Raw genomic sequence first — 57,671 nt, forward strand, 5'->3', positions numbered from 1 at the left:
TCCAAAGAACAACGTGACGCCGATGATCGAAAGCAAGAGAAGCAAGACGCTGCACAGCGCAATGCGATCGAAGGAAAGTTCGGCGAAGGCAAACGCAAGTTGGGTTTGGGCCGAATTTGCTCCCGCGGTGCTCATACAAGTTTAACTGTCATCGCTATCCAGTTTCTGGTTATGAACCTGGAACGGCGACTGCGGGTTCTTTTTTTCTCTTTTTTCAGATTCATTGCGTTCCGTCCGATTTTTTGCATGAAAACCGCAAAGAAAATCACGGTCTAGGCTCATGCGTTGGGAGCAGCTTAAATTGATCTTGTTCAGCAAGCCCTATTTAACCTTCTTTCTGGATCATCAGCCAACCTGAACGGTTGGACGAATGATCATTTCGTTGATGGCCACATCGGATGGTTGCTCAATCGCAAAAGAGATGGCGCGAGCAATGCGGTCGGCATCAATGGCAACTTTGTAGAAATCCTCCATTCCCTCCTTCATCTCCGGATCGGAAATCGTTTCAAGCAACTCGCTGCTGACAGCACCTGGAGAAACATTCGTCACCCGAATGCTTGTCCCGCTCATCGCTTCCTCTTGTCGCAGTCCTTCCGAGATGGCTTTTACCGCATGTTTGGTACCGCAATAGACCGTTCCACCCGGGTAAATGTTATGACCGGCCACCGACGAAAGGTTGATGATATGACCGGATTTACGCTCTCTCATGGACGGAGTTACAGCCGCAATCGCGTATAAAACTCCTTTGATATTTACATCGATCATCCGATCCCATTCATCCACCTTGTTCTTGGAAAGAAAAGCTTGCGGCATGATGCCGGCATTATTGACGAGAACGTCGATTTTGCCAAATTCTCTGAGGGTAAAAGCAGCAAGCTCTTGCATTTGCTCATAAGAAGTCACATCGACAACTTGATAACGAGCTTGTCCGCCAGCCGCTTGAATTTCATCTTGTAATTTCTTCAATCGGTCTTCACGACGAGCGGCCAACACCAGCTTCGCACCTTTGGACGCCAGTTCTTTGGCGGTCGCTTCTCCAATCCCGGAAGAAGCCCCCGTAATAATGACCACTTGATCTTGAATATTCGACATCGTACATTAGCCCCTTTCGATTAATTTTCCGGAATCACTTCATTCATACAAGCTAAGGCGTTCAACGTTCTCGGGAAGCCCATGTAGGGCAGACAATGGGTGATGGCGGCGATCAAGGTTTCCTTGCCATTGCCCACATTTCTGTTCCCCTGCACATGGGCCTTCACTTGGCCTTCCGCACCGCCGAGCGCGCTTATGATGCACAGTGTCAGCAATTCCCGTGTTTTTATATCAAGTCCGCCGCGCGTATAGAAGTCACCAAAACAGAAAGATGAAAGATAGTCCTGGATGTGTTTTTGATTTGCCGGAGCACTTTCGCGCATCTTTTCAATAACATCGCCGAAAATCTCTGTCTGCACGGCGAGTCCCTTGTCAAAACGGGTTTCTTCTGTGACCTGCTTTTGGCTGTCGAGCGGTAATGCAATATTTCTCGCTTTGAAAACCTTATTGACCTCGGCCACGGCATTTAGCGTTCTGGGGAATCCAAGGTATGGCGCACACTGGTAAATCGCCTCTTTGATTTCCATCGGCGTGAGACCAACGTTCAGCGCGGCGTTAGCATGTGCCTTGAGCTGAGGCAATGTTTGGTTAGTAGCAAGCACCACCAAGGTGATCAGCTCGCGCTGCTTATCGTCCAGTTTTCCTTGGTCAAAAACTTCCCCAAAAATGAAGCGGCTCAGGATATCCTGAAAATCAGGATCGGTAGCATATGCGGCTGGCACGCCATCCCCGAAGAGCATTTTGTACTTTTCCTTGCTCTTCTCAATTCGATCCATAACGAAACCTCCTGCTTGATTTTCGGCTGAATGAGATCGCCGCAAGAATGACGGCAATGGCGACTGACACGGCTGCGATCCAACCGACCGCCCGTATGGACAAACCTCCTGCTGCAATGCCACCAATTCCGCCGGCTGCAGCGATACTAAGCTGTAAGATGGAACCATACAGACTCAGCATGATTCCGGAAGCTTCAGGTGCGAGCGCGACCAAGCTAAACTGCAATCCCGGACCGGACGACCATGCCGAGAAAGCCCACAGCATAAGAAGCGGTATGGTGACGACAGTCGATTTGGCGAAACCGGACAGCAGTACCAGGGCTAACACATGAACGATCATTCCCCCGATAAGTGACCTTGGGATACCGATCCGGTCGGTCATGAATCCGCCGAACTTGGAACCGATTAAGGTAGCGACACCGAAGGCAAAAAGCGCCATGCTCACTTCCCGTTCGCTCATGGATGTAACATTTAGCAAGAAGGGGGCAATATAGGCATAGAGCATGGCATATCCTAACTGCCAGAAGAACGTCACACCAAAACCAGTAAGGATGTTCGGATTCTTCAAAAGAGCCAGTTGCTTGCCGAGCGGAACAGGCGCATCACCTTCTGTGGGCGGAATCGTTCGCGCCACAACGAAGATCGCAAGTAAACTAAGAATGCCGATACCGACGAAGATGACCTTCCAGCCGTAGGCTGCGGCCACAACGCGGCCAATGGGAACCCCGGCAATAAGGGAGGCGCTGAACCCAATGATCACGGTGCCGATCGCCCCGGCTTGCTTGCCTGGCGCCGCCAGTTTCGCCGCGACGGTCTTCGCGGCGATGACAAATACGCCGCCACCTATGGCAAGGACAATCCGAGAGACAATGAGAAATCCGAAGCCCGGTAACGTAACGGTCAATACGCTGCCGAGCACAACTATCGCGAGAGCAAGCATTAACAAATGGCGCTGATCCATCTTCGTTGTCGCCATCACGAAAATCGGCGAACCGATCACGCCTGCGATCGCAAATACAGTGATCAGTTGTCCTGCAGCGGATATCGAAATATTTGCCCAGGCTGCGATCTGGTCCAGAATACCGGCGATGACATACTCCGATGTACTGACATAGAAACTCATGAATGCCAGCAGATATATTTTCCAAGTACTGTTCATTTATTCTCCCCTGCCAACGAACCTCGTTGAAGAAGCGAATGAATCGCGCAGAGCTATTTCAAAAATGACCAACGATTCGGTGCGGGACATACGGTTCTTCCAAAAACGCAATTTCTTTAGGCGTTAATTGAATGGAAAGGGCAGCATTCGCATCCTCGAGATGGGAAATTTTCGTAGCGCCGACGATCGGGGCGGTGACCGACTCTTTGTGCAGAAGCCACGCAAGAGCAATGTGAACGCGGCGAACGCCATATTGATCCGCCAGACTCGCAACCCGGTTTACAACCAGTTGATCCGCGTCTGCTGTTGCATCATATTTCTGTTTGGCAATTTCATCGGTTTCGGCACGAGGTGTTGTTGCCTCCCGCGCCAATCTTCCGCCTGCGAGCGGGCTATAAGGAATGACCCCAATTTTTTCTTCCTTGCAAAGCGGCAGCATCTCTCGCTCCTCTTCGCGGTAAATGAGGTTTAAATGATTCTGCATCGATACAAATCGGGTCCACCCATTTTTCTCCGCTACGTGCAATGCCTTCTGGAACTGCCATGCCCACATGGCAGAAGCGCCAATGTATCGTGCTTTCCCGGCCTTGACTACGTCGTGAAGGGCCTCCATCGTCTCTTCGATGGGCGTGTTGTAATCCCAACGATGAATTTGATACAAATCGACGTAGTCGGTTCTCAATCGCTTAAGGCTCTTGTCGATTTCGCTCATGATCGCTTTACGGGAGAGTCCGGCGCAGTTGGGTCCCGGTCGCATTCGCCCGTGAACTTTGGTTGCAATAACGACTTCATCCCGGCTGGCATAATCCTTCAGTACCTTTCCAACGATTTCCTCGCTTGTTCCCTCAGCATAGACGTTCGCTGTATCAAAAAAATTGATTCCAAGCTCCAGAGCCTTTTTTATGATGGGACGAGCACGTTCCTCATCAAGCACCCATCGATGATGCCCTTTCTCTGCGTCGCCGAAGCCCATACATCCAAGACAAATCCGAGATACATCCAACCCGGTATTCCCGAGTTTCGTATAATCCATCTGTTGGTCCTCCCTTTCTGTTCCTTAAATCATGGTCGAATTCGGCGACAGTGATTCGCCCCGCCTTCTGCCGTATCGCTGCCTGGTACCAACGTGAGTTCTGCCCGTGGTAGGCGCGTACAAAGAGTGAGTCGCCGACCACAACGGACCAAATCCAAGTTGGGGTGCCATAGGTTACTCCATCTTCACGGAACGGCGAGATGTGTAGGTCATCAGTTTGAGCAATCTTGTGAAGTTCTTCTTTCGACCATGTGTCCATGAATTGCATCCTCCTTTTTATAAGTGTGTGTCAAGCTCTGGCATCCTATTTCCAGCAACTCCAAACAAAATGGACATTGATTGTTTAATCAACTCACGTTTATAATTCTAAGCGGAAAGGAAATGCTTGCAATAATCAATTCCTCGCGATGTGTGGAATACTCAACAAACCATACAAAATTGCCTATTATTTAAGAAGGGTGACTTTAAAATGACCAAAGTGGATCGAAGGGTACTCAAATCTCAAGAAGCAATCAAGAAAGCCATTCTTGAACTGATGGCTGAAAAAAACTTCGATGACATTACAATTCGCGATATATCCGACAGGGCAAATGTGAATCGAGGAACAATCTACCTCCATTACGCAGATAAATATGACTTGCTTGATAAGATTATCGAAGAACATATCAACAATCTCCGTGAACTTTGCCATTCCGCTTCTGAAATGACTTTTAAAGATGGAAATTATGTCTGGTTCGAATACTTTGCGGACAATCATTTGTTCTTTTCAACCATGCTAAACACGAAAAGTGCAGCTTATTTTCGGAGTCGATTCCTTGATTTAGTCGTCCAAGAGTATAAGGTTGAGGTAGATGTAACCGAAGGAAAAAATCAAGGCTTAAGGGAAGATGTGATTCTTCAATTTTTTGGGGCGGCGGTCGTGGGGACGGTGGAATGGTGGTTCAGGAATGGAATGCCTGTACCACCTCGTGTTATTGCAGAACAAACAGGGATATTGTTGGATAGGAATTTTTAACGCGAAAGAGAGTCCTAACAACAAGTGATTGCTTTCTTCCGACATTGTCTAAATTTATTTCAATTTGAACAAAAATCCTCATCCATTAATTCGTGATGGGGATTTTGTTTGCCTCAATTAAATGTATCTTTCTGACACCATGTTAAAACAAAAATAAAAAACCCTTCCGAAGAAGAGTTTTGTTATAAAGGGTGGTGCGGTCGAGAGGACTCGAACCTCCACGGGGGGTTAGCCCACTGGAACCTGAATCCAGCGCGTCTGCCAATTCCGCCACGACCGCACATTTCGCTTACGCCTGTATTTTCGGCGTCAACGAGATATAATTTATCACGAAACGGCATAAGGAGTCAAGCATTAATTTAAAAAAAGATTTCCTTGAGATGGCCTTGCCGGTAATAGGCTCCATTACGCGCCAGAACTGAAAAATCGGTTCAAGGCACACTATCGCCATAACGGCCGGTATAATCGCAGCCCCTCAAGAGAAAAGTATGAAGTGCCGCGCCGTTTTCCGAGCGCGAAGGATCGCGCCAAAGAAAAATACCCGGAAGGCTCGGCCGCCCTCCGGGTATTTCTCTTGTTGCTACCAGCCGACCCTTAAAATCAATCCCTTCGGATCGCCGACTTCGAAATACGCCGCCTGCCCGTTCACGTCGTCGTATGCGAACCCGTAGGCGAGTCTGTCGATGCTGTGGTCGTGCCAAAATTTCGCGTAATAGTTGGCCGGGGCGGCGTTATAATAATTGGCGACGTTGTTCCAGTCGGAGCTCGTGTAGACGTGCCGGTTGATCGCCGCGCAGACGGCCGGGTCGGTGACGCTGTTGTCGCACCGCAGGATGTCTTGCGTATTGTAGCCGGAATAACCGGCGAAATAGTTGGCGTTCGCGCCTCCTGCGGCGAACGATCCGTGGATCGGCGCGACGATGCGGTAAGGCGCCTGCACGGTGCCGAGCGACTTGAATGCCGTCGGCACTTCGTTCTGATAAGCCGCGAACAGGCCGGCGCGCGTCTCGGATTCGAGTTCTCCTACCGTCCGATCGTAATTGCCGGCGCGGTTGACGAGCCGGTGCTGAATCGGGAAGCCGAAGGCGTCGACGCGAGTGGTGTTCCCGTGGTACCCGGAATCGTTGACCGTAAATTCGACGAAATCGAAATAAACGTTCAGATTCGGATCGGTCGGATTGTTAATGTCCGGTCCGGCGAAGCCGTTGTCGTAAGTCTTGATGTAGCAGGGCGTCCCGACGCAGAGGAAAAGGCGGCCCGAGGTAATCTTCGGCAAGTTGACCCAGCTTGCGTCGCTGATTTTGTGGTAGATGTTCGCGTAATTTTGTCCGTTCTTCGTCAAATGGCCGGCCGCATCGTTGAGTGCGGTCGAGATCGGGATCAGGTTCCCGCTCAGATCGAGATAGCTCCAGGCGCCGCTCGCCGGATTGATGCCGAGCACGCCCCAGTAAATCTGGCTGTCGCTATAGGCGCCGTTCGTGCCGTTCATCACCTTGAGCGACAACGCGCCGCTGCCGGTCGGAGTCGGGATCGACGAAGCCGGAATCGAGCCGATTCCCGAACCCGAGCCGTCGCCGCCTCCTCCGCTGCCGCCGCTCCCGACGGTATAGGTGAAGGTAGATGTATCGTAAGCGGGGGTACCGTTATTATAGGTAAAAAAATAGGACAACACATTGCCCGACGCCACCCCCGCCACCGTCTGTTCGTAGCGCGCGAGCCCCGAATTGTAGCTCATGCGGAGATTTTGCTGGTTGCCGCCGTTCAACTGATAGTGTACGTCGACCCAAGTCGTGTTAACCGAAGAATTGAACCAGATCGTCGCCGTGGAGCCTGAGACGGACACGCCTTGCGTGTAATCGGCCGCGGAGACGCTTGAAGAGGTAATCGGAAAGCTGATTGCCAGAAGCAGGGTTAACACCAGCCATAACGTTTTTCTTCTCATCATTGCACCATCCTTCTCTTTGTAATCGTTTACAACGCGACTTTCGTTGTCTCAAGCAGGACATTGCCGCGGAAAATAATCGGCTTGGATATCCTCATTCTCCGTTCTCCGCTTCATTTTTTGACCTACGTGGGACATTTTCACCAAAACTATAGCTCCGCACCCTATTTTTGTCAACGACTACTTCTGTCGATTCTTGTCGTTCGAACCGGCCGGAGCGCATGACGACCGCTCGACGAGCGTTGCCATGAAAACTTCCCTTCCCGCTTCCTCTTCTCCCCGCTTTTCCAGTCTCGCAATCAATCGGTCCGCCACCTGCACCGCCATTTCCACCCTCGGCACCTTCATCGTCGTAAGCGGAGGATGCGTATACTGGGAGATTAGCAGATCGTCGAAGCCGACGACGGATACCGCTTCGGGAACGGGAATCCGGTTCCGGGCCAACGCCTTGAGCGCGCCGTAAGCCATCAGGTCATTGCTGCAGAACAAAGCTTCCGGCAGCCGGCCCATGCCAAGCCAATGCTCCACCGCACGTTCGCCGTCCTCCTCCGTGAACCGGCCGTAGTAGACGGCATCCGCCCCGAGCGGCAAGCCGTGCTTGCGCAGCGCATCCGCGAAGCCGCGATACCGCTCTCTGGCCGTATCGTTGTCCATATCGCCGGTGACGATGGCAAGGCGCTTATGGCCCAGCCCTATCAAATAACGGGCGGCCTCCCCGGCGCTTCGGTAATTGTCCAGGTGCGGAACGGGCACGTCCGCGGGCGGATTGCGGAAGTAGCCTTCGTCGAACACCCCGACTTCATAGCCGGCCTCCCGCATCCGGGCGACGACCTCCCGCAAGTCCGACCAGCTGACGATAATACCGCCGTCGATGCTCTTTTGCCGGTACATGCTGAACAACGGCTCGGGGTCGGCAATATCCAGCAACGTCACCAGCGTATTGTAGCCGTGCGTCGCGCATCGGCTAATGAGGGTGCCGATCACCGCTCCGAAAAAAAGATCGTCCGTATGCAGCGTATATTTGGAGGCGTCCTGCACGATAAACAAGCCGATCGTATGCGATTTGCGGGCCGACAGCCTGCGGGCGGCCGCATTCGGCTCGTAGCGGTGCTCCTCCATGATGCGCAGCACCTTCTCGCGCGTCTCGGGCTTGACTTGGCTGGAGTTGTTCAGCACGCGTTGGACCGTCTTCCTGGAGACGCCGGCCAGTCTGGCGATATCGAAGCTATCCATGGCATACATCCCGTCCGAATTTTACGAATATATCAAGTCTAGCCGAACCCTCCGGGACGGTCAAGGCTCGCGGAAGCGGCGAATGCGGCTCTCTTCCGGCCGACTTGGGCGCCGATTCGGGTTCCGGCTGAGCAGCCGGGATAAGCCCGGCAAAGTAGCCGGAAGCAAGCGGAGAGGGGCATCAGATGCACAAAGGCCGATGGGGGCGGGCACCGGAGCGTTCATAACGGATGTCTCGCATGAACTCATGCCGTTCGCGAGACGAAGCGAAAAAAAGCCCCGGCGAACAACCGCCGAAGCGCAAAGATAAAGACAAAGACAAAAGCACAATCAAAGGCACAATCAAATTCAAATTCAAATTCAAACTCAAAGCCGCCAGCCGTCAGCCCTTCACGCCGCCGAGGGTCATGCCTTTGACGAAGTATTTCTGCAGGAACGGATAGACGAGAATCATCGGCAGGCTGGCCACAATCGTCATCGTCGCCCGGATCGACGTCGGCGTCACATAGTTGGCGTTGTCGTTGCCGCTGTTCGCGAACGCGGAAGCGGACGTCATCGACGAATTGGAGTTCGAGTTGGCCAGCATCCGCATCAGCTCGTACTGAAGCGTACTCAAGTCGGGCACTTGCGAGTTGTAGAGGAAGACGTCGAACCACGAGTTCCACTGGTAGACGCCCGTGAACAAGGCGACGGTGGCGAGCGCGGGCATGGACAGCGGAAGCACGATCCGCATAAACGTCCGGAACTCCCCCGCCCCGTCGATCCGCGCGGATTCGAGGATGCCTTCCGGCAAGCCTTCGATGAACGAGCGGATGACGATCATGTTGAAGACGCCGATAATTCCCGGCACGATGTACACCCAGAAGCTTCCGATCAGGTGAAGATCGCGGATGAGCAAATAGTTCGGGATGAGACCTCCGTTCAGGTACATCGTCAGGACGAACATGACCGTCACGAACTTGCGCAGGACGAATTCGGGACGGCTGATCGTATAGGCGACCATGGCCGATGCCAGCACGGTGACGACCGTACCGATGACCGTGCGAAGCACCGAAATCAAGGTGGCGTGGAAGATCGTCGCTTCCTTGAAGACGTACTTGTAGTTGCCCCAACTGAAATCCCTCGGCCACAAATAAATGCCGCCGCGAATGGAATCGTTCGCATCGTTAAGCGAGACAGCCAGCGTATTGACGAACGGATACAGCGTAACGACGGTCAAGCCGAGCAGAAGCAGCACGTTGATCGTATCGAACAGGCGGTCGCCGGGCGAACGGAACCGTTTGTACACTTTTTTGACGGGCGCTTGCATAGGCCACTCTTCTCCTTTCGATTAGAACAATCTCTCCTCGCCCATCCGTTTGGCGATCGAATTCGCGGAGAACAACAGGACGAAGCTGATGACCGTCTTGAAAATGCCGGCCGCGGTCGCGAGCGAGAAGTTGCCCATCGAAATCCCGTATTTGAGCACGAAAATCTCCAGGTTCTCCGAATAGTCGGCGTTCATGCCGTTGCCCATCAAATATTGCGGTTCGAATCCCGTCTCCAGAATGTTCCCGAGGTTCATGATCAGCAGGATGATGACGACCGGCTTCAGTCCGGGGAGCGTCACCCGCAAAATGCGCTGGAACCGGCTCGCCCCGTCGATCTCCGCCGCTTCGTATTGCGACGGATCGATCATCGTCATGGCCGCCAAATAGACGATCGTATTCCAACCGACATCCTTCCATACTTCGGAGATGCCGAGAATTCCCCAAAAGTAATGACCGACGCCGAGCCACATGATGGGCTTGTCGATCAGATGAAGCCACATCAGCACTTTGTTGACGATGCCATCATTGTCGATGGACAGCGCGGTCGAGATGATGTTCGCCGCGACGACCCAAGATATAAAGTGCGGCAAATAACTGATCGTCTGCACGGTCCGCTTGAACACGATCATGCGCAGCTCGTTGAGCAGAATCGCGAGCGTAATGGCCGTAACGAAGCCGAGCACCAGCTTGATGACCGCCATCGCCAGCGTATTGCGCATCACGCGGATGAACGATTCGTCCGCGAACAGAAACTTGAATTGCGACAAGCCGACCCATTCCTGCTCGAATAGGCCCAGATTGGGCCGATAGTGCTGGAAAGCGATCGTCCAGCCCCATAACGGCAAATATTTGAATACGAAAATCCAGATCACGAAAGGCACCGACATGAAGACGAGCGTTCTCTGCTTCAGCAGCAGTTTAAAAAAACGTCTGACGCCCGACGGCCGCGGCAAAGCTTCCGGGCTTTGCGCAGCAACGGATATGGAATTGCGCACGGCTTCTCTCCTCCCCTAAAGCACGGTTCCCGAACCGACCGCTTCGATGGCCGGAAGGCCGGACCTTCGCGAACGAGGCCCGACCCACCGATTTTTGCGGTCTAGTTGCTGCTGCCCGTCACTTTTGCAATTTTGTTCTTGATGAGCTGGGTCAACGTATTTTCGAACCCTTTGACGTCGAGCTTCCCGAATTCCTTCAGGTATTCGTTCCACAGGCTCTCGAACTGGTCCGGCTTCGAGAGGACGAGCTTGGGGAAGTATTTGAGCTTGACGTCCTTCGATTTCTGCTGGAAAATTTGCGCCGGCGAGCCTTGCTCGATCGAGATGCTCCAGGCCGGATACCACGGACGGTCCTCCGGTTTGGCGAACAGCTCGGAGAACGTCTTAACGCCGTACTTGTCAAGAATCAGCTTGTCGCCTTCGGTGAAGGAAGCCTGCGCCACTTCCGGCTGACGGCCCGCGTTGAACGAGTTGCCGTCGCTCAGCGTGGAGCCTTGGCCGTACATCGGCCAGCTGTAGTTGAAGTAGGAGAAGCCGATGCTTTGCTGCGTCGCGTTGTCCTTCAGCTTGTCGATTTGCTCCTGGGTCCGGTAGAAGCGGCCCTTGTCGTCCACTTCGTACGTCTCGCCCTTGAAGCCCCATTGAATCATGACCTGGTTCTCTTCCTTCAGCATGTTGTCGAAAAATTTCATGATTCGGACAGGGTCTTTCGCGCTCGTCGTGATGCCGACGCCGCGGTTGTCGATGAACGAAGGCGGATCGAGATATTGGTCGGTGACGCTGTCGTCGAAGACGATCGGAAGCGGCATGTAATCGAGATCGTCGTTGCCGGTCTTCTTGATGTTCTGAAGGGCCTGGTCCACTTCCCACCCGTAGTCGAAGAAGCCGAGCACGTTGCCGGACGAAATCTTCGCCAAATACTGGTCGTAGTTGTTCACGAAGGAAGATTGGTCATAGAGGCCTTCGCTGTTGATTTCGTTCAGCTTCTTGAGCCACCGCTTCGTATAATCGTCGTCCGCGTATACGTTGGCCTCATGGGTTTGCATGTCGACGATGACGTCGCCGTCGTTCGGGTAGCCGGCGAGGTGCATCGGCGGGTTGAAGATGCCCATCGTGCGCCAGTCGTAGGTAAGGGACGTAAAGCCCGTCAAATTGTCGCCCTTGTGGGCGTCGTAGTATTTCTTGATCAGATCGAAGTATTCGTCGAGCGTTTTGATTTTCGGATAGCCGAATTCCTTCAGCACGCGCCGCTGGATGAAGAAGGCGCCCTGGTCGATGGTCGGGTTGGAGATATACTCGCCGACGACCGGGCTGAACGGCAGGAAGTAGATGTTGCCGTCCGCCGCTTTCATCTGGTTGAAGTAGGGTTCGTAGACTCTCTTGACATTGGGGCCGTATTGGTCGATCAGGTCGTTAAGCGGAATAAACCCTTTGGCGTCCAGCACTTTGTCGATCGCCGTATCCGGCGCGAGAACGTCCGGGTAATCGCCGCTGGCGATCATGGTGCCGATCTTCGTGTTGACGTCGCCGACGGGAAATTGCAGCTTGAAGTTAACGCCGGTTTGCTCCTCCAGCTTCTTGCCGATCTCCGTCTTGTTGGAATCGATGTCCGGAATCTGCGCGTTCGCGTTGAAGTAAGTGAACGTGACGGGCGTCAAATCCTCCTTCGCCGTCTCTCCGGACGCCGAAGCGGACGGGCTCGAGCCGCTCGGAGAAGCCGCCGGGCTCGCACTGTTGCCGGCGCTTTTGCCGCCGCTGCTGCAGCCGGCCAAGGCGGCCGTCATGGCGAGGGCCAATCCAAGCATTGTGAACTTCTTTGCCACCATGCTGATAATTTCCCCTTTCGCTTTTTTGAAAGTATTTTCTGTAAGCATTTACATTTTAGCCGAGCGGGGAAAGACCGGTAACCCGACAAACTTTAGGCTCTACTTAAAAAAGCATAGAATCTAGCCTTCGATTTCCTCGAGATGGCGCGGAAGACGGATCCGGACGACGGTGCCCTCACCCGCTTCGCTCGACAGCTGAAAGTCGAACCGTTCCCGGTAAAGCAGCTTGAGCCGGAAATAAGCGTTGCGGATGCCGACGTGGTCGCCCATCGTCTCTTCCTGGTCCAGCAAACGGCGAATCGCTTCCAGACGTTCTTCGGAGATGCCCGCGCCGTTGTCCTTGACCGTCGCGACCAGCTCCGTACCGGCGATCCGGATGTCCAATTCGATCCGCCCGCCCTCCTTGAGCGGCTCGATGCCGTGGATGCTCGCGTTCTCGACGAAGGGTAAAATCGACATTTTCGGAATTTTCGCTTCGTAAGCCTCGTCGTCGACCGAAACCGCGTAGTCCAGCTTGTCGCCGAACCGGTATTTCTGAATTTCCAGGAAGCATTGAATGAGCTCCAGCTCTTCCCGGACGGACACCCAATCCCGTTCCCAGGACAGCGACTTGCGGAAAATTTTGGCCATGCTGTGAATGATTCTGGCGGTCTCCGACTCCCGCTTCATAAGGCTGCGCATTCGGATCGTCTCCAGCGCGTTGAACAGGAAATGGGGATTGATTTGGCTCTGCAGCGCATGAAGCTGCGCCTGATTGCGCTTGATCTCCAGGTCCTTTCGTTGGATGTCCGCCAAGTAGACGTCGTCGATCAAGTTTTTGATCTGCAGCGTCATCCGGTTGAATTCGTTGGTCAGTTGGCCGATCTCGTCGCGGTATTGCACCTGGTCGATCGTCTCGAAATGGTGGTTGCGGACTTTCTTCATATGCTTCAGAATGCGCACGATCCGAACGTTGAGGGAGCCGGTGAACCAGATGATGATGAGCGTAGGAACGACGATGTTCGGAATCGCCAGGTAAAGGACGAAATTGCGGGAACGATGCACGTCGCGCAGCACCTGATTTTCCGGAAAAACGCCGACGATGCGCCAATCCCGCAGATAGTTGACGTTATTGAAATGTTGCTCCATGACGATCGCGTCGGACGGCGTTGCGATGTCTCCGAGCCGGATGGGCCGGTTCTGCCAATCGAGATCCGGATCGGTGCTGTAGTCGATCTCGCCGCTGCCGTTCACCAAATACAGCTTGCCTTCCAGCGTCGTCTTGCGGAACAGCGACCCGACCGTATCCTCGCTGATATCGATTTTGAGCACCTTCTGGCGCTTGTTCTGATCTTTGAAATAATTCAGCTTGCGAACGACGGTGTACGTAATTTCGCGTCCCTTGTACGTCTGGATCGCGTTGCGGATGACGATGGGGGACGAACTGTTCGCATACAAGGCTTTGTACCACTTCTCCCGGCGCACGCCTTCCGTAATCGGCAGAACGCCGCCGCCGCCCACGATCGTCCGGTTGTCGGTGTAAATGGTAATCCCTTGAATCGCTTTGTAAATCGGAGAATAACGGTACAACGTCGGACTTACGTCCGTATAGTACGAGTCGACGTAGCTCGAAGGGGTGTCGTAGTCTTTCTCAATGGCGTCGTTGAGCACATTGTCCGTATACAGCACCGACGATATGCCGACGGCGACGTCGATCTGCGCCAGAAAGTCGTTGCGGATCTGCTCCATCCCGATGGAGATGTCGTGCATTTTCTGCTGCTTGACGTTATGGGTCGTCACCTGATAGAACACGAGATTCGTCAGCACGATCGGAAGAAAGACGGACAGCATAAAGACGATCATCATTTTGCCGCGCAGCCGGACGTGGTTTAAGCTGAGATTCATAGAAGCCCCCGCGATCGATTATTTGGCCATCAGTTCGTTGCGATAGGCCGTCGGCGTCTTGCCTTCCACCTTCTCGAATTTGATCACGAAGTAATCGGCGTTGTCGAAGCCGACGGAACGGGCGATTTCGTACACGCGCTTCTCGGTTTGACGAAGCAGCCGCTTGGCGTTATGGATGCGAATTTGCAGCAGGAAGTCGTTGAAGTAGACGCCGTACGTCTTCTTGAACAGCTGGCCGAGATAGACGGGATTCATATAGAAGCGGGCGGCGATGCTTTTCAGGCTCAGGTCTTCGTTATAGTGCTTTTCGATGTAGCTTTTGATTTTGGCGATGTCGCCCATCGCGTTGTTTTTGCGCAGGCGCGCGATCGTCTCCGAGCTCTCTTCAAGGAAAGCCCGAAACCGTTCCTTCAAGCCGTCCAGCGTAATCGGATGGTCGCGCCACTGCAGGATCGGTTCCAGCGAGCGGAGCTCGTTCTCGTCTCCCTGCATCGCGCGGATGGAGCCGATGACGCCGAACGCGAACCGGGCGACGGCGTTCTGAACCGCCTCCGGCGCGTACCGCTTGCGCTGGATCTGCTCGAAGATCCAATCCGCCGTGGCGAACATCGCGTCCCGTTCGCCTTCTTCCACTTGCTCCAGCAGCTTGGCGTATTCTCCGGGCTCGAACTCCGCATATTGCAGCTCGCATCCCTTCACGTCTCCATACGACAGAACGCTCCGGTCGGCGAAAGCGTACTTGTACTCCATCGCGGCGCAAGCGGTCGAGTAGGCCCGTTGGATCTCTCCCAGGTCCCGGACGCCCTCTCCCGCGTACACCATAATGGGCAGCCCGAACCGCTGCCTTAGGCGGCGAACGAAGAGATCGGCGGCCTCCGCAATGACGTTCGTCCGCACGGAAGAGCCGAAATTCAGCAAGAATCCGTAGACGCCGGGCTTCTGCTCCCGGATATGAACCGGATTCCGGACGAGTCCCAGCTCTTCGGCCGTGCGTGCCATCGCGGATCGAAGCTCGCTCATCCATTCGGCGGCGGAGTCCTTGTCCATGAACGATTGAATCCCGTTCATCTCCGCGAACGCGTAGTAGTAGGTTCCCTCGCGCTCCAACCCGAGAAGCTTGGCGATCGTGCCGATCTCCTCTTCGGAAGCTTTGCCCAGGAGAAGCCGTTCCAGCGCCTTCTGCGAGTATGCGGGCGATTCGTCCTTCAGCATTTTGTCGCGCTCGATCTGGACGGCCAAATGGGCGAGCGTGTCCGTCAGTTCCGTCTCGTCGACCGGCTTCAGAATGAAGTCCTTGACGCCGAACTTGATCGCCTTCTGCGCGTATTTGAAATCACCGTACCCGCTGATGATAATGAACTTCGTATCCTGGTTGCCGGACTCCCGCACCGTCCGGATCAATTCCAAGCCGTCCAGCACCGGCATCCGGATGTCCGTGATGACGAGCTCCGGCTTCGCATCCTCGATCAGCCGAAGCGCTTCTTCCCCGTTCTCCGCTTCGAAGCCCACCTCGAATCCGAACCGCTCCCATTCGATCAGGTTGCGAAGCCCTTGCCGCGCATACATTTCGTCTTCGACCAACATCACCTTGTTCATGTCGGTTCTCCTCCTCGAGACATTGTCCGCCTGCGCCGCAATGCCGCCCGAACGATTAAAAAACCGCCCAACCGCCGGATCGAATCGACGAGAAGGGCGGACACGAATCATCGGACGGTTCCGTTCGACGGTTTCCAGATTCGATAATTTCCGCTCAAGGCCAGAATCGCGAACAGATAGAGGCAATTGTCGTAGTAGCGCCGCTCGCCGGTGCGAACCGGCGTATCCCACAGCAGTTGCACGCAGGCCATGGCGTTCGGCCCGTCTGCGGCCAAGGAGGCCATCGCGTTCGTCGCCAGCAGCCCGACCGGGTGCAGCGACTTCTCTTCCAGCGGCTCGCCCTCGATCGTGTAGCGGCGGTAGTCGTCAGCCGGCTTATCCGCGAAAAAGGCCTGAATCCGGTTTGCGGCCCCGGGCTGCCATTCGTCCGCGCGGAACCATTCGTAGTCGAGGCCGATATTCGCCGCGACCCGATAGGCATCGCTGAAGAACTTCCCGTATCCGCGCTCGTCGTTCGGCGTTCCGTCGTAATAGGCGTATTCCGGCGCGAGCCCCGTAACCGGGTGGCACGCCGTGCGCAAATAGGCGCGGCTGGCCTCAGCCGCTTCCCGCCAGAAGGCGCGATCCTCCGGGTACGCCCAGAGCGCGAACAGCTCGTAAAAATGAGGAAGATGATAGGACGGATCCGTAAACTCGCAGTTCGGCACGAACTTGATCAGCTTGTTGTCCGGATTCCACATCGGATGGCCGATCCCGTCCTCGCCTTTGTGCAGGCACGTTCGAAGCAGGTCTCGGGCCTGCTTGCCGTAGTCGAACGGCGCAGGGCCGTCCCCCCAGCGGTGCGAGGCGAACAGCAGCGCCATGGCGAAGTATTCTTCTCCGTCCGGCGCCGGTCCCCGGGACCGCTTCGATCCGTCCGGATTGCACGACCAGGCGAAATAGCCTGCGTTCTCGCCTTCCGTCATGTACATGTAGGTGCGCGTCCATTTCCAGATCCGGTCGAACACGTCCCGGCGATCGAGCTGAACGGCCATCATCATGCCGTAGGACATGCCTTCGGTGCGGACGTCGTGATTGCCCGTGTCAAGCAGATAGCCCATATCGTCGCCGGCTTCGTAGTAAATTCGCGTATCTTCGCCGCCGACGAACAGCTTCGTCCACGTCTCCTCGACCCTGGCAGCGATTTCCGCTTCCGACTTTCCGATTTCCCTGAAGACGTTCCGGTAACGATCCGTGTAAAAAGCGCCTTGACGCCGTTCCGTCGACATCGATGAGCTCCTCCCCCGTATTTCCGCTTCGTTCTTTGTAATCGTTTTCACAAAATTAAAAAAAACGTTCTCCTTTCCTGCTTCATTATAGCTTTCGAATCGGGGAGAATGGCTACGACAAATTAAAGATTTTCCTTTGAAAATTAAAGATTTTGCGGGAGACGTTTGTTCCGATCGATCGGCCGGGTCAACGATGCGGATGCGCCAATTCGCTCACCGTAACGAGCTCGTACCCTTCCGCCGCAAGCTCCGTCACGAGCTGCCGAACGGCCTCCACCGTCTGGGAACGATCGCCGAATCCGTCGTGGAACAACAAGACGCATCCCGGCTTTACGGACGCTCTCGATGACTCCACAATATGACGGACGCCCGGCTGCTCCCAATCTCTCGCTGCCCCGTTGACCGCGCCGATCACCGAGTACCCCAGGTTCGCGGCAATGTCCGCCACCCGCCCGTCGCAATCGAAATACGGCGGGCGGAACGACCGCGGCGGCTGCCCGGCAAGAGCCTCGATCGACTTGTGCGTCCGCAGAAGCTCGCTTCTGCACGATTCTTCGTCGAGCCTCGTCAAGTAAGGGTGCGTATACGTGTGGTTTCCGATGGCGGGCGTATAAACCGGATTCGGCCCGTCGTCGAACGTGATCGCAACCGCTTTGCGGTTCGTCGCAAACGCGTGCCGGATCGCAACGCCTGACATCGCAATCCCTCCCCGTCGCATTTGTTGGGCTTTTCCGCTATTGTCGCACGGCCCCGCCGGGGATGTAAAGGGGGATTCATGCCCGCATTTTGGCGCGGGGAATATTCTGTGTTTGGCTCCAATCCGCGATCGAACGCCAACCTGCCCGTTTGGCCTGACGCATGCCGGCCGGCCCCCCCGTGCTCTTGTCAATCCGCGACCTCGACCGTCACGCCCGAGTCCGCGCAAGCTTGCAGCATCGCCTCGTCCGGCCGCTCGTCGGTCACGATTCGCCGCACGCCCGCAAGCGGGGCGAAAGAGACGAGCACTTTGGCTCCGAATTTGGTACGGTCCGCCACGATGGCCGTTTCGGCGCTTTGGCGAATGGCCAGCTGCTTGATTTCCGCTTCATATAAATTGGAGTTGCTGAAGCCGTGCTCCACGCTGACCCCGGTCGCTCCAAGAAAAGCGCGGTCGAACGCCATCGCCGACAGCCCTTGAACCGCGAGGGGGCCGACGAGGGAATGGGTCGTCTCCAGCAGCGTCCCGCCGGTCATGATCGTCGGAATTTGCCTCGCGGTAAGCTCCGCCGCCACATTCAAGGCGTTGGTGACGATCGTCACCTGCATTCCCACGGGCAAATGCCGCGCAATTTGCAGTGTCGTCGTTCCTCCGTCGAGGAAGACCGATTCCCCCGGCCGGATGAGCGAGGCGGCCTTGCGGCCGATTCGTGCCTTCTCTTCGGTGTGCAGCCCGGAACGTTCCTTCAGCGCCACGTCTTGACCGACGAAGATGGCGCCGCCGAACGTCCGCTTGATCGAGCCCGTCTCCTCCAGCTTCTCCAGATCGCGGCGGATCGTCATCTCCGTGACGCCGAACGCCTCGCGGAGGTCGGCGATGCGGACCTCGCCTTCCCGGGAGATGCGCTCCAGCATTTGCCGCTGTCTGTCGTTCAGATTGGATTGGGCTGCGTATTTCATATCGTTGCGGCCTCCCGGCTTCTCGTGTTCGATGCGTCTACTATTATCGCTCGGTTCGCCCGCACGTTCAACCGCTCGCATGCGAACGGCGTACGAGCGATCCGGGCATCAGGCTTCGGGCGGCAAAGGAATGCGCACGATGGACGGGTCGGTGAAAATATCGTGCTCGTCCCGGCTCGTGCCGGAAAATTCCGACACGACGGCCCCCTCAGGCCCTCCCTGGAACCAATGCTTCGTGCCCGGAGGGATCGTAAATTGCTCGCCCGGCCGGAGCTCGATTTCGCGGAAAACGGTGTAGTAAGCCTCGCTGCCCGCGGGAACGGCCGCCCGAATATCGGCCGTCGCCTCTCCTTCCACATACAGATAGACGAGGCCCCAGCGGCAGCGGAACGTCTCCATTTTGCCAGGCTCGCCGCCCACGGGCGGATGCAGGTGCTCGGGACACGTCTGTCCGGGAAAAAGGGCCAGCTCCTTGGCGCAATAACGATCGGTATTGACATACGTGATTAGCTCCAGACCTTCCCGCTCCAGCCGGCCGAGCCCAAAGTCCGCCACTTCGATGCGGCCCCGTTCCTCTTCGGTCAGCACGATGCCGGCCCGGGCGAACAGCTCCGCCGTCCGCTCCTGCGCTTGCTTCCATTCGCTTCGTTTCATCCGATCTTCCCCTCCATCGCATTTCTATGACCGTTCGACCGTTCCCAAATGCCGTACCGCTCGTCGCAAGTCCATCCGGGCAGCGGCAGCAGCGCCTCGCTCCGCTTCCACCCCGCGGCGATCCGCGCCCGAACCTCGTTCCAGCCGCTAACGCCGCTGATCGCATCCGCCCGCTCCACGCAGCAAGCCCCCGTTCCGACCGCCCCAAGCAGCGCCTCCTCGACGCCGAGACGTTGCACAAGCCCCGCGAGGAATCCTGCAATCGTGCAGTCTCCCGCTCCCGTCGTGCCGACGGCCTCGACCTGGAAGCATGGCGCCAGCAGCTCCCGGTCCCGCCATGCCGCCAGCCTGTCTTCCTCCGGCGCGCACGGCCCCATCCGCCGAAGACGCTCGGCGCTGGCCGCTGTTCGAACATAGAAGCCGTACTCCCCAAGCTTCAGCCCGGCGATCGCGGCGCCCATGTCCAGCAGCTGTTCGGACAGCTCTCCAAGCAGCGAACCGTCCGCGTAAGCCAGCAGCTCGCCCGTCCCGTGGCGCTCGGACAGCGTGCGGTAATCGTCCGGGCGAAGCATATACAAAATTTCGTCGAAGCTCGGCAAGAAAACGTCCACATGAGGCAGGACGCGGGCCAGAATCGCCCGCCAATCGGCCCGGCCCGCCGGGGACGCGGGATCCGGACGCGCGAGGTCGAGAGAGACGGTGAGCCCTTGCGCTTTGACCTTGCCAAGCAGACGCTCCAGCTCCGCTCCGCCGTCCTCGTACATCGAGCGCATCAGCGGCGGATAACCGAAATGGAACAGCCGCGCCCCTTGCACAGCGTCCGCCGTCACGTCCTCCGCGGCGAACGTGTCGTTCGCTCCGGTGGCGTGCAGGAACAGGCGGTCCACACCGGGCGGGCTGACGACGATCGAATAGGAGCTCGACGCGCCGGGAGCGACGATCATGCCTTCCGCGAGCTTATCCCCGTGTTCGCTTAAAAGCCGGAGAATGAGCCCCCCGAACGGATCGTCCCCCACCTTGCCCATCAGCTTGACCGATAACCCCAGCCGGTGCAGCGCTAGTCCCGTGTTGGAGACGGCGCCTCCCGTGGACAGCGTCGCCGGGCCGACATCGATCAGCCTTCCGGGAACGAGCAATTCGCCGAGCCCCCGGGCCGGCTTGCCGGCGGCGATCGCCGGAATGACGTCCAGGCAAATGTGCCCGGCGACCACGATCTCGGCCGCGTCCTTCTGAACCGCCTTCACCTTAGCTCCCCCAATCTACGGCCGCCGTTCCTCCCGTTCGATGGGATTCGAGCGCCGCGGTAAATATCCGATGGCTCCCCGCCGCTTCCTCGGGCAGCGCACAAACGAACGGCTGGGACATGCCGTCCCTCCCATGCGCAATCTCGTCGCAGAACGCCGCCCACATCTGCAGAATCGAATCGGAGAACCCGAATTCGAAGATCGCTCCCGTAAGGGTGCCGTAAGCGGAACGATAAGGCGCATCCTCGACGTGCCACGCTTGCCGGCCCCCGGGCGAGTATGGGAGGGAGGCGACCTGCTTCGGGTTTTTCGTCGAAAATTCCGCGGAGAACTCGGTTCCCTGGATGCGGATAAACCACGTATTCGCGTGGCCCGGGGCGATCCGCTTCGTGGACAGAATCATCGGGAACCGCCGATCGGCCGCGTTCACGTCGCAAGCGAGAATGGCGTTGTCCCACGTCTCGCACGGCGCCGTTCCGCCCCGGCCGTCCGGCCGCTCTTCGACGATCTTGGACAACAGCGCCCGCACGCTGGCCGGCTTCCAGCCGAACCGAAGCGGCAGATGAAGCACGTGCAGCCCGAGATCGCCCATGCAGCCGTACTCCCCGTTCGTCGCGACGCGGCGCTTCCAATTGATCGGCTTCGTCGGGTCGAGATCGCTGGAATGCCAGAAGCCGGCTTCGACTTCGATAATCCGCCCGAATCGGCCTTCGTTCACCCATTCCACGATCCGCTGTGCGCCCGGGAAAAACGGAAATTCGGAGGAGCAGCGCACGACGACTCCCGGATTCGCCCGGATCGCCGCCGATATCGCTTCGTTCGCGCTTCGGTCGATGCCGAACGGCTTCTCCCCCAGCAGATGCTTGCCTGCGCTCACGATATCGATGTAGATTTGCTCGTGCAGATGGTGCGGCACCGCGCAGTAGACGGCTTCGACGGCAGGATCGGCCAGCAAATCCCGATAATCCGAGTAAACGTTCGCCACGCTCGGAACGTTGTCGGCAAACCATTGCGCCGCCGCCGGATTGGCGTCGCACACCGCCGCGATGCGGGGCTCGAAATCCGCGTCGGTCAGATGGCACCACCGGGCCGCCGCGCTCGCGAACTCCTTGCCCATCAGACCGCAACCGATGACGCCGAAGCCGATAATCCGTTTAGCCATGCGTCCGCCCTCCCCGAACGATCGCCAGCGCCTGCTCGGCGGAAGCGTCTTCATGAACGATCGCCATCAAAGCCGACGTCATGGCGGCCGGATCGGCATGCTGTACGACGTTGCGGCCGTAGACGATGCCCGAAGCGCCCTGCTTCATCAAATTCGCCGTCCGGTTCATCATTTCCTCGTCGCTGGCGCGCCCGCCGCCCCGCACGAGGACGGGAATGCCCGAGGCGACCTCGATGACGCGGTGGTACTCGCTTACGTCGTCCGTCGGATCCGCCTTGATCACATCGGCGCCCAGCTCCACCCCTTGCCGGACGAGCGCCATAATTTTATGCAAATCCCCGTCCGTCATATAACCTCCTTTCACTTCGTTCGGCAGCATGACGAGCGGCTCGACCATGAGGGGCATGCCGTATTTCTCGCACTCGCTCTTCAGCAGCGAGATGTTCCGTACGCATTGGCGGTGCAGATCGGGCTGGCCCGGCAGCAGCAGCAAATTGACGCATACGGCGACGGCGTCCAGCCGAACGGCGTGCTCGATCGCGCGGTCGACCAGCTCGCTGAACAGCACCTTCGGCAGCTCGCTGCCGTACACGTTCGCGGCGTCCGTCCGCAGCACGAGGCCGGGCTTGCGCTTGCCCGGAATGTCTTGCAGCAGGCGGGCTTGCCCCATGCTGAGCTGAATGCAGTCCGGCCCCGCCTGAGCGACCGTCTCAATGGCGCTGCGCATGTTCTCGATGCCGGACAAAAAGGCAAACTCGTTGAAAAAACCGTGATCGATCGCGACGTCGAAGCATTTGCCGTTCTCGCCGAACATCCGGTTCAAACGTGCTTTTGCGGAAGACATGGAAGATGAACCCCTTTCGTTAATAACATAAATATGTTCGTTTATAACATTATCACATAAAAAAAGAACATGGCAATCCATTTTTCCAGCGCCCCGCTCCAGGCGTGATTTTCGGCTATTGCCGGAGAATGCCGAGCCCGCTATACTTACAAATATAGGTCGCGAAGTACGCGCCGCTTCCGGATACAACCGTTCCTCTTCACGGAGAGCGTTGTACGGAGGCGGCTTTTCATTTTCTTAAGGAGGCGGGAGTCCGATGGTGCGTTTCGATGAAAGTTTCGAGGAGTGGATGCAGAGCCGGCTTGAAGCCGAGAATAATCCCCGAAGACGCGAACGGCTTGAAAAGGGGCTTGGACACGGCACGTTGGAATTTCTTCGGACGGTTTGGTTTCCGGCTGTCGGCCATTTCGAGCATTTGTATCCCGAATGGGAGGTGCGCGATTTCTCCAACGGTTATCGCTATCTGGACCTTGCCTACATGCCGGGAGGCGCGAAAGGCGGGATTGAAATTCAAGGCTACGGCCCCCATGCCCGGGATTTGGATGTAAGACGTTTCAAAGACTTATGCCGGCGTCATTGCTTATTGGCGCTCGACGGTTGGGTATTCCTTCCGGTCGCTTACCCTTCCATCACCGACGAACCCGCGCAATGCCGCCAGCTCGTACTCTCGTTTATCGGCAAGTTTGTGGCTTCGGACGTCGACGCCTCCTTATCCTGGCTGGAAGCGGAAACGGTTCGTTTCGCGCGAAGAGGGCTGCGGCCGTTTACGCCGTTGGAGCTTGCCGCGCATCTCAGGGTGAGCGATCGGCACGCCAGGCGCATCTTGCATCGGCTCGTCGAGCGGCAAATGTTGGCCGTGGCCGGCGGCCGGGAGCGCCACCGGACGTACCAAATCCGGGCGTAGTCGTAGAAATGGGGGAGTGGTGCGTGGAGTTCAATAGGGAGGCGGAGCGAGATCCGGTTCGCGAATGGGAGACGACGCAAACGACTTCCCCGCTCGCAACGGACATTCGATCCGTTATTTTACGGAATCGCCTTGATTTGGACGAGCGAACGGACCGTGAATCCGTTATTCGAGGCAAATCGGCGGAAAATGGCCCCTCCGTCCGTAAATAGCGGATCCTCTGTCCGCTAGATTTCCAATAAGTTGCCCATGCCAAAAATAACGGAACGACGGTCCGTTAGAGAAACGGCCGAAGTATCGGGGCCCGTTCGGAGAAGGTCGGGGCTCGGAGGAGGTTTATAGCTTCCGGGGCCTGGCGGCCTCCGGACGGGACGCGAGGCGGATCCTCGACATGCGCCAGGCGCGCCTACCGCCGGAAGCTGTGCAATATGCCAAAGTACCGGGGGTTGGAGACTCGATGCCGGATTTCCGCCGGAGAAAGCTTGTTTTTAACGCAATCTCAATGCCAGCAAGCCGAGATATTCCTTGAGCGCATCCTGCGGCCCTCTATGCCGCTGCGTCCATCAACGAAACTCCGGCGGGATGCGGCGGGCGACTCCGGTCAATATCGCCGCTTCAATAACCGACTGCCGCACCTTCTTCACCACTTGCTCGTTAAAAATGCTTGGAATAATATAGACTTCGTTCAGCTCCGACTCGGACACCACAGAAGCGATCGCTCGGGCTGCGGCCAATTTCATCGGTTCGTTAATGCATCGAGCCCGGCAATCCAGCACCCCGCGGAAGATTCCGGGAAAAACGAGCACGTTATTAATCTGGTTGGGATAATCGCTTCTTCCGGTGCCCAGCACCCGAACATGAGGCAAAGCCTCCTCGGGATCGATCTCCGGCACGGGATTCGCCATGGCGAACACGATGCTGTCTGGCGCCATCGTCTGAATATCCCGGGCGTTCAAGAGACCTCCTCGCGATACGCCGATAAAAACATCCGCACCCGGCAGCAAATCCTTCAAAGTTCCCGGTGTGTCCTCCACCTGCGGTTGTTCCGCAAGCCAATTCCACATCGGGTGCTCGTACGTTTTCCCCCGAACGATAGCCCCCTCCCGGTCGACCGGAACCAGACGCTTCACTCCGGCGGCAAGAAGCATTTTGCAGATCGATACGCCGGCGGCGCCGATGCCGTTGACGACAATCCGAACTTGCCCGATCCGTTTGCCTACAACTTTCAAAGCGTTCAACAAACCGGCCACGACGACTACGGCAGTTCCGTGCTGATCGTCGTGGAAGATGGGAATATCCAATTGTTCGCCAAGTTTCGCTTCGATCTCGAAGCAACGAGGCGAGCTGATATCCTCCAAATTGATTCCGCCAAAGATCGGACTGATCGTCTTAATGGTGCGAACGATCTCTTCGGTGTCTGTCGTATCCAAACAAATCGGGAAGGCGTCGACTCCGGCCAACTGTTTAAACAACATCGCTTTGCCTTCCATGACCGGCGCTGCGGCGAACGGCCCGATATCCCCAAGGCCGAGAACCGCCGTCCCGTCGGTAATGATCGCGACGGTGTTGCGCTTGATCGTGAGCGAGAACGCCTTTTCCGGATTTTGGTGAATAGCCGTACATACCTTGGCGACTCCCGGGGTATAAACCTTCGACAGATCGTCCCGATTGCGAATCGGCATATTCGGGTTCACGTTGATTTTGCCCCCAAGATGAACAAGGAACGTCCGGTCCGACACGTTGATCAGTTTGATTCCCTGCTGCCCGTTCACCGCTTCGACTACCTTGGACTCGGCCGATTCCGCAATATCTACCGTAATATCCCTTACAGACAAACCCTTGCTTGAACGGATCACGTCGATGGAGGTAATGTCCCCGCCGGCTTTGCCGATGATGGAAGCGACCTCGCCGAATGTAATCTGTTCGTGGTTTAATTCCACCCTTAGAACGATACTGGTTAATGCCATGTCGCTGCTCCTTATCTTGTCGGCATTTATAGCATAACATCGCCTGAATTCGGCCCGAGCGTCTGGCCGGTGTATAAATTCCCGTCCGGTTCCGAAGCCAGCAGAACGGCCGTAGGAGCGACTTCTTCGGGATAACCGAACCGCGGAATCGCGAGCTCCTTCTTCTTGCGTTCCTTCCAATCCGGATCGATGCCCGCGACCAATCTCGTCTCAATCGGACCGGGCGCGATGCAATTGGCCGTAATGCCGTATTGTCCAAGCTCCAAGGCGATGGATTTGGTGAATCCGATCACGCCCGCCTTGGCCGCTGCGTAGTGGCTTAATTGCAGGCCGCCCTTCTGCGCGATTTGGGACGCGATATTGATAATCCGCCCGCTTCGTTGACGGATCATATGCGGAACGGCCTGCCGGGTCATCAGGAAGACGGATTTCAAATCGACTTCGATCATGCGGTCCCATACTTCGACCGTCATGTCTTGAATGAAGCTCTGGGTCAGTATCCCCGCGTTGTTGACCAAGATATCGAGGGAACCGAACCGGGACACGGTCTGCCGGACGAAGCTCTCGACGAACGCCGCATCGGTGACATCGCCTTCGACCGCGAATACTCGGCTTCCGGTTTGCTCCAGCTCCCGCACGAACTCGTCGATCTGAGCTTTCGGCTGATTGAAATAATTGAGCGCCAGATCCGCCCCTTCTCTAGCGAAGGCCTCGGCAATCGCCTTGCCTATGCCTTCCCCCGCTCCCGTAACAATTGCCGTTTTGTTTTTCAGTCGCATGTTCGATTCCTCGCTTTCAGCTCTGCGGCAACTAGAAATGAATGACGACTTTGATCACTCCGTCTCTTTGCTGTTCGAACAGCTCATAGGCTTCCAATGCACGATCGATAGGGAACCTGTGCGTGATCATGCTGGTCAAGTCCAGCCGCTTGCTTCGCACCAGACGGATCAGCTGCAGCATCCGTTCCCGCCCGCCGGGACATAAAGTCGTGACGATGCGGTGATCGCCCATTCCGCCGGCGAACGTCTCTTCGGGAATGGTGACATGCCCCGAATAAATGCCCACGCTGGAGACCGTCCCTCCCCGGCGGATGACCTTCATGCAGTTCGCAAACGTGCTCTGCGACCCCAAGGCTTCGATCGCGACATCCGCGCCTTGGCCTTCGGTGAGTCTCCTAATCTCTTCCGCCACATCGACAGAACGATAATCCAACGTCAGGTCGGCTCCCATCTTGCGGGCGATCTCCAGACGCGCCGGATTGCCGTCCACGCCGATGATCGTACTGGCCCCCATGAGCCGGGCGCCGGCTATGGCACATAGACCGACAGGACCGCATGCCATCACGACGACGACATCGCCGACTTGAATGCCGGCCTTCTCCGCAGCCGCGATTCCGGTCGAGCCGATGTCCGACACAAGCAGCACCTCATCATCGGTCAGCTCGTCGGGAACCTTGGTGAGGTTATATTGGGGAAAAGGCATTTTGAAATATTCGGCATGCGTTCCGTCTACGGTATTCCCGAGTCTCCAGCCGCCGGGATGCCGATGGTCGCCTTCCGGGCCGATGCATTGCGAAGGCAGCCCCTTCTGGCAATAGTAGCAGATGCCGCACGGTGTGCAGGAGCCGCACATCACGCGATCGCCGACGGAGAACCCTTGAATTCCTTCGCCGATCTCATGAATGATGCCCACATGCTCGTGCCCCAGCACCCTTCCTTCTTCTACCGGATGCTCCCCGTGCAGGATGTGAATGTCCGTGCCGCATATCGTCGTGGAAGTTGTCTTGATGACGACCTCGCCCGCACCCGCTCTCGGAATCGGCTTGTATTCCAACGCAGGCTTGCCCGTTCCGCGATAGACGACAGCCTTCATGAAGCCCTCCGGTGCCGGTTCCATTCTCGTCATAGCATCTCTCTCCTCGTTAAGCATGGCGTATGATGTTAAGCGCCGTTAGACGGGCCTTGGCGTCCATCATGTGTTGAAAAGCCTCCAACGATTGCATCAGCTGTTCCGGGTCGATCGACTTCATGATGAACACGACATGAGACCGAGGCTCGACTTGCTTCGGCCATGCAGGCAGATGTTCGGGCGGATGAATGATGTGCTGGACCCCGTTGAGCAGGACGGGTCCCCGCTCCCCGACATCCAGCAGCCCTTTCACGCGCATGACGTTCTCGCCGCACGAATGAAGCAGCAGACTGAGCCACATGCCGAAAGCGTTCCAATCGATCGGACGGTCGAACGTAACGGATAACGAATGGGCCGCTTCCCGCGAATGCGCGGATTCGGGACCGGGAACCGGCCGTTCCCGGTCCGCTGCGAGCGCGCCGGATGCGATCGGAACTTCTTGGGAGAAGAGGAGGTCCCAATCCGTCCGTCCATTGTCGGAGAAGACGATAGGGGCCGTCGGATTGAGACGCGCAAGCTCGCGCACCAGCTCCTCTCTCGCTTCGTCGGTGACCATGTCGGTCTTCGTCACGACGAGCTTATCCGCTGCCGTAATCTGCTTCTTCGTCTCCGGATGCCGGTCCAGATGCAGTCCGGCATTGACGGCATCGACCGTAGCGAGCACGTGCTCGATCCGATAATGATGCTGCAAGACCGGATCGGTCATCACCGTAAACAAGATCGGCGCAGGGTCGGCCAACCCGCTCGTCTCAATGACGACCCGTTCCAAGTCGGGAAGCTCCCCTCTCTGGCTCCGGTCCAACAAATCCTTCAGCTCGCGGATCAAATCTTCCCGCACTGAACAGCACAGGCAGCCCCCGCTGAGAAGACGGGTGTGCTCGTCGATCCGCCGGAGCAAATGGTGGTCCAGGCCGACCTCGCCGAATTCATTGACCAGTACGGCCGTCCTTCCGCCCGGTTCCTCCTTCAGCAAGTGCGTCAGCAGCGTCGTTTTACCGCTTCCCAAATATCCGGTTACGATGGTCACGGCCCGTTTCATTCGCGTCTACCCCGGTTCAAATAGTCAAGGAGGCCGGAATCCAGAGGATTTAGCGGCCGCCCTGCGAGCTTCTCGGCTTTCTCCCACAAGTCGCCCAAATCATGAACGATCTCCGAACGTCCCTTTTTATCGCGGACGACAAATTTGACGCCGTTCCAATCGTCCACCTTCAGTCCGTAATATCCGAGCATTTGATTCAGCAGCCGGATACGGCGGAGACGCTCCCTTTGTCTCGTTCTCGAGGCGAAGGCCGATTCGGGCGGTTGCTTGCGATCGGTCCAATGAATTCGAAGAATCGATTCTCCGCACAGCACGCACATAGTCTCGCCCCTTTGGCCGAATGCTTACGCTCTCGGAAATCTCGCTTTATAATCCTTGGCGATCTCGTCGAACGTCACCCAACGCACCCCTTCATGGCCGCTGATATATTCGATTAACCGCTCGTGCATCAGGAGAACTTGCGGTCTTCCGCTTACGTCGGGATGAATCGTCATCGTAAATACGGCGTAATCATGCTCGCGATACACCCAGTCGAACTGGTCCTTCCACATCTGCTCAATGTCTCGCGGATTGACGAAGCCGTGGCTGTTGGGCGACTTCTTGATGAACATCATCGGCGGCAAATCGTCCAGATACCAGTTGGCCGGAATTTCAATGAGATCGGTCTCCCGGCCTCGAACGAGCGGCTTCATCCACGATTCGGCCGGCTGCTCGTAGTCGATATTGGTCCAGCTGTCCCCGACCCGGACGTAGTAAGGCGTAAAATCGTTGTGCATCAGACTGTGATCGTACACAATCCCGTGCTTGAGCAGCAATTCGTTCGTAATATTCGAGAATTCCCACCAGGGCGCTACATAACCGGTCGGCCGTCTCCCCGATACCTTCTCAATGAGGTCGATGCATTTTAGCAAAATGGTTTCTTCCTGCTGCGGGGTCAACGCGATCGGATTCTCATGCGAATAGCCGTGAAGGCCGATCTCGTGTCCGGCGTCTACGATCATGCGCGTCTGCTCCGGGAAAGTCTCGATCGAGTGCCCGGGAACAAACCAGGTCGTTTTCAACCGATATTTGTCGAACAATTTCAGCAGACGAGGCGTTCCGACCTCCCCCGCGAACAAGCCGCGGGAAATATCGTCGGGCGAATCTTCGCCGCCATAAGAACCGAGCCAGCCTGCAACAGCGTCAACGTCTACTCCGTAAGCTACCAAGATTTCTTTTTTGTTGGCCATCTTTATCGCTCTCCTTGTCGATTGCGGATTATTGGGATATTTCTTCCAATTCTTGCTTCGGGGAAATAGATTTGGCGCCGGCCATTAAAATAGCCGACAGCGCCAGCGGGAGGACGCCGGAGACGAATATGGCGGGAATCGTTCCCAAGCTGTCGATGGTGGCCGAGAAAATAATCGAACTGAAAATCGCTCCGACAGGCCCGAGCGCATTAATGAACGCGGCGCCCGTCCCGCGGATTCGGGTCGGGAACGATTCTCCCATGTAGCTGTACAAGGCCGCGTAAGAACCGATCAAGAAAAACAGACCGACGCTGTAGGAGATCAAGACCGGCCAATAGCCTTCCGCGACGAACAGCATGAAGCTGAAGCCGATGGCGGACATCATCCAGGCAAACATGATGGTTCCCCTTCTGCCGAATTTGTCGCCGAGATATCCGTGCGTAATATAGCCGATGTAAGCCAAGCCGTTGGAGAAAATGAGCATGAACAACGAGTTGTTAAACGAGATGTCCTTCCCATCCGTCAGTACCGTCGTAGAAAGAACGGAGAAAATCTGAATGGCGAACCAGTTGAGCATGTGGGCCACGCCCAGGAAAATCGTATGTTTGCGAATGTCCGAGGCAAAAAGCTGCGTAATCGAGGTTTTCGTCATCTTCTCGCTGTCGATGCCGATTCGCTGTCCCAGCGCCTTGGCTTCCGTCAGCTTGCCGGCTTTAATCAGCTTGCGAACCTCGCGCATTTGTTCATATTTCGGCGATTCCTTCAGCTTGATCCGCAGCAGCATAATCAGCACCGCCGGAATGGTGCCGACCAGGAATACGCCCCGCCAGCCGATGTGCGGAAGCAACTGGGCCGTTATAAAAGAGGCGAGGAGCACGCCGATCGGCCATCCGCCTTGAATGAAGCTGTACATAAAGCCCCTCTTCTTGGCTCCGGACAATTCGGATAAATACGTCGTGTTTACCGCCTGTTCGGAGAATCCCAAACCCGACATAGCCCGCACGACAATCAGATACAGAGGGCCCATCGTAAAGGCGGTCAATCCCGAGCTGATCGCGGCCCCGGCCGTCGTAAGCATAAGAGCGTTGCGCCGTCCAAAATAATCGGTGATCGGGCCTACCATCAAAGAGACGATCAGCGTGGACACGGATACCCAGGTGGCAATTTGAGCGCTTTGGGCCGTCGTCCAGTGAAATTCGTCCGACATGACCGGAAGAAGCGTTCCGAACAGAATGAAATCGTAAGTCGAAAATACCCAGGCGAAGAAGGCGATAACGGAGGCGTAGATCAGACTGCCTCTGGAGATGGCAGCGGCCTCTTTGGTTACGGAAGTCTTCAACGCGACTTCATCGACTTTGAGCACATTGGATTCCATACAAACACCGCACTTTCCAGTTTGATGGTTGAGGATCAATCGTATAAGGTTCTCATTAATGGCCGGTTCAGGTCTCGCAAATAGGGAATTCTGGTTCGCTGAACGGCTATAAATTCCAGATCCAGCTCGGCAACGACGACTTCGTCCGGCTGTTTAGCCTCGGCCAGAACATGGCCGGCAGGATCGACGATGCGGCTTCTGCCGCCGAACTCCGTCTCCCCCCGTTCGATGCCCGATCGGTTGGAGGCAATCAAATAGACCCCGTTCTCCAAAGCTCTCGCACGGCTGGCCAAATCCCAAGCGTAATCCCGCTCCTTCCCGAAGGCCGACGGAATCGCAATAATATCCGCTCCTTGCAAGGTCAAGCTTCTCGCTCCCTCGGGGAAGCCGATCTCGTAACAAATTTGCAAGCCCAAGCGCGCAAAGCCAAGATCGAATACGGGGAAGCTCGAACCTTTGGCAAATCGGATATTTTCCTTATCCCATAGATGAGTCTTCCGGTAAGAACCGATCCATCCGTCCGGACCGACCAAGAAAGCCGTATCGTAAATAATTCCGCTGACGTTGCACTTCTCCAACAGGGAGCCTGCGATGTGAATGCGGTCGCGTCGGCAGATCGTTTCCAGGAGGGCAATCGTCTCTCCCGGAATGCTCTCGGCGAGCTCCCGGTCCCGTTCTTCGACGCGGTACCCCGTATTGAACAATTCCGGCAGAACAATCAGCTCCGCTCCCCGGTCAACCGCTTCTTGCACGAGCCGGATCGCCTTGGCCATATTCGCATCCTTGTCGCCCAGCACACAATCCATCTGAATAGCGGCCGCTTTGAAAATATGTCTCATACCCTGTCCTTTCCATTTCATCCGAAGTCGCTTTTTTACAACTGCCAGACCCCTCTATCCCGAACTTTCAGCCTCCTATTAATGTAAATTTTTGTTACACAACATGTTGTGATTTTCTTACACAATCATTAAATCACAGACTTTTCGCGTAGGTAATACTAACACCTCGAAAAAGTTATGCATTTCTGCATAAACTCCTTTGCCTCAACTTTAATGAAGCGCTTTCATTTTAAACGATAACCGGCGGTTTTGTCTTTCTGACGACAACAAAAACATATGCGCCGCCGCATATGTCCGTTATCACCCCGAATCGGCCTTCCGCCGGTTCATGGCCTGAAGCTTTCGGCTGATCGTCGATTGATTGACGCCCAATACTTCCGCCATTTTTGTCGTTGACCCGTATTTTTGAAGCGCCATCTCCAGAAGCTCGCTCTCTACCGTTTCTGCCGCTTCCTTCAAGGGGACAATGTCGTTCACTTGAATTTTGGCCGGCGTTCCGCTTGGCTCCGCCATATGCTTGGGAAGATCTTGCGCAGTAATGACAGGATGGTTGGTCGTTAACAGCACGTTCTCGATCGTATTCCGCAATTCGCGCACATTGCCTGGCCAATGGTAATGCTGGAACTTCTCCATAATCGAGGAAGAAAACTTCTTGTTCAGGCCGTATTTTTCCGTGAGCCGATGGATGAAATGCAGGGATAAAGCCAGAATATCTTCTTTTCTCTCGCGCAGAGGAGGGATGGCGATCGGAATCACATTCAAGCGATAGTACAGGTCCGAACGAAACGCGCCGGAAGCGATCTCTTCTTCCAGATTCCGGTTCGTCGAGGCAATAATTCTTACATCCACCTTCAATCGCGTCGTACTCCCGATCCGGACAACCTCCATATCTTCCAGCACTTTCAGCAGTTTCGTCTGCAAAGTCGGCGGCAAGCTGCAAATCTCGTCCAAATACAAGGTGCCCTCATGCGCCATTTCAAACAGCCCGATTCTTTTGCCGCTGTCCCCGTCGCCGGAAATATCCTCTTCGCTCCCGAACAACTCGGCCTCCAGCAGCTTCTCGGGGATGGAAGCGCAGTTGAAGGTGACAAAAGGTTTTTTGCTGCGGGGACCCCACTTGTGAATGAAAGAAGCAAGAACATCCTTCCCGACTCCCGATTCTCCCGTCAACAATACGGTAGCGTCCACTTGCGCTACTTTTTGCGCGATGCCGACGACCTCTCTCATTTTAACGCTGCGGTAAATAATGTTCGTCTGTTCTTCGTCTTTTTGTCTTAACTCCATGAGCTCTTTTTTGTATCCTTCGGTCATGCTGCGCAATTCATCCAGCTCCAATTGAAGCTTGCTGACCTCCGTAATATCCCGAGAAGCGTTGACGACCCGGACAATCCTTCCCTGCTCGTCTTTGATCGGAGTTCCGACGACCATCAGCCTGCGCCCTGTTTTGGTCGTTTGAATCATGGAAACCTTCTCCTTCTTCTCCAGCACAAGACGGGTGACGGAAGGTTTAAATAGGCCGAGCCGCTCCAAATCATTGACGCTTTTGCCTACCAATTCGCTCTCTTTATGCCCCCAGAGCTTCTCGCAGGCCGAACTTACTCTCAGCGTAATCCCGTTGCCGTCCGAGACATAAATCACATCGTAAGAAATGTCGAAGATGGCTTGCAAATCGGCTCATATCCCGATAAGAGTCAAGCGCTTGCGTCAATTGTTCCAATTCGGTCGTTTTCTGAAACAACAAAACAAAACCCGCTTGCTTCCCTTTCCCGTAGAAGGGATGCTTCTTCAACACGTAATTTTCGTTCCCGCATTTGAAATTGACAAAGCTCTGCCCCTCGTTGCCGGGACTGGAATCCGGAGGGCATACGCTAGGAAATTTATTGCTCCATAAGCGGCGTATGACTTCCTCTTTGCGGCATTGCAGAACTTCGCATGCATATTGGTTGATTTCAATAATGCATTCGAATGGATCCAGAATGACAATGCCCATCGGGATTTCGTCCAATATCCCCTTCTGTTCGAGGAAATGAAGCGTTTTCAATTTCTTCTCTCCTTGCACACAAACGATAAATTCGTACTATTCAGTATAGGGCAGGCCCGGAACAACCTCAACGCCAAATTTTCAAAGCCTATGCATTCGTGCATAGTTGCTTCTAACGCAAAGAAAAGAAAACCCTTCCTCGGAAGAGTTTTCTCGGAATGCGGGTCCGGCCGAACCGTCCCGTTCTGTTAGCGGATAGGAGCTCCGTATTTCTCTCGCGCGATCCGGGCGGCCGCCACCATGTTGCGCAAGGAAGCGACCGTCTCCTCCCGGCGGCGCGTTTTGAGCCCGCAATCCGGGTTGATCCAGAACAGCTTCGGATCCAGCACGCGCAGGGCGCGCTCGATCATGCTCGTCATTTCCTCCACCGCCGGAATACGCGGACTATGAATATCGTAAACGCCCAGCCCGATGCCCTGCCGGTAGGTGCCCGCTTCGAAGCTATGAATCAGTTCCCCGTGACTGCGCGAGGCTTCGATCGAGATGACGTCCGCATCCATCGCTTCGATCGACGAGATCATATCGTGGAACTCGCAATAGCACATATGGGTATGAATTTGCGTCGTATCCCGAACGGTGCTTGTGGCGATTCGGAACGCTTGGACTGCCCAATCCAAGTAGCCGGCATGCTCCGCTTCCTTGAGCGGCAACCCTTCGCGCACCGCCGGCTCGTCGACCTGGATCATGCCGATTCCCGCTTGCTCGAGCGCCTCGACTTCCTGCCGCAGCGCATAAGCGAGTTGGTAGGCGATCTGCTCGCGCGGAATATCTTCGCGAACGAACGACCAATTCATGATGGTGATCGGCCCGGTCAGCATGCCTTTGACGGGACGGGCGGTCCGGGACTGCGCATAGGCGGTTTCTTCGACCGTCATAGGCCCCCGATAAGCTACGTCGCCATAGATGATAGGCGGCTTCACGCAGCGCGAACCGTACGACTGAACCCATCCGTTCTGCGTCATGGCAAAGCCCGCCAGCTTCTCTCCGAAAAACTCGACCATGTCGGTCCGCTCGAATTCGCCGTGAACGAGCACATCCAGTCCGATGTCTTCCTGCAGCCCGATCCAGGTGTCGATCTGTTCGCGGATAAAAGCGGCATACCGCCCGTCGTCCCATTCCCCTTTGCGCCACAGCCGGCGGGCTTTGCGCACTTCGTCGGTCTGCGGGAAGCTGCCGATCGTGGTCGTCGGGAACAACGGCAGCTGCCATTGCTCCTGCTGGACGAGCCGACGCTCGGCAAACGGCCGATTGCGGGCTTGCGCCTGCGAGCTTAGGGAAGCAACGGCCTCCCGGATGTCGCTGCGGAAGCGGTCTCCCCATTGATCGAGCCGGCTCAGCACACGATCGCACGCTTCAAGTTCGCCGGCAACCTCCTCCTCGCCAAGCGACAGCGCCTTGGTCAGAAGCGCGAGCTCATCCAGCTTCTCGTCGGCGAAAGCAAGCGCATCCCTCAGCTCCGGCGCCAGCTTCGACTCTTGCGCCGCCGTGACCGGAACATGGAGCAGACTGCACGACGTTTGGACCACGAGGCGATCTTCCCCAACCGCGTCCGTCAACTCCCGAAGCAGGGCCAATCTCTCGCGAATCGGCGCTTTCCAGATGCCCCGGCCGTCGATGACGCCCGCACCCAACACTTTATCCTCCGGAAAACCGAATGCCCGAATCGACGACAAATTTCCGGAGCGGCCGTGCACGAAGTCGAGTCCGATTCCGCCGACCGGCAGTGCGACGATATCGCGGTAACGTTCCACCGCTTCAAAGTAGGTTTGCAGCATCACCTTCAGCTTCGGCGCCGCAGCGGCGAACGTTCCATAAATCCGCTCCAGCCGTCTCAAGTCTTCATCGCCGACTTTCGTTACGAGAATCGGTTCGTCGATCTGCACCCATGATACCCCTTCTTGCTCCAGCTCCTGAAGAATCCGAACGTAGAGCGGAATCAGCCGGTCCAGCCAAGCGTCGGTCTCGGACGGATCGTAGCCTTTCGACAGCGTTAGGAAGGTCAACGGGCCGACGATGACCGGCCTGCCCTCCAGACCGAGATGTTCTTTGGCTTCCCGATAGGCCGCAAGAGGTTTGTTCTCGGCAAGTGTCGGCTCGATTCCGCCCAGCTCCGGCACGATGTAGTGGTAATTGGTGTTGAACCATTTGGTCATCTCGCTGGCTACGGCGTCCTTCGTTCCGCGAGCGATGCCATAATAGACCGATACCGGGACGTTCCCGCCGTCATAGGCAAAACGCTGCGGAACCAAGCCGAACATGGCGGCTGTGTCGAGCATGTGATCGTAATAGCTGAAATCGTTGACCGCGATCCAATCGATGCCTTTCTGCTGCTGCTTGCGCAAGTGGTTCAACCGGATTTCCCGCAGCCGGCTGTGAAGCTCCGATTCGTCAATTTTCCCCGCCCAGAATGCTTCGAGCGTCTTCTTCCATTCCCGATCCGCCCCGATGCGCGGATACCCCAAAACCCCGCTTCTCACCATCAGATTAGCCCTCCTATCGATTCAACCAAGTGATTGGTAATAGGAAGGATATCATGAGCGGCTTGTTATAATGTAACTCCAATTACCTATAACTGGTTATAGCCAACAGCTATAGCGACTCGTTTATTATAGGCGTCGTCGCCGTTGCCGCTTCTCTGGCCGGCGAATCTCTTCCTCCTTGCGTTCAGGCCGCAGCGCGTTTACCGTCCTTCTTCTCCTTGCCCGGCCCCGGTTCGTCGCCCGTACGCCCAATGGTTGGTCGGACCGTGCCCTTGCCCGAGATGCAGCGAATCCACGATAGCCGCTTGAATGAACTGCTTTGCCGTCTCGACGGCTTGCAGAACGGTTCGTCCTTTGGCGAGCTCCGCTGTGATGGCGGCGGCGAACGTGCACCCCGTGCCATGCGTCTGCCGGGTCTCTAACCTGGGACCGCTGAATTCATAAAAATCCCGCCCGTCATACAGCAGATCAATCGCTCGATTCGGGTCGGAATCGTCATGGCCGCCCTTCATGACGACGTTCCTGACACCCAGATCGGCCAATATTCGCGCCGCTTCTTTCCGTCCTTCCAGCCCGCGGACGGGAACGCCCGCAATCCGTTCCGCCTCCGGCACATTCGGCGTCAAGACAAGCGCCAGCGGCAGCAAGCGCTCACGGAGCGCGCGAACCGCTTCTTCTTGAAGCAGCTCAGCCCCTCCCTTGGCGATCATGACGGGATCGATGACGACTTTGTCCCATCCGAATCGGACAAGCTGGTCCGCTACGCACCGAATAATGCCGCTATTGAACAGCATGCCGGTTTTGACCGCGTCGGCGCCGATATCTTCGCCGATCGCCTCGATTTGCCGCTCCACCGCCTCGACGGACATCGGATAGACGCCCTTGACGCCGAGCGTGTTTTGCGCGGTGACGGCGGTCAATGCCGTCATGCCGAATACGCCGAGCTCCTGAAACGTCTTCACATCGGCCTGAATGCCCGCGCCGCCGCCGCTGTCGGAGCCGGCTATCGTTAATGCCCTTGGAACAGCCATTCGTTCCAACCTCCTTACCCGCTGATTTGCACGATTCGCCCCAAGCAAGCCCTAACAAAAAAGCGCCATGCCTGCAGAAGCAAGCACAGCGCGTCGCAAATCCATGCGAACATAAGCTGCTCGTCCCTACGCTGGCATTATCCAACAGGTTCACTCGGTCTACGACGGATTAGCCGTACTCTCAGCCTGCTTCCGCAAGCTCCCGGAAGTATTCAATTGCGACAAGTGTAATACAAGGAGGGGAAAATTACAATCCCAGCGATCCGGGAGGCCGAACCCATTGTCGTCGTCTTCATGGAATAAAAAGACAGTCTTGTGGAAACATAAAGAAGATCAATTTGAACAAAGGTGAGTTCAATGAACTGGATAACCTTTTGGAAAATGGCCCGAAAATTAAAACCAAGTTCACGTCCCGCTCCGATGGCGGACGCCGGCGGACCGCCGACGCCCAAGCAAATCCAAGATTTGTTTCGGGATATTCACGACGCGCAAATTCATGAGCTGCTGGCTGAAAAGCAAACCGTTAAGTTGTTTTATATCCATTCCCTTGTGGATGAAACTCAATTGCAAAGCGATATCGTGCTTCCGATTTTGCACGGCTCCGCCGCACAAACCGGGCGGAACATCATATCCGACGAGATTGTGCAAGTGGATACATTGTCGAAAGCTGAACAACTGATCCTCGAAGGTTCCGTGTTGGTTTTTTTTGAAAATGATCACGTCTATGCGGTGAAAAAAAGGAATACCCTCGGCCGCTCCATCAATACTTCCGAGCAGGAAGCCATCGTATACGGCCCGAAAGACAGCTTGAGCGAACAACTCGATAATAGTCTGACTTTGATTCGCCGCCGGCTGCCTGTTCCAAACCTGAAATCCAAAAAATTCATAATCGGTTCGTTCAGCAAAACCTCGGTCATCCTCTTGTATATGGAAGGGATCGTAAATCCGGAACTCGTGCGCATTGCCGAAAGTAAAACCAAGGAGATCGACTTCGATGGTATTTTCGATGCAGCGCACGTGTCCGCCTTTCTGGAAGATCACATCTTCAGCGTTTTTCCGCAATTTCAGCAAACGGACCGGCCGGATGCTCTGGCGTCAGCTCTATTGAGCGGAAAAGTGGTATGGCTGGTTGACAATACGCCGTTTGCCATCGTCGCTCCCATTACGTTTTTCGATCTGTTCCAGTCACCGGAAGATTATATCCATCGCTGGATGGTCGGCAGTTTTCTCAGAGGACTTCGCTTTGTGGCATTTGCAATAGCCCTTTTCTTGACCCCTGTCTATGTAGCGCTATCCGTACATCATTATCAGATGATCCCGTTGGCCATGCTGTTTGTACTCATGGAGTCCAGAAGCCAAATCCCGTTCACTCCGTTTTGGGAAGCGTTGTTTATGCTTTTGACGCTTGAGATATTGAAGGAAGCAAGTTTGCGTATGCCGTCCAAAGCCAGCCAAACCCTCGGCATTGTAGGGGGCATCGTCATCGGGGAAGCATCGGTCGATGCGGGAATTGCCAGCAATGTTCTCATCATTATCATTGCCATATCCGCGGTCGCCTCGTTCCTGATTCCCAATTATTTGATGACGAACGCGAGCAAACTGATTCAGTTCGCGCTTCTCATCTTGGCTGCATGGCTGGGCATGTGGGGCATCGGTTTGGGGCTCATTTGGCTTTGCATTCATCTGCAGGGTCTGACTTCGTTGCGGCAGCCCTATTTGGCGCCGCTTAGTCCATTTTTCGGAAGAGATTGGAAAGATACCGTCATCCGGCTGCCGATGACCAGCATGAAAACGCGCCCCGCCCACTTAAAGCCATTGGACCGATTTCGTATTCTCAAGAGGAAGATATGATGAAACACAACGTGCATTCTGCCGATTTATTCGACATCTCCGGACCGGTCGAACCCCTGTCCTGGACGTTTATGGTCAACCGAATTCAAACCCTATCCTACATTTTGTTTTTTCCCAGTACGTTTATCGAACCGTCGATGATCTGGATCATTCTGCTTGCCGCGGCCTGTTCGCATCTCAATATCTGGTTGTTGGCCAACTGGTTAAGGCGGATGGATCGGCCTGACGGCTACTTCGGAACCGTTCGGCTATTAGGCAAAACAGTACTATGGCTGTTTTCGCTCTTCGGTCTGTCGTTAGCTTTGGTGAAGTGCGCCGTACTTTTGCTCGGATACGTCGACATCGTGAATAATATCTTGTTTCCTTCCCTGGACCCCAAATTGTTTGTTGCGCTTCTACTATTCGCTTGCCTGTATCTGGCCCGACTTGGTATGGAAAAGACTCTTCGTTTCGGAGTCATTTCCTTTATTGGAACCGTTTGGGTCGTTCTGTTCTACGTTCCTTACATTTTTCCGGCGAATGCCGATTACTATCATCTCCTGCCCTTGATTCCGGAACGGATGCCGCCCCATCCCTGGCATACATTCCTCACCTTGTGGGCGGCTTTTGCCGGCCCCGAATATTTGTTGATGCTGCCGAAACAGGCAGTGGACGAGCGGCGGATCCAATCTTCTTTGCTGATCGGAAATGCATTCAGCATCGTGGAATATGTGTTCTTTTTTGTCGTTTGCCATCTGTTTTACGGATCGCAGTATTTGCGAAGGCTGGATCTGCCTGTGGTTCAGCTCGTTCGTTACATTCACCTGCCGTTTGCCGAACGGCTGGAGATAATTATTATTCCGGCTTATGCCTTCTCCGTCGTTTATGTCGTTACATTCCTGCTGCTGTACGCGGCAGCAGCGCTTCGCATGATGACCGGCGCCTCTGACGTTCCATCCGGCCGAAAATGGCTAGGGCCTGCCTTTGTGATGCTGTGTTTGACCACAATGGCGATACAATACTGGGGTTGGGCGAACGAAATGGGGAAGAATCGCTGGATCGAGTGGCATAACTGGTCGGATGCATGTACGTATGCCGCTCTGCCCGTTCTCCTTATGATCGCCGCTCTCCTGACCAAGAAGCGAGGGACACGCCATGCAACCAATCATTCGCCAGATTAGCCGAGCCATGATTTTTCTGATCCTCTTGATGATGTGCGGATGTTCTTCCTTTAACGTAAAATCCAATACGGTGGAGGAGATTTCCCCGATCATCTTGCTTTATCTGGACCAGAACAAAAACGGCCAATTGCTGATATCGACGATTATACCGCCGCTCAAAAAAGAGCAAAAAAGCGTTATAACCGTCAGTAGCGCGTTAATTAAGGAAGGCAGATACCAGATGGACCACAAATATTACCGGGAAATCAAAAGCGGACAGTTGCGAATGGTTTTTGTGTCGGATACATTGGCCCGGAAAGGGCTCAAGGATGTCATCAGTTCGCAGCTGCTTGATCCTGAAATATCCGATCGGGTTTATCTCGTCGTAGCGGAAGGCAACATGATCGATTATTTAAACAATCAGCTGCAACAAAAGCAGGCACAAGTCGACTTTTACTTATATAAAATGTTTGCCCATTACGAAAAGCAACAGGAGCTGACGATTACCAATCTGAAGCAATTTATGGAAAGATTGTACGACCCCTATTCCGATCCGGTCACTCCGCTATTTGCGGTCAACGCTGAAGGGTTTGAATATCAAGGTACGGCATTATTTCAAGACGACCGGATGGTAGGAGCGATCCGACAACCGGACGATGTGTACTTTCAAATCCTGCGTCATAAAAACCGTCATCACAAATCGATGCCGATAACGGCCTTGGACACTACCCTTGGTGAAGTTTACGCTACCCGCAAAATTCGGTTTACCGATTCTTACCGAGAAGTGCAGATCGACGTCCATATAGGAGGAAGAGTGGAAGAATACCGGGACAATCGGGACTTGAGCGATCCGACTGAAGCGGCTTCCTGGGTCCGGACGGTAGAGCGCCGAGTCGAATCGGATATGGAACAAATTATTCAACAAATAAAATCATTGTCTGTCGATCCGCTTTCCATAGGCGAGCACACGCTGGGGCTCATGCGTCGACCGTTTACGGGGGATCAATGGAGGAAGCATTGGCCGGACATGCAAGTAAACGTGCGAGTACACGTTAATGTTGAACAATCAGGCATGTTGAAATCGAACCGATCCATCTTTGCACCGAAAGGCAGACGCTGATACCGATTACAGTATAACGGCGGAACGACATGGAAAGCCTTAACAGAAGGAGCAAAGGATAAAAGGGTGATCGCTATTTCTCAAGAAAATAACAAAATTACGTTGGTTCAAGCCTACATCGTGCTTATGATGGCGATCGGCATACTGAACCATGTGATCATCATTCCGATGTTGCTGACCGCCGCCAAAAGGGATGCTTGGGTCTCGGTATTGGCTGCAGTCGCCATCGCTCCTCTATGGATCGGATGTTTATCCTTCATTATCAAAGACATGAACGGACAAGCGTTCCGGGATTGGCTGTACAAGCATTTCGGGAAAACGCTGGCCACCATCATTTTGCTGTTCAGCTCCGCTTATTTATTCATGATGGGATCCCTTTCTTTGAAAGACACCATAACATGGACGATTGCCTCCTATTTGCCGCAAACACCGGTTGTTGCCATCGTTCTGGTAACGGTCATCAGTTGTGTGTTCGCTGCCAACGCGGGAATACGCCCCATTGCCATCGTGGCCGGCATCCTTCTGCCGATCGTTATGATGCTTGGCTATTTTGTCATGTCGGCCAACTTTAAGTATAAGAATTATTCCTCATTATTTCCCGTCATGGAATATGGAATGTCTCCTGTTTGGAAAGGGATAACGTATGCCGCCAGCGGGATATTGGAATTGATGGGGATCCTTTTTTTTCAAGACCACCTTTCCAAATTGCCCAGATTCAGCAACTTGATGGTGTTCTGCCTTATTTTGGCCGGTCTGATCTTGGGGCCGTTAATGGGGACGATTGCCATATTCGGACCGGAAGAGGCGGCTGAACAACGTTACCCCGCTTATGAGCAGTGGCGTATGGTTCAGCTCGGTCAATACCTGGCTCATCTTGATTTCTTCTCCATCTACCAATGGCTGTCCGGCACGTTTATTCGGGTAGCGCTGGCTTTGTTTTTGATGGTTGACATCTGGAAACCGAAGACGAAGTGGATATGGCTTACCCTTGCCGGAATGGCCATGATGGCGACCGTTTTGTTGCCTGTTAGCGACGCTCAATTTTTTATTTTTCTCAAAAACCTGTATTTACCCGTTACTGTTTGCATTGCCGTTGGGATGACTGTTGTGTTTGTTACAAAAATCTGGTTCGCCAGCCTCATCAAAAGGTGAAAACAAATGACCGTTACTTCATTGTTGAAACAATTGCTCAATAGACTTGACTCCAAGTCCAAACCGCGTCCGATCTCGGAACATTCCAGGAACGATCAATTGCCGCGGGATAAACCTGTACCGGAAGCGTCAGACCTGTTCGATTTGTTCAGCCAGTGCAGCGATGTCAAGCATTACACCTATACGTTTAAGCCGGATGCTGCCGATTCATCCGTTATCTTTTTTTATTGCGAGGGAATGAGCGACAATCAACAAATGCTGCACGAGATCATCCTCCCACGGTTGAGCCGGATCTATGAACAGCATGGGTTTCAGAATGTTGAGTTGCTTACTCAATCGGGTCAACTGCAACTGGACATGTTTCAAAATGAAGAATGGCAGAAGAAGAGTGTGCAGCACGTGTTTGACGGCAAGCTCCTTCTGTTCATTCCTGCGCTTCGCGCCATCGGATCGATAGACATTGCCCGACTCCCGATCCGCCAGCCGGAGGATTCGAATATCGACGTTTCTGTTCGGGGGCCAAGAGACGGTTTTGTGGAAGACGTTGCGACGAATGTGGCGCTCGTTCGCAGACGCATCCGGTCCGTTTCTTTGGCCTGCGAATCCACCTTAATAGGCGAGCGCACGCAAACGAAAATCTCATTGTTGTATATGCACGATATCGTGGATCCCAAAATCATACAGCAATTGAAGCACAATCTGCAGACCATTAACATTGACGGCGTTATCAGTTCGACGCAATTGGAGGAGATTTTGACGCCGTCGCTCACCCTGTTCCCCTTGATGGTCTATACAGGACGGCCGGATTTCGCTGTGAATTGTTTGCTGAATGGGCGTTTCGTCCTGTTCGTGGAAGGAACTCCGGCCGCCTTGGTTGCTCCCGCGACATTGACGATGGTGCTGAAAACGCCGGAAGACAGTCATGTAACGTGGTTTTCCGCTTCCTTCGGACAATCGATCCGGATGCTGGGATTGGTTGTGACCATATTGTTGCCGGCCTTTTGGGTTTCCGTGCTGGCTCACCATCAGGATCAAATCCCGTTTTTCCTGCTGGCCACCATTACGATGAACCGGCTTGGCATTCCCCTTTCGATCACCCAGGAAATGGTTCTTGCCCTGGTTTTTCTTGAAATATTAAGGGAGGCTAGCGTCCGTCTCTCCCCCTCGATCGGTTCGACATTGACCGTGGTCGGGGGATTGATCATCGGCGATGCCGCCATCAGAGCCGGATTTTTGTCGCCGGCGATCGTGGTGATCGGGGCGATCACTCAAGTATTCGGAGCCACCATTGCCAACGTTTCCCTCATAGGCACCTTAAGCATTCTGCGCTTCTTTATCTTTTTTATGGCGGCCATGTTCGGATTGTACGGCTTCTTCCTCAGCGTATTTGTTCTGCTGATCCATTTGTCGACTTTGCAATCGTATGGCGTTCCGTATTTGGCGCCGTTTTCGCCGCCATATTTCAAGGAAATCGCCCATGCGTTCTTTCGTATGCCGTGGCCGTGGAAAAAAAGAAGACCGGAATATTTGCACCCTAACGATGGAACCAAAGGGGGAGGCGCAAAATGAAATTTCTGAAACTGGCGTTTCTTTTGCTCCTTATTCTTTCGACCGCAACCGGCTGCTGGGGCAACCGGGAAGTCCAAAACGTCAATTATCCTTCCGCCATAGGGGTTGATTACGAAGGAGGGAATTATACGGTGTACGTACAACTTCTGGATTTCTCTTCCGTTGCCAAGTTGGAAGGACAGCAAAAACAGCAAGAAGCCCCGGTCTGGATCGGGAAAGGTGTAGGACCGACTTTTACCGACGCAGCCAATTACTTGTATGAAACATCGCAGCAGCGGGTGACCTGGGGGCATGTCGAAGCCATTGTTTTCAGCGAACGGATTCTTGAACAAAACAAATACAACGAAGTGTTGGAACTGATCAACCGATACCGTGAAATTCGTTATTTAATCTGGGCATTCAGCACCAAAGAACCTATAGAGGAAGTACTTCGCGCAACCCCATTCTTCAGGCTGTCTCCTGAGGCATCTATCCTGCACAACCCCGAAGAGGCCTACCGGCAACGTTCGATGATTCGCCCGGTAAGATTATACCAGTTTATTATGTCAATTAAAGAAAAGGTAAATCCCGCTTATTTGCCATGCCTGACCATTGACCAAGAACGATGGGAAGAAAGCAATAAAAAGCATCCTTTGTTGAAATATGATGGGATGCATATCTTTCAATACAAAAAATTTATAGGCCATATGAACCTGACCGACTTGAAAGGACTGCCATGGATGCGGGAAGACACAGTGCGCATGCCGCTGTCGGTCAGACAAAACGATCATTTGGTCGCTATTTTGATTACGGAGAAACCTCATGTTCATATCCGGCATGCCATTCAAGATGGAAAGGTCTATTTCGACGTCACGGTATCGATGAAAGCCGGGATCAACGAGCAGCACATGAAAATAACCGAGAAAGAATTATCGAAATTGGCGGGAGAAGAAGTGGAAGAGGAAATTCGATATACCTACAAGAAGGCATATGAACGGGGAGTAGACATTTATAATTTGGCAGAAACATTGTATCGAAGCAAACCGGCTGCATTCCATCGGCTGGCTGACGAAAATCAATTCGTACTAAACGAAAACTCCTTACGAAATGTGCGCGTTAAAGTACATTTAACCAGTACAGGCAGATACAAATTTGAGCCAGGCATGAGTCATCACGATACCGCTCAATAGACAACGTATTGTCCTTTTATCGGCGAGCTCGGCATGGACAAAATGAAAGACCCTCCAGATTCTCTGAAGGGCTTCTTCCGGCAGCATTTTCTGATCAAGATTGCCGGGCGTCATCTTCGGCAAAGATATGCGCGGGATAACGCCCGGCAGCCGGAGACCGCAATCTCGACCGGCGCTCTTAAGCAACCTGATTCATGAGGGCCTTCCGGCAGAACGCGGCCCCCGGCGTAGAAAGCGCGGCACGCCTCCGTCGTTACCATCCTGAAAACGGTACAACCATTTAGTTGAATTCATCCGGACGATCTCCTTTTGTCTGGCTGCAAAGTTTGTTCCCGCATTCTCCGTAAAAAAGCTTGACCCCGCTTGTCGGCAGCGTATCGATGATTTCCCCGCAGTGACGGCAGACGAGTGTGCCGAGATGCAGCGGCGACCGTCCCGGTTCCTTCATCATGCGAATGTTTTGCTCCATGGTCCGTTCACCCTCATCTCATTTTTTTTGGCGACATGGGCGACGAAATCAAGCACCCGGCAGGCGTACGCCCATTCGTTGTCATACCATGCCAGCACCTTCACTTGCCGGCCCGAAGCCATGATCGACAGTCCGTCGATAACCGCCGACTTGTCATTGCCGATGTAGTCCGACGAAACTAGCGGCAGCTCGTTGTATTCGATGTAGGCTGCGAGCGCCCCCTGCGCCGCCGTCTTGAACGCTTGCTGCACGTCTTCTTTCGTTGCCGGACGGCGAAGCTCGACTGTCAAATCGACAAGCGAAACGTCCTGCGTCGGCACGCGCAGCGACAAGCCCCGAATGACGGGGGCAAGGTGCGGCAGCACCCCGGACAGCGCTTTGCCGACCCCGGTGGAAGTCGGAACAATCGACTGCGTGCAAGCCCGCGCGCGCCGCAAATCCTTGTGCGGATTATCGAGATGGTTTTGATCGTTCGTATAGGCGTGAACCGTTGTCATCCAGCCGGATTCGACGCCGAACGCACGGTCGAGAATGTGCAGCACCGGCACAAGGCAGTTCGTCGTGCACGACGCCGTGGACAGCAGCGTATGCTTGTCGGGATCGTAGCTCGCTTCGTTGACGCCCATCACCACCGTCAAATCCAGATCCTTGCCGGGCGCCGTCACGACGACTCGCTTCGCTCCCGCCGCCAGATGTTGGACCGCTCCCGCACGTTCGTTGAACTTGCCGGTGGCGTCGATCGCGATGTCAATGCCGTACTTGTCCCATGGCAGCAACGCCGGATCGCGCTCCGAGACGAAAGCAACCGGTTGCCCGTTTATCACCAGCTTGTCCTTTTCGACCTGAATGTCGGCGTCCCATTTGCCGTGTACCGTATCGTATTTCAGCAAATGCGCCGCCGTCCCGATCGGGCTTGTCGAATTGATCGCCTTGACTTGAGCTCCCGGAATGCCGGTTGTAAACGCCTTTCTGATCAACAGTCGGCCGATTCTGCCCGTGCCGCTGATCCCCACCTGCTGGTTCATGATGACCTCCTCTGGTGCATAGTTCCGATGTGCCGGATCGTTCGGCGGAATAACGGGGAACCGCAAGAGGATCCGCCTACGTCTTCGCGAGCACATGGTTGACGGTCTCGATGGCCGTCCGTCCCCGCAGGTAAACGCGGGGAACCCGCTTGCCAACCAAACAGACGATTTCATAGTTGATCGTATCCAGAAGGGAAGCGATCTCTTCGACGGGCAAACCGCCTTCTTCGGTGCGGCCGAACAGAAGCACTTCGTCTCCCGCCCGGACGCCGGGTATGTCGCTGACATCAAGCATCGTCTGGTCCATGCATACTCTTCCGACGATCGGCGCTTTGCGTCCGCCGATCATCAGGCTGCCCCGGTTGGACAACCGGCGGGACAGCCCGTCGGCATAGCCGGCCGGAATGGTCGCGATCCAGCTTGGCCGTTCCGGCCGATAGGTGCACCCGTAGCTGATGGGCTGCCCGGCGGGCACCTGCTTCAATGCCGCGATTCTGGTTTTCCACTTCATCGCCGGCAGCAGCTCGGGCAGTCCCGGCATCGGATCGGAAAAAGGAAGCAGCCCGTACAAGCCGATGCCCACCCGGACCATATCCAGATGCATGTCCGGAAATCGCAGGCTCGCCGCGCTGTTGCAGCAGTGCTTGAGCGGGACCCGGACACCGTGCCGCTCCAGGTATTCGATATAAGCAAGAAACGTCTCAAATTGTTTGCGGGTGTACGTCTCATCCGGACTGTCGGCGCTGGCGAAATGCGTAAAGATGCCTTCCAGCCTGACCCATGGCGAGCTTGCCGCTTTTCGCGCCAAGTCAAGGGCCGTTTCCGGATCGGTCACGCCGAGCCGCGACATCCCTGTATCCGCTTTCAAATGCACGTCGGCATGCTGCCGATGGCGTGCCGCACAAGCGATCACGGATTCCAGTTCCTTCTCGGTAAACACGGTCACGGCGATGCGGTGCTTTACGGCCGCTTCGACGGATGCGGAAGGCGTGTACCCCAGAACGAGAATGGGGCAATCGATGCCTGCCGCCCGAAGCTGCAAGGCTTCGTCCAATAAGGCCACGCCAAGCCAATCCGCCCCGGCTTCCAGCGCCGCCTTGGCGACCTGGACGGCGCCATGGCCGTAACCGTCCGCCTTGACCACCGCCATGAAGCGGCAGGAAGGCTTTAGTCCCGCCTTGATCGTCTTCACATTATGCGCAATGGCGTCGAGCGAAACTTCGGCCCAAGTCTCCCTGTAACTAAACACGATGTGAGCCGCCTCCGTTCGGGCCGCGTTGCAATCCGACGCGGCATGTTGCAAAACCCCTCCAAGCCATAACCGAAGGGGTATTTATTGGAATGATTACAGGACAAACGGAAGTTTTGCCAGCGCTTTTTCGACAGGGACGTATTCGTGGCCAAGGCTGTCGGCCACCGCTTTATACGCAACGCTGCCCGCTGCGACATTGACCCCTTGAAGCAGCGCCTTGTTCTCCTGCACGGCGCGGATGACGCCTTTATTGGCGATTTGCAAGGCGTACGGCATGGTCACATTGGTCAGCGCGATCGTAGACGTTCTCGGAACGGCCCCCGGCATATTCGCGACAGCGTAATGAACGACTCCGTGTTTGACAAACGTCGGATTGTCATGCGTCGTAATGTGGTCTACGGTTTCAAGGATGCCGCCTTGGTCGATCGCCACATCCACAACCACCGAGCCCGGTTTCATGGAGCGGATCATGCTCTCCGTGACCAGCTTCGGCGCTTTCGCACCCGGAATGAGCACCGCTCCCACGACCAGATCGGATTCCGAAACCGCTTCGGCAATATTGAACGGATTGGACATCATCGTTTGAATGTCGGCTCCGAAAATATCGTCCAACTGACGCAGACGTTCCGGATTCAGATCGATAATCGTCACATGAGCGCCGAGCCCGACCGCGATTTTGGCCGCATTGGTGCCGACGATGCCTCCGCCGACAATCGTTACTTTTGCCCGCTTCACGCCGGGCACGCCTCCGAGCAGAACGCCTTTGCCGCCGTAAACCTTTTCCAGAAATTGCGCTCCGATTTGCGGCGCCATCCGGCCGGCCACTTCGCTCATCGGCGTCAAAAGCGGCAGCGTACGGTTCACTTCTACGGTTTCATAGGCGACTGCGGTAACGCCTTTTTCCATCAGCGCCCGGGTCAATTCCGGCTCTGCCGCCAGATGCAGGTACGTAAACAGAATCAATCCGTCACGGAAATAGCCGTATTCGGACGGCAAGGGTTCTTTCACTTTCATGATCATATCGGCGTTGGCCCAGACGTCGGCCGCCTGCTGGAGAATCGTCGCTCCGGCTGCGGCGTAGTCTTCATTCGTGAAACCGCTTCCCAATCCGGCGTCGCTTTCAATCATCACTTGATGTCCGGCTTTGACGAAAGCGTCTACACCTGCCGGAGTGATGGCCACCCGGTTTTCGTTGTTTTTAATTTCCTTGGGAATCCCGATTTTCATGTCTAATCTCTCCTTTGTCTGATGCGGTCTATAGCCAGTATAAGGGAGTAAGCGCTTTATTACGTTGTTCGGAATTCAGAAAATATGTCGGGAGCCTTGTGAAAATCAACAAAGCTCCGCTTCCCTTTGCTTCTTGCGTTCCGGCTACTCCAGCATTTTTTCCGCCTTTAAATCCAGATAAAGCGTAACCTTCTGATCCATGCTGTTCAGGTCAATGTCCACGATCTCAGCGATGCGCTTCAGGCGGTACGTGAGCGTGTTTATGTGAACATGAAGCAGATCCGCCGTGGCTTTGACATTGCTGTCTTGGCTTAAATACAATTCCAGCGTCTGCAGCAGTTCGCTGTTGTGCTCGCGGTCGTACTTCCGCAATTTGCTCAGAGCGGGATTCTCGAACCGGTGCAGCTGCTTTTCCTGCAATATGTGAGGGAGATAGCGATAGTAACCCAAATCGGGATAGGAATGCGCTGAACTCGTTTCCTCGGGAAACCGCCGCTTGATTTGCAGAAGCGTCAAGGCTTCCTGGTAGCTCCGCTCCACCATCGCGTAGTCGCTGTAGATCATTCCGCTGCCGCTATCCACAGGCGAGATTCCGAAACGCTGCTTCATTTGGCGGAACATCCGCAACATAGCTTCCCACTGCTCCTCCTCATGGCCGGCCGCTGGGGAAGGCGCCGCCGCCAACAGAACCAATCGGGCATCGGTCATTGCATGCAGAACGATCCGCACGAAAGGCGTCGTTTCCAACGTATAGCGGATTTGCTGTTGGAGTTTGTCGGAAATGGCTTCTTCGAACTGAGACCGTCACGTGATACCGTTCCGGCAGCCGCACGCCAAGCAGCTTCGCCCTTTCCCGGACCGTTTCGTCCAACTGCAGATGGCCGGTCAGAAGCTGCCAGAAAAAATCATGATAGCTTTTCTCTTCTTTTCGGCTTTTCATCTGAAGCTGGATTAACAGCGATCTGGCGGCATCGGCCGCTCGTTTGAGCAGATGCAATCCGTGTTCGCCAAGAGGCTCGTTCACTTCCAGAAGCCATATATAACCGAGGACTTCCTGATTTCGGCGAATCGCGATTGCCACCCGGTCGCCCAACCCGATTTCCCCCATCGCAGAAATCCGGATCGGGAGTTCACTTTGCAGCAGACGCTTCATCACGCCGTCTCTCCATAAGGTGCTGATGACTTTGTCCGGTACTTTGCGTCCCATGATGGTCGATATTCGGGCGGGGTCCGTCATATCTTCGTGCGAACTGTATGCGAGCAGCCGGTGATTGGTGTCCTCGATCGTTACCGGACAGCGCAGCTCACCATAGATGGTTTCCGCCAGCGTATCCAGACTGCCGAAACTTTGGTCAAACGGATTGGTGTCTTGATTCATCCTCAGACTCCTCAAGCTTCAATTTCTTCCATAAGAGGGCTCAGCCCCCGAGCGTCAAGGTCACATTTGTAGAATGTCACAAAAGCGGCAAGAAAATTTCTCACTACGCAACAAATCGGAACGGCCCGTTTTACAGTACGATAAGGGTGCCGAATGAAAGGAAATTTAACGATTCCGTTTTTCGGCATGTTTCACCCCGATTGACAGCGCTTACAAAAATGATGAAAGGGGTTTCACTATGAGCAATCAACAAGAAAAAACCGAGTTGAACCGCGGGCTTCAACAACGACACATCAATTTGATGTCCTTAGGGGCGGCAATTGGGGTCGGGTTGTTCCTCGGTTCCGCATCCGCCATCAAATTGGCCGGACCTGCGATTTTGTTGGCTTATGGCATCGGCGGTATCGCCATCTTCTTTATCATGCGCGCGCTTGGGGAGATGGCGATTCATCAACCGATCGCAGGCTCCTTCAGCCGGTATGCCCGCAACTACATGGGACCCCTGTTCGGATACTTGACCGGCTGGAACTATTGGTTTTTATGGGTTATCACTTGTATGGCGGAGATTACAGCCGTAAGCGTATACATGGAGTTCTGGTTCCCGGGTATGCCTCGCTGGATCTGGGCACTGGCCGCTCTAATCATCATGAGCGCCGTCAACCTGATTGCCGTCAAAGCCTATGGCGAGCTGGAATTCTGGTTTGCGCTTATTAAAATCGCGGCCATCATCCTGATGATTCTGCTTGGAGTCGGCATGATCGTATTTGGTCTCGGCAACGGCGGCACCCCTGTAGGTATCGGCAATCTATGGCAGCACGGCGGATTTCTGCCGAACGGTTGGAAGGGCGTTCTCTTGTCCCTGCAGATGGTGATGTTCGCTTATCTGGGGATTGAGATGATCGGGGTCACCGCAGGCGAAGTGCAAAACCCTAAAAAGACGTTGTCCCGCGCCATTGACAGCGTTTTCTGGAGAATCCTCCTTTTCTACGTCGGCGCCCTGTTTGTCATCATGTCCATCTATCCTTGGAACGAAATCGGACAAAAAGGCAGCCCGTTCGTTATGACCTTCGATCATTTCGGCATTCCGTATGCGGCAGGCATCATTAACTTTGTCGTACTGACGGCGGCATTGTCCTCCTGCAACAGCGGCATCTTCAGCACCGGCCGCATGCTGTTCAACTTGGCTCAACAAGGGGAAGCTTCTCCGAAATTCGGTCAGCTGAGCAAGAGCGGCGTACCCGGCACTGCGATCATTGTCTCCGCGTTGGCACTGCTCGTGGGCGTCGTGTTGAACTACCTGGTTCCGGAAAAAGTATTTACCTGGGTAACCAGCATTGCCACGTTTGGCGCGGTATGGACGTGGGCAGTGATCCTGATTTCGCAGCTTCGGTTCCGCAAATCGTTGTCCATTGCCGAACGGAACCAGCTCGCCTACAAAATGCCCTGGGCACCTTACAGTTCTTATCTGTCCCTTGCGTTCCTTGCCCTCGTCATCGTCCTGATGGCTTTCTCGCCGGGAACCCGGATCGCCCTGGTGGTCGGCCCGATCTGGTATGCCATCCTGATTGGGGTATACTACAGAAAAGGACTGCATAAGAAAAGTCAAATGCACCTTGTGAATAACGATAAAATGGCTGGATGATCGGCAGGCTTTTGCACTCGGTTTATGTAAACCCTTACAATCGAATGCCTCCTGGCGGGAACCCGGGGGGCTTCTTCTCCTATCCGAAATGAAGATTGAGTCCCGGTTTGAGCTATTAAAAAAGCTGGACACAAACTCCGAATCGAATTACCTGTATCAATCCTGCACTAACCAAGTTTTTGCATCCTCCGGATCGCTATAGAATTTAATCGGTGTATACATATCGATCTGTAATTTTTTGATCGTATTGCGAAATCTCCACCTATCGATAGCCGAAAAGCCTACAATTGATAATTTTCCGATGTAATTATCCAGACGATGTAAACTTTTGACGAATTCCATAAGAACTTCATTGGTTAATGAAGTTTCATAAAAATCGACCCATACATTCAGTTTGCGATTTTTACCAATAATAAACGATTCTTCGGATTTCATAATGTTGAAAAGCGCGTCTGTATCTTTGAAAAAACTTCCGTATTTTAAACAATGAACTTCACCCCCCTTGTAATAATAGGGGAAAACGGAACCGCCGGGTGATTTTTGCAGCATAAATGGCATCTCCTCCGTTTGCTGAGTTAAATGGATCCTCTACATATAATACAAAAAAATCCAATACGCATCGACCGAATACTTGGGGATAACGCAAAGCGATATAGAGCATGCGGACGATGTTGTCATCTTTCGGTCGTCTTACGGACAACATGGCATTAAGCCTCTTTCGATGATCGATGGCCGGACTTCCGCCTTGCGGTTTACGTTCGTTTGCTTTTCTTCTAAGTTACCCCTTACAATTGGAGACAGCGAATCGGAGGAAAGCTGTATGGAATATGATATCGTAATTATTGGAGCCGGAGTCAGCGGGATCTTCGCCGCGCATGAATTGGCCGGAACCGGTCAAAGCATATTGATGATCGATAAAGGGAAGAAGCTTGAGGAACGCAACTGCCCTTTGGATCGCGGTCAAAGTTGCGGCTGTGATGCGTGCGATAAGTATGTGGGATTCGGTGGTTTGGGATTGTCGGAAGGCAAGTACAACTATACGAATGACTTTGGAGGCTATCTTGAGCGAAAAGTAGGCTATCGCCGTGCTTTGCAGCTTATGGATGAAGTGGACCATCTTCTGTGCCGGTACGGGGGCAGCCAAGCCGAGGTGTATTACACCGGAGATCCCGATCTTGTCGAAAGAGCGAAAAAGGCTGGCTTTGACGTTTTGACAACCAAAACACGGCATTTGGGGACCGAACTCTCGCGGCATGTGCTTCAAGGGATGTACAATTATTTGGAAAACCGGATGGATTGGCGGCTTGAGACAGAGGTTCTTAAGATCTACAATCGGAAGAATGGCGGATTCAGGCTCGTTACCTCCCATTGTGAGATCATCGAGACAGACAAGCTGATCATCGCAACCGGACGCAGCGGCAAAGAGTGGTTTTCCCGGCAATGCCATTTCCTTGGTCTTAAACCGGGAGAATCAAGAGTTGATTTGGGTTTGCGTATCGAAATGCGCGGCAATCAGTTAGATTCATTATTGAATCGAACATTCGAGATCAAGCTGCGCTTCGAAGGTAACGATTATTCGGCGACCACCTATTGCATGAACCCTCACGGGAGGGTTGTTTTCAAGCACCAAGAGGGGCTGACCATGCCGGATGGGCAGAACTACCGGGAACAGAAGGAAAGCTCAAAGAACTTGAACTTTAGCTTATTTATTCCGTCCTACTTTTCATCGCTCGAAGAGGCAGATCGGTATCTGCGGGAAGTGGTCGGAGGTATCAATCGCGGTATTGGCCGAATTGCGGTTCAACGGCTTGGTGATTTGCGGACAGGCTCCGTCGTGTATGGCCCCGATCAAACCAGCGCTATCGTACCGACTCTTGAAGCCGATTTTGCCGATCTACGGCGAGAAGTTCCGGAACTTTATATCCGGGCGACATTGGAGTTTCTGGAAGCATTGGAAACGCTGCTGGGAGAGCCGATTGACGGAGATACCCTTCTTTATGCCATTGACGGTAAACTGTATTCGCCCGGTGTCGAGACCAACGAACGTTTTGAGACCTGTATCCGTCACCTATACGTGATCGGAGACTGCTCCGGCACGACCCATTCTCTATCTCAAGCTGCCGCCAGCGGTTTATATGTGGGACGCGCGTTGGGCCGATCTGGGAATAGCCGGAACTAGCCGATCACGTCAATGAATGATCAGCAGATCCCGCATCTTGTATCGAAACAACTCTGAAATCCGGCGCGTTTTTTTCAAAAAAGGAAGGTTCATCTTTGAACCTTCCCTTGACCGGATGACCAGGCCCGTGGAACCGCGGCGGTTTCGTTGCGTTTTTGGAGATGGAAACAGGCTTGTTTTCTGGGGACTTTGCTACTGGTCCACTTCATACAACGCCTCATCCAGCGCCTGGAGATAGGGCGTCCATTCTCCTACCGAGTAGAGCAGCAGCCGATGCATCGCGCGCGTACATGCCGTGTAGAAGAGCTTGCGTTCGTTTTCCCGGTAGTACGTCTGTGCAGAAGCGTCGTAGATCAGCACTGCGTCGAATTCTACTCCCTTGGCGAGATATACGGGAATCACCATCGCCCCCTTCTCGAAGTCGGGCGTTTTTTTGGTGATCAGCCGCAGCTCAAGGCTGCCCAGAGCCGTCAGGAGAGCATAAGCGTCTCTGCTTTCGGCCGCGGTCTTGGTGATGACGGCGATGGAGCCGAAGCCTTCGGCCAAAAGCGCCGCGAGGTGCTCCGCCATGCGAACCGTCCGCTCCTCGCTGCTGCTTGCTTGGACAAGAAGCGGTTTCCTGCCGCTCCGCTCAAAGGGCACGATCTCCTCGCCGCCCGGCACAAGCATCCTCGTGAACGCCACAATCTCGCGGGTGGAGCGATAACTGCGCACAAGACGGAACAGGCTCGTCTCAGCCTCGCCGTAAAGCCGGAACAGCGGCGAATCCGCCTCGTGCAGATTCGTCGCCTGCGGGAAGATCGCTTGGCCGAAATCGCCGAGCACCGTCATGCGAGCGCGGGGGAACAGCTTTTTGAGATATGCGTATTGAAACATCGAATAATCCTGTCCCTCATCGACGAAGAGATGCCGCACCTCCATGTTCGTCCGCGCGCCTTCGATGAGCTCTTGCAAGTACAGATACGGCGTCGCATCTTCGTAGAACAGCTCGCCCCGGTTCAGCTTCTCCTTGGTTTGCGCGCAGATGGCCGGCCAGTGCTCGGGGACATCGGCTGCATGCGTCATCTCCCGGTAAACGTCCACATCGCCGAACAACTGGACGTACAGCCCCCTCACGTCGACGAACTTCAGCCGCTTCACCTGCTGCCTTAGCGGGTTGAAGCGCTTTTTCACGATCATGCGCCGGAGCAGCTCTTCCTCCCGATCGGCAAAGTCGAAGTCCCCTTCGTCCCGCCGGCGCTTCTTGTGCAATATCTCGAAGACTTCGGCGTATCGTTCGGCAAAATCGAAAACCTCCCGCTCCTTGTGCAGCGCGTCGAACACTTCGGCGTACTGCTCCTTGTCAAGGTAATGAAGCTCTTCCTGCACCCAAGGCGCCTCCCGCTCCTTGCGCTCCAACGAAGTCAGCTGCTCCAGCAGCCATTCCCGCAATAAAACGATACGATTGGCCAGACGGACAGAAGTGTCGTAGCTGTAAAATTGCGCCTTTATTTGCTCGGCGGTGATCAGATCGCGGTCCCGGAAGCGGATGCCGATAAATCGCATCCCTTCCCGCTCCAGCCATAACGCATAGTTGTGAAGAACTTACAGGAAAGCTTCTGAGGCCTTATACACGATCCCGCTCAGACGGGCTTCATACCCGTGCTCGGACTGCTCTGTCAGGACGTATTCGATCTGATCGAACGGGTCCTCAAGCCGCAGCGACGCTCCAAGCCAATAGTCGAGATATTCCTGGAATGTCGTCTGCTGCATATTTTCCTCGCCGAGCTCAGGCAGGACGGTCGAGACGTAGCTGTTAAACATCGGATTGGGCGAGAAAAGCACGATCTGGTCGGCCTTGAGCCGTTCGCGGTGTTTGTACAGCAAGTAGGCCACCCGCTGCAGCGCCGCGGAGGTCTTTCCGCTGCCGGCCGCCCCTTGCACAATAAGCATTCGATTTTTATCGTCGCGGATGATGGCATTTTGTTCCTTCTGGATCGTCGCCACGATGCTCCTCATCTGCGCATCCGCCCCTTGGCTGAGGGCACTGCTGCAGCATTTCGTCACCGATCGTGACACTCGCGTCGAACAAATGGCGAAGCTGCCCGTCACGAATCCGGTATTGCCGCTTCAGCAGCATCGTCCCGGTAACGCGTCCGCCCGGCGTTTCATAGGCGGCCGCCCCCGGCGGATAGTCATAGTATAAACTCGCAATCGGCGTACGCCAGTCATACACCAGGAAATTCATCGCGTCTTCGTCCACGAAAGACGATACGCCAATGTAGACTTGCTCGGTGAAGCTTTCCCGCTGCCACTCCTTGGCGTTCACCATCGTCCCGAACACGCTCCTTTTCCTATTCGTTTGAAGAAGTAAAGAACAAGAAGTAAAAGAACATTTGACAAACCGCGCATCCGTGTGGTAAAATGAAATTGTAATAAAGTTAAAATGGGTTATACTATAAAATTATTGCGGTGGCGTTTCAATCATACCACAGTGCTTTTTGGTGTGCAAATCTTTATATCAGGTTCCAAACCGGCTGGCTTCGCCGGTTTTTTTGTTTCAATATCAGACAGGATATCGGGGAAACGGCTCTATATCTCGGCAACCGGTTGCCATCGGCAGCTTGAAGCAGACTTCATTCGCTCGTGCCCCACCATTATCTGACACTCCAAACGACGGTGCAATATGAGAGCAGCACAGGTACGTCTGCAACAGCTAACGGTTTAATGAAAATCAAATGGGAAGTTTACTACCCATCATCCTCCTTATTCGGTTCTGATTCGAAAGAGTTGCCATTTACGTATAATGTATCAAATTTTTTCTTTGATCATTCACATGTGGGTAACAGGATAACGTCCCGGTTGTACACAGCAGCTGGCGTATGGTTTTGCAGAGACTGATGCGGCAGATAGTGATTGTGCAAATGGATGTAGCCTTCCACACCATGTCTCGTCTCTCGCGGACTGTTGTAGTCGTTGATATAGACCTCGTTGTACTTCAGGCTGCGCCAGAAGCGT

At 54.7% G+C, this 57,671-nt stretch carries 53 protein-coding genes, 1 tRNA gene and 1 pseudogene (1 of these 55 running past the window's edge); 12 read left to right on the top strand and 43 right to left on the bottom strand.

Features of this window, described 5'->3' with window-relative positions:
• Positions 1 to 276 (top strand): transposase (locus tag G485_RS25415; RefSeq protein WP_027094130.1); only part of this gene is annotated, 276 nt, incomplete at its 5' end.
• 69 nt (positions 277 to 345) lie between these two features.
• Here G485_RS25415 and G485_RS0106615 read toward each other — a convergent pair.
• Genes G485_RS0106615 through G485_RS28825 form a run of 5 tightly spaced genes read right to left on the bottom strand, consistent with a single transcriptional unit; the run spans position 346 to position 4,328 of the window.
• Positions 346 to 1,092, bottom strand: a complete 747-nt coding sequence (locus G485_RS0106615) for an SDR family oxidoreductase (RefSeq protein WP_027091908.1) — start codon at positions 1,090 to 1,092, stop codon at positions 346 to 348.
• Positions 1,093 to 1,112: 20 nt separating this feature from the next.
• Positions 1,113 to 1,868: a carboxymuconolactone decarboxylase family protein gene (locus tag G485_RS0106620; protein ID WP_027091909.1), complete on the bottom strand. Its 756-nt coding sequence runs from the start codon at positions 1,866 to 1,868 to the stop codon at positions 1,113 to 1,115.
• Positions 1,855 to 3,027 carry an MFS transporter gene (locus G485_RS0106625; RefSeq protein ID WP_027091910.1) on the bottom strand — a complete coding sequence of 391 codons (1,173 nt, stop codon included), beginning with the start codon at positions 3,025 to 3,027 and terminating at the stop codon, positions 1,855 to 1,857. The genes G485_RS0106620 and G485_RS0106625 overlap by 14 nt, the downstream gene beginning before the upstream one ends.
• A 58-nt stretch (positions 3,028 to 3,085) precedes the next feature.
• A complete protein-coding gene (locus tag G485_RS0106630) occupies positions 3,086 to 4,060 on the bottom strand; it encodes an aldo/keto reductase (RefSeq protein ID WP_027091911.1) in 975 nt (324 codons plus the stop codon).
• Positions 3,954 to 4,328 (bottom strand): DUF2255 family protein, encoded by a 375-nt coding sequence (locus tag G485_RS28825; protein WP_338027735.1) that lies wholly within the window; start codon positions 4,326 to 4,328, stop codon positions 3,954 to 3,956. The genes G485_RS0106630 and G485_RS28825 overlap by 107 nt, the downstream gene beginning before the upstream one ends.
• Positions 4,329 to 4,529: 201 nt before the next feature.
• Between G485_RS28825 and G485_RS0106635 the strand changes: the two genes are divergently transcribed.
• Entirely contained in the window at positions 4,530 to 5,075 is a 546-nt protein-coding gene (locus G485_RS0106635; protein WP_027091912.1) for a TetR/AcrR family transcriptional regulator, read from the top strand.
• Positions 5,076 to 5,267: 192 nt separating this feature from the next.
• Here the strand turns inward: G485_RS0106635 and G485_RS0106640 are convergent.
• The 15 genes from G485_RS0106640 to G485_RS0106715 all read right to left on the bottom strand — a co-directional run bounded on the left by G485_RS0106640 (position 5,268) and on the right by G485_RS0106715 (position 22,689).
• A tRNA-Leu gene (locus G485_RS0106640) sits at positions 5,268 to 5,355 on the bottom strand.
• Positions 5,356 to 5,655: 300 nt separating this feature from the next.
• Positions 5,656 to 7,020 (bottom strand): glycoside hydrolase family 64 protein, encoded by a 1,365-nt coding sequence (locus tag G485_RS0106650; RefSeq protein WP_420805729.1) that lies wholly within the window; start codon positions 7,018 to 7,020, stop codon positions 5,656 to 5,658.
• Positions 7,021 to 7,197: 177 nt separating this feature from the next.
• Positions 7,198 to 8,250, bottom strand: coding sequence for a LacI family DNA-binding transcriptional regulator (locus tag G485_RS0106655; protein ID WP_027091914.1), 1,053 nt, complete (start codon positions 8,248 to 8,250; stop codon positions 7,198 to 7,200).
• A 382-nt stretch (positions 8,251 to 8,632) separates the two neighbouring features.
• Positions 8,633 to 9,559, bottom strand: a complete 927-nt coding sequence (locus tag G485_RS0106660) for a carbohydrate ABC transporter permease (RefSeq protein ID WP_027091915.1) — start codon at positions 9,557 to 9,559, stop codon at positions 8,633 to 8,635.
• 21 nt (positions 9,560 to 9,580) lie between these two features.
• A complete protein-coding gene (locus G485_RS0106665) occupies positions 9,581 to 10,513 on the bottom strand; it encodes an ABC transporter permease (protein WP_240489086.1) in 933 nt (310 codons plus the stop codon).
• 143 nt (positions 10,514 to 10,656) lie between these two features.
• Entirely contained in the window at positions 10,657 to 12,381 is a 1,725-nt protein-coding gene (locus tag G485_RS0106670) for an ABC transporter substrate-binding protein (protein WP_027091917.1), read from the bottom strand.
• Positions 12,382 to 12,501: 120 nt separating this feature from the next.
• Positions 12,502 to 14,265 (bottom strand): sensor histidine kinase, encoded by a 1,764-nt coding sequence (locus tag G485_RS0106675; protein ID WP_027091918.1) that lies wholly within the window; start codon positions 14,263 to 14,265, stop codon positions 12,502 to 12,504.
• 18 nt (positions 14,266 to 14,283) lie between these two features.
• Entirely contained in the window at positions 14,284 to 15,861 is a 1,578-nt protein-coding gene (locus tag G485_RS0106680) for a response regulator transcription factor (RefSeq protein WP_027091919.1), read from the bottom strand.
• Positions 15,862 to 15,968: 107 nt separating this feature from the next.
• Positions 15,969 to 17,129, bottom strand: coding sequence for a family 8 glycosyl hydrolase (locus tag G485_RS0106685; protein WP_027091920.1), 1,161 nt, complete (start codon positions 17,127 to 17,129; stop codon positions 15,969 to 15,971).
• A gap of 187 nt (positions 17,130 to 17,316) precedes the next feature.
• Positions 17,317 to 17,826 carry a polysaccharide deacetylase family protein gene (locus tag G485_RS0106690; protein WP_027091921.1) on the bottom strand — a complete coding sequence of 170 codons (510 nt, stop codon included), beginning with the start codon at positions 17,824 to 17,826 and terminating at the stop codon, positions 17,317 to 17,319.
• 188 nt (positions 17,827 to 18,014) lie between these two features.
• Entirely contained in the window at positions 18,015 to 18,785 is a 771-nt protein-coding gene (locus G485_RS0106695; RefSeq protein WP_027091922.1) for a DeoR/GlpR family DNA-binding transcription regulator, read from the bottom strand.
• Between the two features lie 108 nt (positions 18,786 to 18,893).
• A complete protein-coding gene (locus G485_RS0106700) occupies positions 18,894 to 19,439 on the bottom strand; it encodes a D-lyxose/D-mannose family sugar isomerase (protein WP_027091923.1) in 546 nt (181 codons plus the stop codon).
• Entirely contained in the window at positions 19,436 to 20,683 is a 1,248-nt protein-coding gene (locus G485_RS0106705) for a carbohydrate kinase family protein (RefSeq protein ID WP_027091924.1), read from the bottom strand. Before G485_RS0106705 ends, G485_RS0106700 begins: the two co-directional genes overlap by 4 nt.
• A 1-nt stretch (position 20,684) precedes the next feature.
• Positions 20,685 to 21,845: a Gfo/Idh/MocA family protein gene (locus G485_RS0106710; protein ID WP_027091925.1), complete on the bottom strand. Its 1,161-nt coding sequence runs from the start codon at positions 21,843 to 21,845 to the stop codon at positions 20,685 to 20,687.
• Positions 21,838 to 22,689 (bottom strand): class I fructose-bisphosphate aldolase, encoded by an 852-nt coding sequence (locus tag G485_RS0106715; protein WP_035155120.1) that lies wholly within the window; start codon positions 22,687 to 22,689, stop codon positions 21,838 to 21,840. Before G485_RS0106715 ends, G485_RS0106710 begins: the two co-directional genes overlap by 8 nt.
• A gap of 256 nt (positions 22,690 to 22,945) precedes the next feature.
• On the opposite strand from G485_RS0106715, the gene G485_RS0106720 reads away from it, so the two are divergent.
• Complete coding sequence (locus G485_RS0106720) at positions 22,946 to 23,593, top strand: hypothetical protein (protein WP_027091927.1); 648 nt, start codon at positions 22,946 to 22,948, stop codon at positions 23,591 to 23,593.
• A 563-nt stretch (positions 23,594 to 24,156) separates the two neighbouring features.
• On the opposite strand, the gene G485_RS0106725 is transcribed toward G485_RS0106720, so the two are convergent.
• From G485_RS0106725 to thiD, 12 genes are all read right to left on the bottom strand, one after another.
• Positions 24,157 to 25,560 carry an NAD-dependent malic enzyme gene (locus G485_RS0106725; protein WP_027091928.1) on the bottom strand — a complete coding sequence of 468 codons (1,404 nt, stop codon included), beginning with the start codon at positions 25,558 to 25,560 and terminating at the stop codon, positions 24,157 to 24,159.
• Between the two features lie 26 nt (positions 25,561 to 25,586).
• Positions 25,587 to 26,339, bottom strand: coding sequence for an SDR family NAD(P)-dependent oxidoreductase (locus tag G485_RS0106730; RefSeq protein WP_027091929.1), 753 nt, complete (start codon positions 26,337 to 26,339; stop codon positions 25,587 to 25,589).
• A 31-nt stretch (positions 26,340 to 26,370) separates the two neighbouring features.
• Complete coding sequence (locus G485_RS0106735; protein ID WP_205620121.1) at positions 26,371 to 27,465, bottom strand: zinc-binding dehydrogenase; 1,095 nt, start codon at positions 27,463 to 27,465, stop codon at positions 26,371 to 26,373.
• A 16-nt stretch (positions 27,466 to 27,481) separates the two neighbouring features.
• Positions 27,482 to 28,507, bottom strand: coding sequence for a CobW family GTP-binding protein (locus G485_RS0106740; protein WP_027091931.1), 1,026 nt, complete (start codon positions 28,505 to 28,507; stop codon positions 27,482 to 27,484).
• Positions 28,504 to 28,827: a hypothetical protein gene (locus G485_RS0106745; protein WP_027091932.1), complete on the bottom strand. Its 324-nt coding sequence runs from the start codon at positions 28,825 to 28,827 to the stop codon at positions 28,504 to 28,506. The genes G485_RS0106740 and G485_RS0106745 overlap by 4 nt, the downstream gene beginning before the upstream one ends.
• A 24-nt stretch (positions 28,828 to 28,851) precedes the next feature.
• Positions 28,852 to 29,736 carry a polysaccharide deacetylase family protein gene (locus G485_RS0106750; RefSeq protein WP_027091933.1) on the bottom strand — a complete coding sequence of 295 codons (885 nt, stop codon included), beginning with the start codon at positions 29,734 to 29,736 and terminating at the stop codon, positions 28,852 to 28,854.
• A gap of 28 nt (positions 29,737 to 29,764) precedes the next feature.
• On the bottom strand, positions 29,765 to 31,111 hold the full coding sequence (locus G485_RS0106755) for an MFS transporter (RefSeq protein ID WP_051318081.1): 1,347 nt from the start codon (positions 31,109 to 31,111) through the stop codon (positions 29,765 to 29,767).
• 35 nt (positions 31,112 to 31,146) lie between these two features.
• Positions 31,147 to 31,950, bottom strand: a complete 804-nt coding sequence (locus G485_RS0106760) for a carbon-nitrogen hydrolase family protein (protein ID WP_027091935.1) — start codon at positions 31,948 to 31,950, stop codon at positions 31,147 to 31,149.
• Positions 31,951 to 32,250: 300 nt separating this feature from the next.
• Entirely contained in the window at positions 32,251 to 33,618 is a 1,368-nt protein-coding gene (locus G485_RS25420; RefSeq protein ID WP_084423168.1) for a sigma-54 interaction domain-containing protein, read from the bottom strand.
• Positions 33,515 to 33,991, bottom strand: a complete 477-nt coding sequence (locus G485_RS30355) for a PAS domain-containing protein (protein ID WP_051318084.1) — start codon at positions 33,989 to 33,991, stop codon at positions 33,515 to 33,517. Before G485_RS30355 ends, G485_RS25420 begins: the two co-directional genes overlap by 104 nt.
• A gap of 188 nt (positions 33,992 to 34,179) precedes the next feature.
• Positions 34,180 to 36,471, bottom strand: coding sequence for a 5-methyltetrahydropteroyltriglutamate--homocysteine S-methyltransferase (metE, locus tag G485_RS0106770; protein WP_027091936.1), 2,292 nt, complete (start codon positions 36,469 to 36,471; stop codon positions 34,180 to 34,182).
• 200 nt (positions 36,472 to 36,671) lie between these two features.
• Positions 36,672 to 37,502 (bottom strand): bifunctional hydroxymethylpyrimidine kinase/phosphomethylpyrimidine kinase, encoded by an 831-nt coding sequence (gene thiD, locus G485_RS0106775; protein ID WP_027091937.1) that lies wholly within the window; start codon positions 37,500 to 37,502, stop codon positions 36,672 to 36,674.
• Between the two features lie 357 nt (positions 37,503 to 37,859).
• On the opposite strand from thiD, the gene G485_RS0106780 reads away from it, so the two are divergent.
• The 7 genes from G485_RS0106780 to G485_RS29760 all read left to right on the top strand — a co-directional run bounded on the left by G485_RS0106780 (position 37,860) and on the right by G485_RS29760 (position 45,700).
• Complete coding sequence (locus G485_RS0106780) at positions 37,860 to 39,353, top strand: spore germination protein (RefSeq protein WP_084423170.1); 1,494 nt, start codon at positions 37,860 to 37,862, stop codon at positions 39,351 to 39,353.
• Positions 39,353 to 40,513, top strand: coding sequence for a GerAB/ArcD/ProY family transporter (locus tag G485_RS0106785; protein ID WP_027091939.1), 1,161 nt, complete (start codon positions 39,353 to 39,355; stop codon positions 40,511 to 40,513). Before G485_RS0106780 ends, G485_RS0106785 begins: the two co-directional genes overlap by 1 nt.
• On the top strand, positions 40,488 to 41,612 hold the full coding sequence (locus tag G485_RS0106790; protein ID WP_027091940.1) for a Ger(x)C family spore germination protein: 1,125 nt from the start codon (positions 40,488 to 40,490) through the stop codon (positions 41,610 to 41,612). The genes G485_RS0106785 and G485_RS0106790 overlap by 26 nt, the downstream gene beginning before the upstream one ends.
• A 66-nt stretch (positions 41,613 to 41,678) precedes the next feature.
• Positions 41,679 to 42,764, top strand: coding sequence for a GerAB/ArcD/ProY family transporter (locus tag G485_RS0106795; protein WP_027091941.1), 1,086 nt, complete (start codon positions 41,679 to 41,681; stop codon positions 42,762 to 42,764).
• Between the two features lie 6 nt (positions 42,765 to 42,770).
• Positions 42,771 to 44,333, top strand: a complete 1,563-nt coding sequence (locus tag G485_RS25425) for a spore germination protein (RefSeq protein WP_027091942.1) — start codon at positions 42,771 to 42,773, stop codon at positions 44,331 to 44,333.
• Positions 44,330 to 45,502: a Ger(x)C family spore germination protein gene (locus G485_RS0106805; protein WP_027091943.1), complete on the top strand. Its 1,173-nt coding sequence runs from the start codon at positions 44,330 to 44,332 to the stop codon at positions 45,500 to 45,502. The genes G485_RS25425 and G485_RS0106805 overlap by 4 nt, the downstream gene beginning before the upstream one ends.
• A gap of 33 nt (positions 45,503 to 45,535) precedes the next feature.
• Entirely contained in the window at positions 45,536 to 45,700 is a 165-nt protein-coding gene (locus G485_RS29760) for a hypothetical protein (RefSeq protein WP_156922180.1), read from the top strand.
• 82 nt (positions 45,701 to 45,782) lie between these two features.
• Here the strand turns inward: G485_RS29760 and G485_RS28835 are convergent, their stop codons facing one another.
• The 6 genes from G485_RS28835 to G485_RS30800 form a co-directional block, all read right to left on the bottom strand.
• Entirely contained in the window at positions 45,783 to 45,971 is a 189-nt protein-coding gene (locus G485_RS28835) for a GapA-binding peptide SR1P (protein WP_084423172.1), read from the bottom strand.
• Entirely contained in the window at positions 45,950 to 46,996 is a 1,047-nt protein-coding gene (gene gap, locus G485_RS0106815) for a type I glyceraldehyde-3-phosphate dehydrogenase (RefSeq protein ID WP_027091944.1), read from the bottom strand. The genes G485_RS28835 and gap overlap by 22 nt, the downstream gene beginning before the upstream one ends.
• A gap of 76 nt (positions 46,997 to 47,072) precedes the next feature.
• Entirely contained in the window at positions 47,073 to 48,245 is a 1,173-nt protein-coding gene (alr, locus tag G485_RS0106820; protein WP_338027737.1) for an alanine racemase, read from the bottom strand.
• 96 nt (positions 48,246 to 48,341) lie between these two features.
• Positions 48,342 to 49,475, bottom strand: a complete 1,134-nt coding sequence (ald, locus tag G485_RS0106825; protein ID WP_027091946.1) for an alanine dehydrogenase — start codon at positions 49,473 to 49,475, stop codon at positions 48,342 to 48,344.
• Between the two features lie 144 nt (positions 49,476 to 49,619).
• Entirely contained in the window at positions 49,620 to 50,204 is a 585-nt protein-coding gene (locus G485_RS30795) for a PucR family transcriptional regulator (protein ID WP_240489083.1), read from the bottom strand.
• On the bottom strand, positions 50,125 to 50,853 hold the full coding sequence (locus tag G485_RS30800; protein WP_240489084.1) for a CdaR family protein: 729 nt from the start codon (positions 50,851 to 50,853) through the stop codon (positions 50,125 to 50,127). The genes G485_RS30795 and G485_RS30800 overlap by 80 nt, the downstream gene beginning before the upstream one ends.
• A 238-nt stretch (positions 50,854 to 51,091) precedes the next feature.
• On the opposite strand from G485_RS30800, the gene G485_RS0106835 reads away from it, so the two are divergent.
• On the top strand, positions 51,092 to 52,495 hold the full coding sequence (locus G485_RS0106835; RefSeq protein WP_027091947.1) for an amino acid permease: 1,404 nt from the start codon (positions 51,092 to 51,094) through the stop codon (positions 52,493 to 52,495).
• A 156-nt stretch (positions 52,496 to 52,651) separates the two neighbouring features.
• Here the strand turns inward: G485_RS0106835 and G485_RS0106840 are convergent, their stop codons facing one another.
• On the bottom strand, positions 52,652 to 53,044 hold the full coding sequence (locus G485_RS0106840; RefSeq protein WP_027091948.1) for a hypothetical protein: 393 nt from the start codon (positions 53,042 to 53,044) through the stop codon (positions 52,652 to 52,654).
• 271 nt (positions 53,045 to 53,315) lie between these two features.
• Here G485_RS0106840 and G485_RS0106845 point away from each other — a divergent pair, with 271 nt between their 5' ends.
• The gene (locus G485_RS0106845; protein WP_027091949.1) at positions 53,316 to 54,674 is read left to right on the top strand and encodes an NAD(P)/FAD-dependent oxidoreductase; all 1,359 of its coding nucleotides are present in this window, start codon (positions 53,316 to 53,318) and stop codon (positions 54,672 to 54,674) included.
• A gap of 192 nt (positions 54,675 to 54,866) precedes the next feature.
• Here the strand turns inward: G485_RS0106845 and helD are convergent, their stop codons facing one another.
• From helD to G485_RS0106860, 4 genes and pseudogenes are all read right to left on the bottom strand, one after another.
• Positions 54,867 to 56,219 (bottom strand): RNA polymerase recycling motor HelD, encoded by a 1,353-nt coding sequence (gene helD, locus G485_RS31315; protein WP_338027738.1) that lies wholly within the window; start codon positions 56,217 to 56,219, stop codon positions 54,867 to 54,869.
• Positions 56,220 to 56,258: 39 nt separating this feature from the next.
• Complete coding sequence (locus G485_RS31320; protein WP_338027739.1) at positions 56,259 to 56,672, bottom strand: UvrD-helicase domain-containing protein; 414 nt, start codon at positions 56,670 to 56,672, stop codon at positions 56,259 to 56,261.
• Positions 56,614 to 56,985, bottom strand: a complete 372-nt coding sequence (locus G485_RS31325; protein ID WP_338027740.1) for a hypothetical protein — start codon at positions 56,983 to 56,985, stop codon at positions 56,614 to 56,616. Before G485_RS31325 ends, G485_RS31320 begins: the two co-directional genes overlap by 59 nt.
• A gap of 496 nt (positions 56,986 to 57,481) precedes the next feature.
• Positions 57,482 to 57,671, bottom strand: a pseudogene (locus G485_RS0106860) (IS3 family transposase) (its annotated part continues 605 nt past the right edge of the window); the annotation flags it as partial.

It is taken from the genome of Cohnella thermotolerans DSM 17683 (assembly GCF_000429825.1).
GTDB classification, from domain to species: domain Bacteria; phylum Bacillota; class Bacilli; order Paenibacillales; family Paenibacillaceae; genus Cohnella; species Cohnella thermotolerans.

Bases quoted from the DNA above. Each gene is read 5' to 3' on its own strand.
- G485_RS31325 (WP_338027740.1), bottom strand. From the start codon at position 56,985: ATGGTGAACGCCAAGGAGTGGCAGCGGGAAAGCTTCACCGAGCAAGTC.
- G485_RS0106700 (WP_027091923.1), bottom strand. From the start codon at position 19,439: ATGAAACGAAGCGAATGGAAGCAAGCGCAGGAGCGGACGGCGGAGCTG.
- G485_RS0106715 (WP_035155120.1), bottom strand. From the start codon at position 22,689: ATGTCTTCCGCAAAAGCACGTTTGAACCGGATGTTCGGCGAGAACGGC.
- G485_RS0106660 (WP_027091915.1), bottom strand. From the start codon at position 9,559: ATGCAAGCGCCCGTCAAAAAAGTGTACAAACGGTTCCGTTCGCCCGGC.
- G485_RS0106725 (WP_027091928.1), bottom strand. From the start codon at position 25,560: ATGGCATTAACCAGTATCGTTCTAAGGGTGGAATTAAACCACGAACAG.
- G485_RS0106625 (WP_027091910.1), bottom strand. From the start codon at position 3,027: ATGAACAGTACTTGGAAAATATATCTGCTGGCATTCATGAGTTTCTAT.
- G485_RS0106630 (WP_027091911.1), bottom strand. From the start codon at position 4,060: ATGGATTATACGAAACTCGGGAATACCGGGTTGGATGTATCTCGGATT.
- ald (WP_027091946.1), bottom strand. From the start codon at position 49,475: ATGAAAATCGGGATTCCCAAGGAAATTAAAAACAACGAAAACCGGGTG.
- G485_RS0106735 (WP_205620121.1), bottom strand. From the start codon at position 27,465: ATGACGAGAATGGAACCGGCACCGGAGGGCTTCATGAAGGCTGTCGTC.
- G485_RS0106690 (WP_027091921.1), bottom strand. From the start codon at position 17,826: ATGTCAGGCGTTGCGATCCGGCACGCGTTTGCGACGAACCGCAAAGCG.
- G485_RS28835 (WP_084423172.1), bottom strand. From the start codon at position 45,971: ATGGAGCAAAACATTCGCATGATGAAGGAACCGGGACGGTCGCCGCTG.
- G485_RS0106685 (WP_027091920.1), bottom strand. From the start codon at position 17,129: ATGTCGACGGAACGGCGTCAAGGCGCTTTTTACACGGATCGTTACCGG.
- gap (WP_027091944.1), bottom strand. From the start codon at position 46,996: ATGAACCAGCAGGTGGGGATCAGCGGCACGGGCAGAATCGGCCGACTG.
- G485_RS0106790 (WP_027091940.1), top strand. From the start codon at position 40,488: ATGCAACCAATCATTCGCCAGATTAGCCGAGCCATGATTTTTCTGATC.
- G485_RS0106760 (WP_027091935.1), bottom strand. From the start codon at position 31,950: ATGAGACATATTTTCAAAGCGGCCGCTATTCAGATGGATTGTGTGCTG.
- G485_RS31320 (WP_338027739.1), bottom strand. From the start codon at position 56,672: ATGAGGAGCATCGTGGCGACGATCCAGAAGGAACAAAATGCCATCATC.
- G485_RS0106805 (WP_027091943.1), top strand. From the start codon at position 44,330: ATGAAATTTCTGAAACTGGCGTTTCTTTTGCTCCTTATTCTTTCGACC.
- G485_RS0106750 (WP_027091933.1), bottom strand. From the start codon at position 29,736: ATGGCCAACAAAAAAGAAATCTTGGTAGCTTACGGAGTAGACGTTGAC.
- G485_RS0106650 (WP_420805729.1), bottom strand. From the start codon at position 7,020: ATGATGAGAAGAAAAACGTTATGGCTGGTGTTAACCCTGCTTCTGGCA.
- G485_RS0106740 (WP_027091931.1), bottom strand. From the start codon at position 28,507: ATGAAACGGGCCGTGACCATCGTAACCGGATATTTGGGAAGCGGTAAA.
- helD (WP_338027738.1), bottom strand. From the start codon at position 56,219: ATGCGATTTATCGGCATCCGCTTCCGGGACCGCGATCTGATCACCGCC.
- G485_RS0106845 (WP_027091949.1), top strand. From the start codon at position 53,316: ATGGAATATGATATCGTAATTATTGGAGCCGGAGTCAGCGGGATCTTC.
- G485_RS0106780 (WP_084423170.1), top strand. From the start codon at position 37,860: ATGAACTGGATAACCTTTTGGAAAATGGCCCGAAAATTAAAACCAAGT.
- G485_RS0106655 (WP_027091914.1), bottom strand. From the start codon at position 8,250: ATGGATAGCTTCGATATCGCCAGACTGGCCGGCGTCTCCAGGAAGACG.
- G485_RS0106680 (WP_027091919.1), bottom strand. From the start codon at position 15,861: ATGAACAAGGTGATGTTGGTCGAAGACGAAATGTATGCGCGGCAAGGG.
- metE (WP_027091936.1), bottom strand. From the start codon at position 36,471: ATGGTGAGAAGCGGGGTTTTGGGGTATCCGCGCATCGGGGCGGATCGG.
- G485_RS0106675 (WP_027091918.1), bottom strand. From the start codon at position 14,265: ATGAATCTCAGCTTAAACCACGTCCGGCTGCGCGGCAAAATGATGATC.
- G485_RS0106720 (WP_027091927.1), top strand. From the start codon at position 22,946: ATGGTGCGTTTCGATGAAAGTTTCGAGGAGTGGATGCAGAGCCGGCTT.
- G485_RS0106635 (WP_027091912.1), top strand. From the start codon at position 4,530: ATGACCAAAGTGGATCGAAGGGTACTCAAATCTCAAGAAGCAATCAAG.
- G485_RS0106730 (WP_027091929.1), bottom strand. From the start codon at position 26,339: ATGCGACTGAAAAACAAAACGGCAATTGTTACGGGAGCGGGGGAAGGC.
- G485_RS0106615 (WP_027091908.1), bottom strand. From the start codon at position 1,092: ATGTCGAATATTCAAGATCAAGTGGTCATTATTACGGGGGCTTCTTCC.
- G485_RS25425 (WP_027091942.1), top strand. From the start codon at position 42,771: ATGACCGTTACTTCATTGTTGAAACAATTGCTCAATAGACTTGACTCC.
- G485_RS0106840 (WP_027091948.1), bottom strand. From the start codon at position 53,044: ATGCTGCAAAAATCACCCGGCGGTTCCGTTTTCCCCTATTATTACAAG.
- G485_RS28825 (WP_338027735.1), bottom strand. From the start codon at position 4,328: ATGCAATTCATGGACACATGGTCGAAAGAAGAACTTCACAAGATTGCT.
- G485_RS0106835 (WP_027091947.1), top strand. From the start codon at position 51,092: ATGAGCAATCAACAAGAAAAAACCGAGTTGAACCGCGGGCTTCAACAA.
- G485_RS30800 (WP_240489084.1), bottom strand. From the start codon at position 50,853: ATGAATCAAGACACCAATCCGTTTGACCAAAGTTTCGGCAGTCTGGAT.
- G485_RS0106785 (WP_027091939.1), top strand. From the start codon at position 39,353: ATGAAACACAACGTGCATTCTGCCGATTTATTCGACATCTCCGGACCG.
- G485_RS0106670 (WP_027091917.1), bottom strand. From the start codon at position 12,381: ATGGTGGCAAAGAAGTTCACAATGCTTGGATTGGCCCTCGCCATGACG.
- G485_RS0106710 (WP_027091925.1), bottom strand. From the start codon at position 21,845: ATGGCTAAACGGATTATCGGCTTCGGCGTCATCGGTTGCGGTCTGATG.
- G485_RS0106755 (WP_051318081.1), bottom strand. From the start codon at position 31,111: ATGGAATCCAATGTGCTCAAAGTCGATGAAGTCGCGTTGAAGACTTCC.
- G485_RS0106620 (WP_027091909.1), bottom strand. From the start codon at position 1,868: ATGGATCGAATTGAGAAGAGCAAGGAAAAGTACAAAATGCTCTTCGGG.
- thiD (WP_027091937.1), bottom strand. From the start codon at position 37,502: ATGGCTGTTCCAAGGGCATTAACGATAGCCGGCTCCGACAGCGGCGGC.
- G485_RS0106695 (WP_027091922.1), bottom strand. From the start codon at position 18,785: ATGAAATACGCAGCCCAATCCAATCTGAACGACAGACAGCGGCAAATG.
- G485_RS0106745 (WP_027091932.1), bottom strand. From the start codon at position 28,827: ATGTGCGTGCTGTGCGGAGAATCGATTCTTCGAATTCATTGGACCGAT.
- G485_RS29760 (WP_156922180.1), top strand. From the start codon at position 45,536: ATGGACAAAATGAAAGACCCTCCAGATTCTCTGAAGGGCTTCTTCCGG.